This window comes from Methylophaga sp. UBA2513, from assembly GCF_002341285.1.
In the GTDB taxonomy this organism is placed as follows: Bacteria; Pseudomonadota; Gammaproteobacteria; order Nitrosococcales; family Methylophagaceae; genus Methylophaga; species Methylophaga marina.
This window is the reverse complement of record NZ_DDNT01000007.1, coordinates 172,293-214,578: the sequence shown is the minus strand read 5'-3', so window position 1 is coordinate 214,578 and position 42,286 is coordinate 172,293. Positions and strand designations below refer to the sequence as shown.

Below are 42,286 nucleotides of genomic sequence, written 5' to 3'. Positions count from 1 at the left end.
GCCTGTACCTTTTTGGTTGATGATGGTGTCTATAGCAATCGCTGTTTTACCCGTTTGACGGTCACCGATGATCAGCTCACGCTGGCCACGACCGACTGGGATCATAGAGTCAACTGATTTCAAACCAGTTTGGATAGGTTGATCAACCGATTGACGAGCGATAACACCAGGCGCTACTTTCTCAATTGGAGAAGAGCTTTCTGCGTTGATGTCGCCTTTACCATCAATTGGTTTACCGAGTGAATCAACAACACGTCCTAATAGGGCTTCGCCTGTTGGGACTTCAAGAATACGACCAGTACATTTAACTTTGTCGCCTTCTGAAATGTGTTGGTAAGCACCCAAAATAACGGCACCTACTGAGTCACGCTCAAGGTTAAGGGCCATACCAAACGTGTTTCCTGGGAATTCAAGCATTTCCCCTGACATCACATCTGCTAAGCCATGAATACGAACGATACCGTCGGTAACACCGACTACGGTACCTTCTGTACGCGCTTCAGTGGCCCCTTCAAAGCTTTCGATACGCTTTTTGATCAGGTCACTGATTTCTGCTGAATTCAGTTGCATCTCTGTTTCCTCTATAAACGGGCCGCTTATGTAATAGCGTTGGCCAGTCTGTTCAGTTTACCCACGGCAGAACCGTCAATTACCATATCGCCTGCTCGGATAATTGCACCGCCAAGTAAGCTCTCATCAATGGTCGTGTTTAATGTAATGTCACGGCCTAAACGGGCTTTCAGAGCAGCAGAAATTTTAGCTGATTGCTCTTCCGTTAGTGGACGTGCTGAGATTACATCAGCGGTCATTAATTTTTCAGCTTCTTCGCGTAATGCTTCAAAGAGAACGGTAATGTCTGTCAAAAGTAACAGACGGTTATTTTCTGCCAACAACAACAGAAAGTTGCGTGCATCGGCTGTCATTGCATCGCCAGCAATCTCTGCCAACAAATCAACAGCCTGCTCGTCACTTACTGCAGGGCTAGTGATAATGGATTGCATTTCTGGTTCTAAAACACACTGTGCTAAAACCGCAAGCAGGTCAGACCACGCCTTCAACTCGCCTTTTTCCTGCGCGATAGAAAATACCGCGTTGGCATAAGGACGAGCGATGGTTATTGCTTCTGCCATCCTAACATTCCTCTAGATTTGGCTAACCAATTCGTCAAGCAAATCGGTGTGTGCCTTTTCATCAATTTCACGGCCGACAATTTTACCGGCACCAGCCAGCGCAATACTGCCAACTTGTGACTTCAACTCGTCACGAGCACGGTTTGCTTCCTGCTCAATTTCTGCTTTCGCAGCTGACAGGATTCGCTCGCCTTCAACACGGGCATTGTCTTTTGATTCGTCCACAATTTGATTACCACGTTTTGTTGCTTGAGCAACGATTTCATTCGCTTGCTCTTTTGCTTCGTGGATCACTTGTTGTGCACGTTTCTCAGCCAATTCCTGCTCATTTCTACCACGCTCTGCAGCTGCCAGACCGTCAGCAATTTTCTTTTTACGCTCTTCAAGCGCTTGCATGATAGGTGGCCATACATACTTCATGCAGAAGGCGATGAAGATCGCAAAGGCGATCATCTGGCCTATGATGGTTGCATTGATATTCATGCCTGTACCTCTAATTAATCGCTAATGGGGATTTATAAATCTTAACCAGCCACTGCGAACAGAACGTACATAGCCAAACCAACTGCAATCATTGGTACCGCGTCAACCAGACCAGCAACCAAGAAGAATTGTGTACGTAACATAGGAACTAATTCAGGTTGACGAGCAGCAGCTTCTAAGAAACGACCACCTAATAAACCAACACCAATCGCCGCACCCAGTGCGCCCAAGCCGATCATCAAAGCACCAGCAATATAAACTAAACCCATATCCATTTTTTTCTCCTACAAAAAAGTAAAGACTAAAAACAAAAAGTTAAAAACCCAATAAACATCAATGATGTTCTTGATGTGCCATATCCAGATATACCGTTGTCAGCACCATAAAGATAAATGCCTGTAACGTGATAATCAGAATATGGAAAATCGCCCAGCCAATCTGTAACAGACCAGCAAAAGATCCCATCACAAGACCAGCGCTATACATAGTCGCGATCAGGATGAATACCATCTCACCGGCGTACATATTGCCGAAGAGTCGTAAGCCCAATGAGAATGGTTTCGACAGTAATGTGACAGTTTCCAGAATCAAGTTAATTGGCAATGCCCATTTACCGAAAGGTTGGAATGCTAATTCACCGAGGAAACCACCTGTACCCTTAATCTTAAAGCTATAGAAAAGCATTAAGGCAAAGACTAATAACGCCATACCAAGTGTGGCATTTGGATCAGTTGAAGGTACGATTTTGAAGAACACATGATGCGGATCTGCACCGAACATTGCTGCTGCGCTTTGCGCTACCGCCATTGGAATGATATCAACCGGTATCAAGTCCATTAAGTTCATCAGGAAAATCCAGACAAAGATGGTCAGAGCAAGAGGTGCAACAAGATTATTTTTACCACCGGAGAAAGAACCTCTCACAGTGTCATCGATGAAGTCGATGATCATTTCAGCAAAGTTTTGCATGCCGGTAGGGATACCAGCTGACGCTTTTTTAGCTGCGCTGCGGAAAAACCACATCATTAGAGCGCCAAGTAGGAGAGACATAAACATCGTATCGACGTTGATAGCCCAAAATCCCATTTTGGCGGCTTCTTCAGCTGAGGTTGCAAAGCCCCAGTCGCCGCTTGGAGCCCAAACCCCAGGCTCAGTTTGTATTTGTTTCTGACCAAAAGTCAGATTCTGAAGGTGATGCTTGATATATTCTGATGTAGTAATTGTTTCACTAGCCATGTCGGTTTCAAGCCCGGTTAGTCTGTCCCATAAACAACATCATCTGTGTGGCTGTAAAACCAAGCATCAACGCGACAATATTCATCTCCAGCAAAACGATGCCAGTGGCAAACATTACAATCGTATTCAGCCAGCGTTCAGCTACACATCTGTATGCTCTACTTAAATTTCTATTGGCATCTGCTCTTGCAGTCTCCACTGCTCGCAGAATATGCCATATCATCAAGAGAGTATTGATGATTGCAATGACGCTGCCAAAACCGGCCGCAATTGCGCTCTCAAAACCACTTGACCAAGAGGCGAAAATTACAATCAACCCCCACATTGCAACTTGCCACCACACAACGCGTTTGAGTGGCTGCAATCTAGTTAATTGCTCCATTTTTTCCACTTGGATTTGGTCTTTGCGTTAAGCAAATCAGGGCATTATATAGACGTATACTTAGTTGGGTCAACGACAAATATCCACTTAATCGTTCTCCTAGTATCACGCAAATAATCGACACAATCCCCTTTAACTTACTTGCTCATACTCTCACATCTGACTGTAAACGCGCTATAGCTAAGCTTATATTTGTTCTGGTGCTATCGCATCAGGCAACTTCTTGCCGCGTATTGGCCTGCAAGTTCAAACTTTTTGGGGTTAATTTAAATTTCTCACAATGTGCCATGTAGAGCTGTTTCAACTCAGGTTCCCCCATCAGCTCACCCGGTTCGTCACGATAACTGACTTTTCCCTGTACGGGCTCACCCTGCCACTTTTTTTCGATCGCCATACGTTCATTTTGTTGTTTGAACCAGTTAATGAACTCATTCGCTTTAGCAAGTAAACGATAACTTGATGCCCATGCATTCACTGCCATCGTGTAATAATAAGGTTGCTTCGCGATATTGCCAGGTAGAATCTCGATCTTGTTATACCATGGACTTGATGGGTTTTTGCTAGCCCAATGATAAATTGGCAAATCAACACCAAAAGCGTCTACCACACCATCAGCCAGACAGTGATGAATACGAGATTGATCTGAATAGGCAATCAAATTCTCAAGAACACAACTCCCTCCAGGCTTGTTTTCATTACTGCTCCATCGTACGCCGTTCTCTTCCAGTAACTCTACTGCTGCGGGGTCATTTATAATTCCCATGACCTTTCCATCAAGGTCACTAAGACTATTGATACGTTTATCGTCTTTACGTCTCGCTAACACCCAGTGTAGGTAGGTATAGGCTTCCGAATAAGCGACATTGTCATATTCTGCAGAGGGCGGCAACGCACTGATAACAATATCAGCAGGTGGTTCACCGAAGTTCCTGCCTGAGGTCAATAGCTCCGTACACATATCCCAAGGTGCTTCAATAAACTCACACTCCACTCCAAGAAACTGGGCGAATGCGTGTGCATAATCTACATCCAGACCTTTAAGTGGTTCACCTAACCTTTCACGGAAAGAAAGACCTACGAAATTTGGCTCAACGGCAACTCGTAACTTACCTCGACGCAATATATCATCTAACTGATCATGAGCTGGGTCAGGCACCATATATAGTTTTTTTAACGTGTTATCAAAAGCCGTCACCGCTTTATCAATCGTTGCATACTGAATATCTATATGATCCAGCCCTGTTGTCATTTCTTCGGCAACGTCATTGATAATACGATTTTTACTCTGGATTCGCTTCATTGAACCGGAGCTTAAGTCCAAGGTTTCGAATATCACTGCCGTGTTATTCATTACTAACGTCAGTTGTTCACTAATGGATTGAAATAGTTGAGTAAGCTGGCCTGTTGCCGCCTGGATAACATCCACAAAATTATCTAAACGTTGTTTATTCGTTTGATTGATGTTTTGAAGTTCATTATTGACCTGGCTGAAATCAAGTTGTTCAGCCGCCTGCTGGGCTTGCTCCATCGTCACAGTGGCTAGTCGCCTGACTTCATCAGCGACAACAGCAAATCCTCTTCCATGTTCACCAGCTCGTGCAGCTTCGATGGCTGCATTCAGAGCGAGTAAATTCACGCCCTTTCCTATTTCCAATATGCCATCCAATACTTCCGTCACGCTCATCGATTTTTCCGACAGCGTTTGAGTGATTTGCTCCATAGCTTCACTAACGGAAGTATTCACTTGATCAACTTCTATATTGATTTGAGATTGCAAGGCTCCGACTGTTGAGTTTGAACTGTTCAAATAGTCATTGGCCATATTCAACTCAGCATCCAGCTTAGTTGTGCGTTGGTTGATCTCAGAGAGAAAATTCTCCTGCACTTCAAGTGCACGGAAAATTTGGCGTGATAACTGAGAAGTTTGAGAGCTGACTAATTGAAGAGCACGATAAAAGCGTTTTTCTTCATCAGAAAAACTTGCTGCATCAATTTCTTCCTCTATCGCGTCAGTCTCGTCTGGCAACGGCTGCACTGGAGAAGAGCTTGCAAACATTTTCTTCAATATACGCATCGCATGGATTCCAAATTCTTATCAAGAATTGGATGATATGCAATAGGCAGTCCAACAAATAAGGCTGGATCAACAAGATACTATCGAGTCAAGTTTCATTAAGCCTGACAAAATTATAGTGAGTACATACTTACACTTATAATCAAACTAGGCAAAACCTATCAATTTACCGATGTGTCACTCTGATTGTATACGTGTTTTTCAGGCGATGGTTGGTGATGATCATTAACCAGGGATATTCAGAAATTTCGCACCATTTTGTCCGCATTTTCACTTTTTCTGTGCAACAAAAACATCTAAAGAAGGATTTAAGCACCCAGTTGTTCGATCAGGTTTTTAAGCTCATCAATATTGGCATAATCGTATACCAGTTTGCCCTTGCCATTGGCGCGATGCTTAATGCTGATACCTTTACCTAGTTTGCTGCTGATGCGTTGTTCTATTTCCTGAATATCTGCTGGGTTGACTGCCGGCTCAGCTTTCTTGTCGTTACTGGGTTTGAGTATCCGTCTTATGAGTTGCTCAGTTTCTCTGACAGAAAGTACTTTTTCTACAATTTGTCTGGCCGCATCAGATTGAACATCACCTTCTAACCCTAATAAGGCTCTTGCATGACCCATTTCAATGTCACCATTCTCGAGCATGCGTTTTACATCCTCATTAAGGTTTCGTAAACGTAATAAGTTCGTCACGGTTGCACGTGATTTACCGACAGCCTCTGCAGTTTGCTGATGCGTCATTTCAAATTCTTCACGTAGACGGAATAATGCATTTGCTTCTTCCATCGGATTAAGATTTTCACGCTGAATATTTTCTATCAATGCCATAGCAATGGCACTACGATCAGATACATCACGAACCAGTACAGGAACTTCTACCAGACCTGCCATTCTGGAAGCACGCCAACGGCGTTCACCTGCCACGATTTCATACTTACCTTCAGCTACAGGCCGAACAATAATAGGCTGAACCAAGCCTTGTGCCCGAATAGAATCAGCCAGCTCTTCCAGAGACTCTTGTGACATATCCACACGCGGTTGATATTTGCCAGGCTGAATCATATCAAGAGGAAAGTGCTGCAAACTGTCATCTAGATTTGTAGTGTCTTCCTGATGCACATCTGCAAGTAAGGCATCTAGTCCGCGGCCTAAACCTCTTTTTTTACTCATTATTGATTAACCTTTGTCATTTAGCACTTTGCTTCTGTCGTCGCATAAACTCACTTGCCAACGCCATATAAGCTATCGAACCTCTTGAAGCACGATCATAATTCAGTACGGGTAACCCGTGACTCGGAGCTTCAGCCAAACGTACATTTCTCGGAATAATTGAATGGAAAACCTTGCCTTCAAAATGGCTAATCAATTGTCGAGATACTTCGTTTGCCAGATTGTTTCGGGCGTCAAACATCGTTCTTAATAATCCCGTCACATCCAGAGTTGGGTTAGCCCTTTGCTTAACTCTCTCAATTGTTCGTAATAACGACGACAGACCTTCCAGTGCATAATATTCACACTGAATGGGGATCAACACCCCTTGCGATGCCACCAGTGCATTAACGGTTAGCATACTCAGCGAAGGTGGACAGTCAATGAGAATGTAATCGTACTTCTCGCGTGTCGACTCAAGAGCAATGCGTAAACGATGTTCACGTAACTTACTCTCAAGCAACTCTACTTCAGCAGCCGTCAAATCAGCATTGGTTGGCATGACATCAAAACCAATTTCTTCAGGGCGTATTATAGCGTCTGCTGCACGAGCTTCAGCCATGATGACTTCATAGCTGCTGTTTTCTATCTCATTTTTATCGAGCCCACAACCCGTGGTGGCATTACCTTGCGGATCGAGATCGATGAGTAGGACTTTTTTTCCATAATCTGCCAGTGACGCGGCCAGATTGACGGTGGTGGTCGTTTTTCCAACGCCACCTTTCTGATTGGTCACTGCAAAGATATCGCCCATACTCAGTCTTAATCCTTGATAAGTCTTACTAAATGTCTTTCACCATCACACTCTGGAACCGTCAACGAGAGCACATCGTGCAAATGAAAGTCTGTCGATTCAAATGCTAATTCATCTTCAGGATAAGTCCCTTTCATGAGCACCAAGTAGCCCTTGTCCTCACAATGTTGACCTGCTAACTGAATGATGTCATCAATACTGGCAAATGCCCGTGCCGTGATGATAGCAAATTTAGGTAAAGATACCTGTTCAACGCGTCCATGCACAACCGTCACATTATCTAACGCCAGTTCTGCTTTGACTTGCTGTAAGAAACGCGTTTTCTTTGAATTACTGTCGAGCAATGTCACTCGCGTTTGCGGCTGGCATATAGCAACAGGCACCCCAGGCAAGCCCCCACCGGTTCCGACATCAAGTAATGACGTTGATGCAATATAGGGTAAGACAGAAAGACTATCGATAATATGTCTCGCCATCATTTGTTCAGGGTCGCGCACAGAAGTGAGGTTGTAGACCTTATTCCACTTATGTAGCAGCATGACATATACCACTAGCCTGTCATATTGCTCATCTAACAAAGTCAGATTAAGTAATTTACAACCACGCTTTAATTGATGTAACAAGCTCGCTTCAAGCATTAACTGGCTTCACTCAAACCGCTTCGTTTTAAATGAACCAATAATAAAGAAACGGCTGCAGGTGTCACACCTGAGATTCGTGCAGCCTGACCCAAATTACCAGGTCTGGCGTGTTCTAACTTCTCTCTCACTTCATTAGATAGACCACGCACATTTTTATAGTCCATGTCTAAAGGTAATTCTGTATTCTCATGACGCTGTAATCGATCAATCTCATTTTGTTGACGATCAATATAACCCGAATATTTCGCCTGAATCACCACTTGCTCGGCGACATCATCAGCAATATCCATTGACTCTCCCATCAAATCTAAAAGGCCAGCATAATCCACTTTCGGGCGTCTAAGTAATTCTTTGGCCGACGCCACTTTATTGAGTTTTTCTCCCAACACCTGCTCAGCTTTTTCTTGATCCACTTTTTCCGGTACAAACTTATAGCTATCAAGACGAGCATTTTCCCTGGCCACAGCATCCTGTTTTTCGTTAAATACGGCCCAGCGTTCATCATCAACCAGACCTAATTGACGACCAATTGGTGTCAGGCGAATATCCGCATTATCCTCACGCAGCATCAAACGATATTCGGCACGGCTGGTAAACATTCTATAGGGCTCACGTGTACCTGATGTAATCAAGTCGTCAATCAATACGCCCATATAGGCTTCATCACGACGAGGATACCACTGCTCTTCACCTCGGGCCTGCAACCCAGCATTCAGACCAGCAATTAATCCTTGGGCACCCGCTTCTTCATAACCAGTAGTGCCATTAATCTGACCGGCAAAGAACAGACCTGCCATGTATTTTGTTTCCAACCAGGGGTGCAAATCACGTGGATCAAAGAAGTCATACTCAATCGCATAGCCCGGTCTTGTGATATGAGCATTCTCCAAACCTCCCATCGAGCGCACTATTTCATACTGCACATCAAATGGAAGACTTGTCGAGATGCCATTTGGATAAACTTCACCACACTCCAATCCCTCTGGCTCTAGGAAAATCTGGTGTGATTGACGATCGGCAAAACGAACCACTTTATCTTCGATAGAGGGACAGTAACGTGGACCAATACCTTCGATTTCACCGCTATACATCGGTGAACGATCCAGATTATTTCTAATGACATCATGTGTTCGTTCATTAGTGTGAGTGATGTAACACGAGATTTGACGAGGATGATGCTCAGCTTTACCCAAGAATGAAAATACGGGTGTAGGAGTATCACCAGGCTGCTCAGTCAGCTCTGAGAAATTAATACTATTGATATCTATGCGTGGTGGTGTGCCTGTTTTAAGGCGGTCAACTCTAAAAGGTAAAGCACGCAGACGTTGGGATAGAGCGATGGAAGCTGGGTCGCCAGCACGACCGCCCTGATGGTTTTGTAAACCAATATGTATTAACCCGCCAAGGAAAGTACCCACTGTTAACACAACCGCTTTAGCTGAGAAACGCAGTCCTGCCTGAGTCACAACACCCACAACGCGATCACTTTCTACCACCAGATCATCGACTGGTTGCTGGAATATATAGAGGTTGGGTTGATTTTCCAGATAAGCCCGGACTGCCGCTTTGTATCGAATACGATCTGCCTGAGCTCGTGTTGCTCTGACCGCAGGCCCTTTACTAGAGTTTAATGTGCGAAACTGAATACCCGCCCTATCAGCGGCTTTCGCCATAATGCCGCCTAGAGCATCAATTTCTTTTACCAGGTGCCCCTTACCAATGCCACCGATTGCTGGATTACAGCTCATCTGTCCTAGTGTCTCGATATTTTGCGTCAGTAATAGTGTTTTCACACCCTGACGAGCAGAGGCTAACGCCGCTTCGGTTCCGGCATGGCCACCACCGACAACGATGACCTCATAATGATCCTGGAAACTCATATCACACCAACAATCTAGAAATTAAAGGAGGTAATTTTAACATGCTGTTAATAATGTTTGCCTATAATTCAAACATTTATATTAATAACTGCTGAGAACTTTATGGAAAAAAATCGTGGCATTAAGCGTTTACTCTTCGCTCTGGTCTACTCATGGCAGGGTCTTCGATCAGCTTTAAAACATGAAGAAGCTTTCCGTCAGGAATTTTTTGCCTTTGTTTTATTAGCAGCGTTCAGTTTTTACCTGGATGTCACAGCGGTAGAACGACTTTTGATGATTTCCAGCATCGTGTTAGTCATGATAGTGGAAGTACTCAACTCAGCGATTGAAACCGTTGTTGACCGGGTAAGTACAGACAAACATAAGTTATCTGGGCGCGCTAAAGATTATGGTTCGTTTGCCGTGTTAATGACTATCCTCATCGCCACTGCAACTTGGCTTACGGTTTTACTCTAGCTTCAACCTTATAAGACACAATCATCAGGATGATGCCAAATACGATCATAGGTAAGCATAGAATTTGTCCCATGGTTAACCAATCAAAAGCTAAATATCCATATTGAGCATCAGGAATACGCACGAACTCTACCAAAAAGCGGAAAAAACCGTATCCCAATAAGAACAAGCCAGAAACTGCCGCTTTCGGTCTTGGTTTGGATGAGAACCACCATAAGATGATAAATAGCAAAACACCTTCTAAGGCAGCTTCATAAAGTTGCGATGGATGTCTTGGTAGTGGTCCTGCACCAGGAAACACCATGGCCCAAGGCACATCCGTGACTTTCCCCCATAGCTCACCATTAATAAAGTTACCGATACGACCAAACATCAAGCCGATAGGTACCATCGGGGCAATAAAGTCACTGATCTCAAAAAAGGATTTACCTGTTTTCTTACCAAACCACGCAAAGGCAGCTAGTACACCCAGCAAGCCACCGTGGAAAGACATCCCTCCTTGCCATATTTTGAATATGTTTAATGGGTTCTCCAGGTTTGCCTGAAAATCATAAAAAATGGCATACCCTACGCGCCCACCAATGATCACGCCTACCGCGCCGTAAAACAATAAATCTTCCAATTGTTGCCGAGTCCACTCCGTTTTATTGACGCGATAAAGCCCCAGTAACCAGACAAACAAAAAACCGAATAAATACATCAGCCCGTACCAATGTACGTGAAGGGGACCGATACTTAGGGCTATGGGATCTATTTGAGGATAAGTCATATGCGTCACTTTATATAAGGTATGGCAATCATACCAACTCAATGCCTCCATGGCGATGAATAAAACATAACTGCACCATTTTGGACAAAGCGTCAAATTTGTCGCACCAAATTGATCACATGTTAAGCCTAGACTGTGTCCACCACCTCCTTATCCATCTGTTTTTTATAGGATTTGTAAAGTTGGCACACATTCTGCTCTTGTTGTTGTAGTCTGAATACAAAGTGTTGCAAAAGACCAACGCAGGTATTCAAGAAAGACTAAAAACATTTTAAACCGAGGAGTAACACCATAATGAAATTACGTACAATTTCGGCTCTTACATTAGCAGCATCAACCATGTTTGCTGCTTCATCAGCAATGGCTTGGGAAAGTGAAGACGGTCAGCACTCAACAAGTGCATCTGTTGGCCTTTACAGTGATTATATCTTCCGTGGTATCTCATTCACTGATGAAGACCCAGCAATCCAAGGCAGCTTTGATTATGCACACGCATCTGGCCTGTATGCTGGAACATGGGCGTCAAACTTAAGTGATAGCTCTGACAGCAATATCGAGATTGACCTTTATGTTGGCTTTGCTAATGAGTTTGGTGATACAGGTATTGGCTATGACTTTACCGTTTTACGCTACATGTACCCAGGTCAAAACAGCAATGATGAATTAGATTACACCGAATACCTTGGTGCTCTGTCTTACAGCTATTTCACAGCAATGGTCGGTTACACAAGCGAACTGAGTGGCGACAGCGATATTGATGAAACATATTATAACCTGTCATTTGACTACGAACTACCATACGGTGTTGGTTTCAATGCGGCAATCGGTTACACAGACTCAGATCGTAACGATGGCACAAGCCTTTCAGACAGCTATGTAGATTACACACTTGGATTGTCTAAATCTTTCATCGGTCTTGATTGGTCAGTAGCTTACGTTGGTACTAACAGCGACGGTGAAGACTTTGAATTACAAAACGGCACATCTGATGACCGTTTCGTATTTGGTGTTAGCTCATCATTCTAAACTTCTCACAGCTACCCCCTCGATGTTGAGGGGGTAGATTTTCTACAGAAGGAAATACGCTTATGAAACAAGTTGTAGCAATTATTAAGCCCTTCAAGCTTGATGATGTCAGAGAATCTCTCTCAGAAATCGGCGTACAAGGATTGACCGTTTCAGAGGTAAAAGGTTTTGGACGTCAAAAAGGCCACACAGAGTTATATCGTGGTGCTGAATATGTCGTTGATTTCTTACCTAAATTGAAACTAGAAATCGCCGTTGATGACGATATCATCGAACAAGTGATTGAAGCAATCATCAAAGGTGCCAATACTGGCAAAATTGGTGACGGTAAAATCTTTGTTTACCCATTAGAGCAAGTGGTCCGCATTCGCACAGGCGAAACCGGCCCAGATGCATTATAAGCTTGAGGAGTAGAGAATATGGAAAATAATATCTTCGAACTCCAGTATGCCCTGGATACCTTTTACTTCCTAGTAAGTGGCGCCTTGGTAATGTGGATGGCGGCCGGCTTTGCCATGCTTGAATCAGGTTTGGTTCGGTCTAAAAACACCACTGAAATACTGACTAAAAATATTTTAACTTATGCTATCGCATGCACCATGTATCTGATTGTTGGTTATGATCTCATGTATGGCGGCGGTATTTTCTTGGATGGTCTTGCTGCTGACGGTGTTACTGGCGCAGAGGATCCAGCAACATACTCACCATCATCTGACTTCTTCTTCCAAGCAGTCTTCGTTGCAGCCACTATGTCAATCGTGTCTGGTGCAGTCGCTGAGCGTATGAAGTTATGGACTTTTGCTGCTTTTGCTGTAGTTATGACTGCTTTCATTTACCCAATGGAAGGTAGCTGGACTTGGGGTGGTAATGACGTATTCGGCATGTACAACCTTGGCGATCTTGGTTTCTTAGACTTCGCTGGTTCAGGTATCGTACACATGGCTGGTGCTGCCGCTGCTTTAGCAGGTGTTCTGTTACTTGGTGCTCGTAAAGGTAAATACGGTCCAAATGGTCAAATTAACCCAATTCCTGGTGCTAACTTACCATTAGCTACTCTGGGTACATTCATCCTGTGGATGGGTTGGTTTGGTTTCAATGGTGGTTCTGTTCTAGCAACTGCTTCAGTTGAAAGTGCAAACGCCGTTGCAAATGTTTACCTCAACACTAATGCTGCTGCTGCAGGCGGTGTTATAGCAGCACTTATTGTAGCTAAACTGATGTTTGGCAAAGCTGACCTGACAATGATTTTGAACGGTGCATTAGCAGGCTTGGTTGCTATTACAGCTGGCCCTGATACACCATCACCACTGATGGCTACTATCATCGGTGCAATCGGCGGTATCATCGTTGTCTTCTCAATCATCTTCTTAGATAAAGTGAAAATCGATGACCCAGTTGGTGCAATCTCTGTTCACGGTACAGCTGGTCTGTGGGGTCTGTTAGCAGTGCCATTAACTAACAGCGATGCTTCTTTCTCTGGTCAGTTAATCGGTGCAGCAACTATCTTTGTTTGGGTATTTGTTGTCAGCTTGATTGTCTGGGGTATTCTCAAAGCAGTCATGGGTATTCGTGTCTCTGAAGAAGAAGAGTACGAAGGTGTTGACTACGTTGAATGTGGTATGGAAGCATACCCAGAGTTTACTAACACTGGTAAATAAACCACTCGTTAGATAATCTCATTACAAAAAAGGGCAAGTATTGATTACTTGCCCTTTTTTTATATTTAACAATCATCAGCAAAGCTTACTGATGATATTTTTCGCTTAATCGGTGAACTGACTCAACAAGTCTTGCCATATTCTCTGGATCAACTGATGGATGAATACCATGGCCGAGGTTAAAAACATGGCCCGTCCCTTTCCCATAAGCATCAAGTATCGTACTAACTTCTTGTTCAACTCGGTCAGGTGATGCATATAACACGCATGGATCCATATTGCCTTGCAGTGTGACTTTCTCACCAACGCGTTGTCTTGCTGAACGAATATCTGTTGTCCAATCTAGACCAAGGCCATTGACACCAGTTTCAGCCATCCACTCGAGCCACTGTCCGCCACCTTTGGTAAATACTGTAACCGGCACTTCTCGGCCTTCAGACTCTTTAGTTAAACCATTCACAATTTTTTCCATATAGGCGAGAGAGAAGGTTTTATAATTTTCAGGACTGAGAGCCCCACCCCAGGTATCAAACAACATAATCGCCTGTGCACCGGCATTAATTTGGGCATTAAGATAGGCAATCACAGAATCAGCTAACACGTTTAACAGAGCATGCATTTGATTAGGTGCATCAAACATCATTCCCTTAATCTTGGCGAAATCTTTACTACTACCACCTTCTACCATATAACAAGCCAATGTCCACGGGCTGCCACTAAAACCGATGAGTGGTACTTTGCCATCGATTTCTTTTCTGGTGAGACGAATTGCATCCATCACATAACCCAGGGAATCTTCCATATCAGGAACTGAAAGATTAGCTATATCCTGAGCAGTCTGAATTGTTTTTGAAAACTTAGGCCCTTCACCTGTCACAAAATGTAGTCCGAGCCCCATTGCATCAGGAATTGTCAAAATATCAGAAAAGATGATCGCGGCATCAAGATCATAGCGTCTGAGCGGTTGCAGTGTCACTTCACAAGCCAGTTCAGGGGTCGAGCAAAGCGTCATAAAATTACCGGCTTTTTCTCTGACTTTACGATATTCAGGTAAATATCGACCCGCCTGTCGCATTACCCATACCGGCGTTTTATCGACGGGCTGTTTTAGTAATGCTCTGAGATAACGATCATTTTGTAGACTACTCACCATTGACTCCTGAATAACTGGACCTACTTTGAAAGTAATAGATATAAAAAAGGCTTCATCATACAGGATGCGATATCTCTGTATGAAAAAGCCTTATTGTTTAATGATGCAGATCAGTAATTAAACGTCTAAGAAATCCAGAATACCTTCTGCCGCCTGACGTCCTTCCCATACTGCAGTCACAACCAGGTCAGAGCCACGAACCATATCGCCACCGGCAAAAATCTTAGGGTTAGTTGTTTGGTACTTAATCGCTGCTTCTGAAGGAGCTAATACGCGACCACCATCATCGATTGAGATATTGAATTTCTCAAACCATGGCGCTGGACTTGGACGGAAACCAAACGCAATGACAACCGCATCAGCAGGAATGATTTCTTCACTTCCTGGCACCGGCTCTGGACGGCGACGGCCACGTTCATCCGCTTCACCTAAAGCGGTAGTCACCACTTTAACGCCTTCGACTTTACCATTACCCACAATTTCTACTGGCTGACGGTTCCATAAAAACTGAACACCCTCTTCACGCGCATTATTTACTTCGCGTCGTGAACCAGGCATGTTCTCTTCATCTCGACGATATGCACAAGTGACACTCTCTGCGTTTTGACGGATAGAAGTACGGTTACAATCCATTGCGGTATCACCACCACCCAAGACCACAACGCGTTTGCCTTCCATTGAGACATAGTCATCGGTAGGAATATCGAGTAAGTGTTTATTATTGGCTACTAAGAAAGGTAAGGCTTCATATACACCGGGTAAGTCTTCACCAGGGAAACCACCCTTCATATAGGTATATGTACCCATACCAAGGAATACGGCATCATAGTCATCAATTAATGTCTGGAAATCAACGTCTTTACCCACTTCGGTATTCAAGCGGAATTCAACACCCATGCCTTCAAGTACTTCACGACGACGCTTAACAACCTGTTTTTCCAGTTTAAATTCAGGTATGCCAAATGTCAGCAAACCACCTATTTCTGGATAACGGTCAAATACAACAGGCTTTACACCGTTACGCACAAGGACATCGGCAGCACCTAAACCTGCTGGACCCGCCCCAATGATAGCGACACGTTTGCCAGTCTCGACGACATTGGACAAATCTGGGCGCCAGCCTTGCTCAAGCGCTGTGTCTGTGATGTATTTCTCAACAGAACCGATAGTCACTGCACCAAAACCATCATTTAACGTACACGCACCTTCACATAACCGGTCTTGCGGACAAACCCTGCCACAAATTTCTGGCAGAGTATTAGTGGCATGGGATAGCTCGGCAGCTTCTTCTAAATTGCCCTCACTGACTAGTTTCAGCCAATTCGGAATATAGTTGTGAACGGGACATTTCCATTCACAGTATGGGTTACCACACTCTAAACAGCGGTCTGCTTGCTCTGCTGAAGAATCGGCATCAAAATCACCATAAATTTCACCAAACTGTTTGATCCGAACGTCAGCATCAAGCTTCTTTGGGTCGAAACGCCCCACATCTAAAAACTGAAATGTATTTTTTGCCATAATTATTATCTTAGTCTCTGGACTTATGCCGCTTTAGTAGCAAGTTTTAACAAGCCATCAATTGCTGCTGCTTTTGGTTTTACTAACCAGAACTCTTTAATGCGTTGTTCAAACGCATCGAGCAACTGATGTCCCCACACACTACCGGTTTCACGAACATGATCTTCAATCATACCTTTGAGATAGAGTGATAATTCTGACATTTCAGGGCTATCAATTCTGACGAGTTCGACGAGTTCTTTGTTATAACGCTCAGCAAACGTATTATCACTATCTAATACAAATGCCAGACCGCCAGTCATACCGGCACCGAAGTTCAACCCTGTTTCACCAAGTACAGCGACAACCCCGCCCGTCATATATTCACAACCATGGTCACCTACGCCTTCTACGATAGCTGTAGCTCCGGAGTTACGAACGGCAAAGCGTTCACCAGCACGACCTGATGCATAAAGCGATCCGCCTGTTGCACCATATAGGCACGTATTACCCATGATACTGGCTTCTTGCGTTTCAAACTCACTCTCAGGTGAAGGATAGATAACAAGCTTACCGTCAGCCATACCTTTACCAACGTAGTCGTTGGCATCACCTTCAAGGTACATTTCAAGGCCACCAGCATTGAACACGCCAAAGCTTTGACCAGCAGAACCTTTTAGTTTGAGACGAATCGGTTTATCAGCCATGCCATAGTTACCGTACAGCTTGGCAATTTCACCGGATAATCGTGCACCAATAGACCGGTTGATATTCCGTACTTCGTAGCTGAATTTACCGCCAGTTTTGTTAACAATGGTTTCTTTGATATCAACCACCATTTGCTCAGCCAATTCACCTTTATCATAAGGTTCATTTTTTGGCTCTAAACAGAATTGTGGTTTATCAGCAGCCACACCAGCGGAAGACAATAACGGCGCCAAATTCAAACTTTGTTGTTTTGTCGTTTCACCCGGTAATAACTCCAATAAGTCAGTGCGACCGATCAAATCCTGCAGACTGACCACACCTAACTTAGCTAACCACTCTTGTGTTTCACGAGCAACAAACTGGAAGTAGTTCATCACCATCTGTGGCAAACCAATGAAATGTTGCGTACGCAGCTTCTCATTTTGAGTTGCAACACCGGTTGCACAGTTATTGAGGTGACAAATACGTAAGTATTTACAACCCAGCGCGACCATTGGGCCAGTACCAAAGCCAAAACTTTCTGCACCAAGAATCGCTGCCTTGATAACATCCAGACCAGTTTTTAAGCCACCATCTGTTTGTAGGCGTACTTTATCGCGTAAGTCATTGGCACGAAGCGTTTGATGAGCCTCACTCAGACCTAGCTCCCATGGACCACCTGCGTATTTCACAGAGGTAAGCGGACTTGCACCGGTACCACCATCATAACCAGAAATGGTAATCAGATCGGCGTAAGCTTTCGCCACACCAGCAGCGACCGTACCCACGCCAGCTTGTGATACTAGCTTCACAGATACCAGCGCATCAGGATTCACCTGTTTCAAGTCAAAAATCAGCTGGGCAAGATCTTCGATTGAATAAATATCATGATGTGGCGGTGGTGAAATCAATGTCACACCTGGCACAGAGTGGCGCAAAGTTGCAATCATCTGATTGACTTTACCACCTGGCAACTGACCACCCTCACCAGGTTTCGCACCTTGAGCAACTTTGATCTGCAACACTTCTGCATTAACAAGATAATGTGGTGTGACACCAAAACGGCCAGAGGCGATCTGCTTGATTTTTGAAACACGTTCATTACCAAAGCGATCAGGATCTTCGCCACCTTCACCTGAGTTAGAACGGCCGCCTAATCTGTTCATAGCCACCGCGAGTGCTTCATGTGCCTCAGGCGATAAAGCGCCTAATGACATACCTGCACTGTCAAAGCGTTTAAGAATGTTGCTCACATCTTCAACTTGGTTCAGTTCAAGAGGTTGATCCGATAGTTTGACCTTCATCAGGTCACGTAACACCATAGGTGAACGTTCATTCACCAGCTCAGCATAGGCTTTGTAATCATCATAGCTGCCACCTTGAACTGCTTTTTGCAAGGTAGCGATAATGTCAGGGTTATAGGCGTGATACTCACCACCATGGATAAACTTCAACAAACCGCCTTGTGCACGTTTTTTACGTTGGTTCCAAGCTAGTTTTGCTAATGTCTCATCATCAGACTGAAGATCTTCAAATGTTGAACCACTGACACGGCTTGTGGTTGCCGTAAAGCATTTATCAACGATGCTGTCGTTTAGGCCGACAACTTCAAATAGCTGGGCACCGCGATAACTCGCAATCGTGGAAATACCCATTTTTGAAGTGATTTTGAACAACCCTTTGTTGATACCTTTACGATAGCGACGGCATAACTCTGCACGATCCAACCCTTTAATTTCATTGGTATGAATCATATCGTTCAAACAGGCATAAGCTAAGTATGGATAAATAGCTGTAGCGCCATAGCCTAGTAACGTGCCAAAGTGATGTGGATCACGCGCTGTGGCAGTTTCTACGATAACGTTCGCATCACAACGCAGGCCAGCCTGAATAAGACGTTGATGCACTGCACCTGTCGCCAATAAAGCATGAATAGGCAGTTTATCTTTAGCTATATCACGGTCACTCAACACAACCACAACGGTACCATCAGCGACTGCTTTGATAGCTTTATCGCAAAGCGCATCAATGGCAGCTTCAAGACCGACTGCTGGATCGTAGTTCAGTGATATAGTCACTGACTCATATTCAGCATTGTCTTTACCCATTGCCAATAATTGGCGGAACTGACTTTCTGACAGTACAGGCGAATCAACGACAACACGTTGAGCATGATCTTCGCCTTCTTCGAACATGTTTCGCTCTTCACCGAAACATGTTTCCAAAGACATCACTATATTTTCGCGAAGTGGGTCAATTGGCGGGTTGGTGACCTGGGCAAATTGTTGACGGAAATAATCGTAAACAGAACGGACATGTTTAGATAAAACAGGAAACGGCGTATCGTCACCCATTGAACCAATCGCTTCCTGTCCAGCCTCACCTAAAACACGGATGACCTGATCGCGCTCTTCAAAGGTGATGTTGAACAGTTTCTCATAAACCTGGTATTCCTCACCTTCAAGTGTAGGGCCAGTTTCATCATCAGCCGCATCAGACAATCTTTGCAGATTATTTTCTAACCATTGACGATAAGGTTGTGCTTTTTTCAGCATGTTATCGATGTCTTCCGGCATCAATAACTCACCAGTTTGTGTGTCAACGGCAAGCATTTGTCCTGGCTTCAAACGACCTTTCGCGATGACATCTTCCGGCTCGTATTTATACACACCCACTTCAGAGGCCAATGTGATATGGCGATCTTTGGTGATGATATAACGGGCAGGGCGCAGACCATTTCTATCTAATGTACATGCAGCATAACGACCATCGGTTGTCACTACGCCTGCAGGACCATCCCATGGCTCCATATGCATAGAGTTATAATCGTAAAATGCTTTTAAATCAGCATCCATGGTTGGATCATTCTGCCATGCAGGTGGAATAATCAAACGCATCGCACGGAAGAGACTGACGCCACCGGCTAATAAAGCTTCCAGCATATTATCCATGCTGGATGAGTCGGAACCAGAAGTGCCGACTAATGGGCGAATATCATCCATGTTCTCAATGAGAGATGTCGCAAACTTGGCACCACGCGCTAATGCCCAATTGCGGTTACCTTGAACAGTGTTAATTTCACCATTGTGCGCTAAATAACGGAATGGTTGAGCCAAACGCCATTGCGGCCAAGTGTTGGTTGAAAAGCGTTGATGGAAAACAGCAATCGATGTTTCCATGCGTTTGTCATTCAGGTCTTTATAGAATACCGGCAAGTAAGACGGCATAACCAAACCTTTATAAGACACCACGTGTGAAGACAAACTAGGAATGTAGAAATCCGCGTCATCAGTCACAGCTTTCTCAGCTTGACGGCGCGCGATATACAGCTGACGTTCAAAATCAGCTTCAGACATATCTTTCGCGGCGTTGACAAAGACTTGGCGCATCACAGGCAGTGATGTTAATGCTTGCTGACCGCAAGCCGAAGCTGGATCAACGGGCACATCACGCCAGCCTAAAACCTCTAAGCCTTGCTTGGTCAGACTCTGAGCAACCGCGTTTTGCGCAAAATCTGCTTTGGCATCGTCCTGCGATAAGAAAACCATCCCCACGGCATAGAGTGGAGATAAGCTATAACCATGCTCTTCCGCTATGGCTTTAAAAAAGCTATCTGGTTTCTTCAGCAATAAGCCGCAACCGTCCCCGGTCTTCCCATCAGCGCCAATAGCACCACGGTGGGTAAGATTACCCAAGGCTTCAATTGCAGTCTCGATTAACCAATGACTGGCTTTATCGTCCATCTGGGCGATTAGGCCAAAACCACAGTTATCACGTTCAAATTGCGGTCTGTAAAGACCTTGATTCATTTCTGTTGGCTGACTCACGTCACGTACCTTCATATTAGTTAGCGCCGTCACTGCTCACCCGTCGGATAGTCCGGCGGTATTCGGAATCGTCTTCGAGGAGCGTTGACCAAATACGGCAGAAAGGATCATCTATTATAACGATGGATACCTTGCCATTCAATTATTACGATACCTTCCTTGGCAAAATATGAGCGTTAAATTTTCCTATTTTCAATAAAATAGCTAAAATGCACTGTTTTTGACGAAAACTACGGAACGATCATGGACAAACCCTTAATCGGTGTCGTCATGGGCAGCAACAGTGACTGGCCCGTTATGCAAAAAGCCGTTGAGCAACTTGACGCATTTGGCATCAGCTATGAAGCCAAAGTGGTCTCAGCTCACCGTACCCCTGACCTTTTAACAGCGTATGCGGAATCAGCTCAACAGCGAGGACTGGCTTGTATTATAGCAGGCGCCGGCGGAGCAGCGCACTTACCAGGCATGTTAGCCGCCAGTACGATCGTCCCGGTTTTAGGTGTGCCAGTGCCATCCAAATACCTGAAAGGTCAAGACTCACTGCTATCTATCGTACAAATGCCAAAAGGCGTGCCGGTTGCAACCTTTGCCATCGGTGAAGCTGGCGCAGCCAATGCGGCTTTATTCGCTATAGCCCAGTTAGCCATCAACGACGAACAGCTCTCGGCAAAGCTCGACGCTTTCCGTAAAAAACAACATCAAACCGTTGTTGAGATGACTTTACCACCTCAATAGTACACAAACTGATGAAACATTGATTAAATTTTAATCAATGACACATTTATATTAAAGATAGCTTCACTTACTTTACGATTAGCATAAATTTAATGAGGTCCATGATGAATACACAGATATTACCCGGTTCAACTTTAGGTATGCTGGGTGGTGGACAACTCGGCCGCATGTTTACCTCAGCAGCACAAGTGATGGGCTATAAAGTAATTGTCCTCGATCCCGATCCTCAGAGCCCAGCTGGCATTATTGCAGATCAGCATATTTGCGCTGCTTATGATGATGAAGAGGCATTAGCAAATATGGCAAAACTCTGTGATGCCATCACAACAGAGTTTGAAAATATTCCTGCGCAAACATTAGCCTTTCTTGAACAAAGAACCACAGTCCACCCTTCTTCGAAGGCGCTTGCCTCAACACAAAACCGTAATGTTGAGAAAAATTTTATCGCCTCACTAGGTATACAAACGGCCCCTTTTTTCACAATTCGTAACAAACAAGATATTGCTGAAGCAGAGAAAGTCATTGGGTTTCCTGCGATTCTCAAAGTCGCGACCTTTGGTTATGACGGTAAAGGTCAAGTCCCATGTCAGACTATTGAAGATGTGTACGCAGGCTTTGAAACATTAGCAGAAAAAGAATGTGTTTTAGAGCAACGCATTGATTTAGACAAAGAAATTTCTGTTGTTTTAGCAAGAAGTCAGACAGGTACAATTATTAACTTTCCAGTCGCTGAAAATGCCCACGTGAATGGCATCTTACATACGACAACCGTTCCCACATCCGTTAGTGCCGAGCAGTCCCAAAAAGCGATTCAGATCGCTAATGATATCGCCAAAGGTCTAGGGTATGTTGGCACCATGGCAGTAGAGTTTTTTGTGAGTCAGGATGGTGAAATCATCGCGAATGAAATTGCGCCTCGTCCACATAACTCTGGTCATTACACACTTGATGCTTGCTCTTCGTCACAATTCGAACAGCAAGTTCGTATGTTGTGTGGCTTACCAGCTGGGGATTGTGACTTAATCAGCCCTGTTGTCATGGTGAACTTATTGGGTGATGTCTGGGGTCACAGCCAGCCTCACTGGGAAACATTGCTCTCAGAGACAAATATAAAACTCCATCTGTATGGGAAACAAGAAGCACGTCCTGGCCGTAAAATGGGTCACTTCAATGTGTTGGCTGAAACAGTTGAACAAGCGATGCAACAAGCTGAAACATGTTTTGAAAATTTAAAAGCAGATTAACTTGGCTACTCAGAATAATCATATTGCGATCAGCTACTGCACACAATGTCGCTGGTTATTAAGAGCCACCTGGATGGCTCAAGAGCTATTAACGACTTTTGATGATGAAATTACATCATTAAGCTTAATTCCTGCTTCCGGTGGTCTTTTTGAGGTACACGCAAATGAACAACTACTTTGGTCTCGAAAGCAAGAGGGACGGTTCCCTGACATTACTGAGTTGAAACAACTCGTGCGTGATGTGATTGCCCCTGACAAATCTCTGGGGCATAGTGAGAAGAAATCCGACAAAACTGCTCAATCTGAAAGGTAAGGTATTCATAATGCGTATTCATCTCACAAGCCCGCACCGTATCTTAAAAATCAGTTTATTGATGTTGTTTACACTGTTGCTGATGGGCTGTGATGACACTAATGCACCTTCACCTCAAACGCCAAAACAACACCAGCTGACGGAGTTAAGTCAAAAAAATATAAATGCCTATACCAATGAAATGGTCAGCAATTACATCAAGATTCAGGAGCAACTAATCCAGCATTATCAACAGGCGAAACAAAACAATAATATTTTTGAGTTTATTCAGTATCGCAACCACACATGGACACCTGAATATATTTCTCTAAAAAACAAATACAGCCGAGACTTTAAACATAATGAGCCATTTTTAAATGGTCAGCCAAGCGCCCCTTTATTCACCATTTATGAAAACTTGATATACATTGGTCTTGACTTGAAAAATGGGCTGCTTGAAGACGATGAGGCTCGCCAACAATCCGCCTTAGAAGCAGCAAAAAAAGATAGAGAGCTGGCGATAAGTATTCAACAACAACTTAAATAAAGCCTACCCTAAGTAAAACAGGCTCTAGCTTTCCACTTTCTCTGAGTAATCACAGTCTTTTTGTGGGCAGACTTTCTCTGTGCCGCGGCTTTTGGTTGTCTTGAGCGTTAAGATTGGCCAATTACACTTCGGACATGGTTCTTTTAATGGCTCATTCCACAAAGCATAATCGCAATCTGGGTACTCAGAACAGGAATAGAACACTTTGCCTCGACGTGACTTACGCGTCAGAATCTCGCCTTTGTGACATTGCGGACATTCAACACCGGTATTAACTGGGCGCTCTAATGACTCAATATGCTTGCATTTAGGATAACTGGAGCAACCGATGAATTTTCCATAACGACCAGTTCGTATCCATAAATCAGAGTCACACTTCGGACATTTTCTGCCTTCAACAACCTCAGGTTCATTATTGCTTGTCTCTTCACCATCGATATTTCGTGTGTAATCACACTCAGGATAGCCAGTACAACCAATAAAGCGGCCACTGCGACCAAGACGGCTGGATAATTTTTTACCGCATTTTGGACAGTCTTCATCCAGAAGCTCTTGTGTTACATCACTACGCTGAACTTCTTTATCTTTTGTTTCGACTTGTTCTTTGAATGGACCCCAGAACTTCCTCAGCAATGGTATCCACTCTTCCTCGCCTCTGGCTACCGCATCAAGCTCATCTTCCAATTCAGCGGTAAAATTGTAATCAACGTATTTCGTGAAATGATCAACAAGGAATTTCCCTACCACACGACCAACATCCGTGGGATGAAAACGTTTATTAATTATTTCCACATATTCACGCTGCACGAGGGTAGAAATAATACTGGCGTAAGTCGATGGTCGACCAATATCATGCTCTTCAAGACTTCTGACCAGGCTGGCTTCACTGTAGCGAGGTGGTGGTTCTGTAAAATGCTGCTCCGGTCTGATGGCTTTTAACTCAACCACCTGGCCCACTTCCATTGCCGGCAATAATTTTTCATCTTTATCACTACTGGCAGCGTCATCCTTATCTTCCAGATAGACACTCATAAAGCCGGGATTAACCACTGTCGAACCATTGGCTCGGAATGTATTACCTTTACCACAGGCAAGGTCAACGGCAACCGTATTCAAGGTAGCATGAATCATTTGACTTGCCATGGTGCGCTGCCAGATCAGTGTGTAGAGCTTTAACTGATCAGCTGAAAGATACGCTTTCATTTCTTCTGGTGTTCTTAGCACAGAAGTCGGACGTATCGCCTCATGGGCTTCTTGTGCATTTTTTGATTTGGTTTTGTATTCCTGTGGTTTTGCAGGCACCATTTTCTGGCCATATTTTTCTGCAATGAATCCACGTATTTCGTCTAAGGCTTCTTGAGCTAATGTGACGGAGTCAGTACGCATATAGGTGATTAAACCAACCGCGCCTTCACCCGTATCAACACCCTCATAAAGTTGCTGGGCAACGCTCATAGTGCGTTGGGCACCAAAGCCAATTTTTCGTGACGCTTCCTGCTGAAGAGTAGAGGTTGTAAACGGGGCTGCCGGATTACGTTTACGTTGTTTTTTCTCCACATTCGAAACCAGCAGTTTGCCTTCTGCCGCTTTCTCTAATTTTTTTACAACGCTCGATGATTGTTTTTCGTCAGTAACACTAAACTGACTGAGTTTCTCACCTTCAAAATAAGTTAGCTTGGCCTGGAAATCTTTCTTTTCAGCGACAGCATCCGCTTCGATACTCCAGTATTCCTTGGCAATGAATGCTTCAATCTCCAGCTCTCGCTCGACGATCATTCTCAGTGCTGGACTTTGCACGCGTCCAGCAGATAGACCACGTCGCACCTTTTTCCACAACAAGGGGGAGAGAGTAAAGCCGACAAGGTAGTCAAGTGCTCGTCTTGCTTGCTGGGCATTAACAAGTGACATGGATAACTCACGCGGATGAGCTACCGCATCATTAACAGCTTGTTTAGTAATTTCATGGAAAACAACGCGATGAGTATCTTTGTCTTTAAGCGCGCCACGCTTTTTCAGCAACTCGAACAAGTGCCAGGATATCGCTTCCCCTTCTCTATCAGGGTCAGTCGCGAGATAGAGGGCATCGGCTTTTTTCATCGCTTTTACAATCGCATCGACATGCTTACTGTTGCGATCAATGACTTGATATTTCATCGCAAAATCTTTAGCGGTGTCGACAGCCCCCTCTTTTGGCAATAAATCACGTACATGCCCATAAGATGCTAATACTTCTACATCCTTACCGAGGTATTTTTTGATTGTTTTCGCCTTGGCTGGCGATTCAACGATGACTAGTTTCTTTCCCATTTTCTCCGATACCAAAAACCTACGCACATACAAGCAAAGCCCTTTGTGACGGGCGATGTTGGAGTTTTTTATTCTAATATTTTTAGTCTAGTGAACGACGGCTTCCATGTCTTCAAAGACCAAGTCTTCCATCCAGGCAAACGCGACTTCTCTTCCTGGCTGATAAAATAACACCATCAGCACGACCCACTTAAGCTGATCAAGGTCAATTTCTTCAGCATCCAGTGCCATGACTCGTTCTAACACTATTTCACGGGTTTCGACGTCTAAAACACCGACTTGTTCCAGAAACAGTAAATAACCACGACAGTGCACATCCAAGCGCTCTAGTTCAACATCACAAAATACACGCATTGTGGCATGTCGTTTGAGCGGCTGATCCGATGCAACGGTCATGTTATCTAGCCATTCTAGCGCTTTGTGGATTTCTAATTCCTGAAAACCAACCTGCTCTAACTCAAGCTCTAATATCTCATTGTCAGGTTTGTTTCGCTCTTCCGTATCGATGTAGGTTTCAAACAGATATAACAACACATCAATGACATTTTCTTTCATTTGACTCTCTTTAATAAGCCTGGTTCAGGAACCCGTCCGAACATAACGGCCGCCGGGTAATGACTCGACCTCACCCTCTAGCTCTAGTAATAACAGCATGGATGAAACCGCATCAGCCGTCAATCCAGTATTTTCTATCAACCTGTCAATAGCGATGGGGTCATATCCAAGATGGTTAAGCAGAACTTGATAATCGCCATCCTTTTCATGTGTAGATTCTATTTCTTCTTCAGTTTGTATTGCTTGTGGCTTAAGACCGGCCAGCGCACCCAACTCTTCTAAAATATCCTGAGCTGTTTCCACTAGTTTGGCACCATCCCGAATTAACTGATGGCAGCCTCTCGATAAAGGATTATGAATCGAGCCGGGAATGGCAAAGACTTCACGTGATTGCTCCATCGCCATTCTGGCAGTGATTAGAGAACCACTCTTTAAGGCAGCTTCCACAACTAAGGTACCCAGCGATAAGCCACTTATAATTCGATTTCGTCTGGGAAATAATTCTGGTTTGGGTGATGTACCCAAGGGAAACTCTGAAACGATAACCCCATTTTTAACAATATCATGAGCTAACTGTCTGTGTTTCGCTGGATAAACACGATCAAGCCCTGTAGCAACAACGGCAATGGTTTTCCCACAACTCAACGCACCTTTATGTGCAGCGGCATCAATGCCCATCGCAAGTCCACTGGTGACGACTAAGCCACCATCAGCAAGATAATGAGCAAAGTCATAGGCGGTATTTCTGCCTGAAGCAGAAGGGTTACGGCTACCGACGATAGCCAACTGCCAATCGTTTAATAATGAAACCTCCCCCTGTACGTAGAGTAATGGCGGCGGGTCTGAAATTTCTTTAAGCAAAACGGGATAACGTTCATCGTCGATGGTGAGGATATAGCGATCGTCTTGCTCCAACCAGAGTAAGTCTTGCTCAACCTGTTGCCAGTCGGGATGACGGAGGTTCTCTACCAGTTTTTCATTGAAACCGCTTAACTGATTAGGGTTGTTTAATATGTATTGTGGACTGCCATACTGCTGCAATAGCTTGTGGTATGTTACTGGGCCAATCCCTGGCACTCGTTGTAAAGCAATCCAACAAGCCAATTCACTTTGCTTGTTAGCTGTCATTCCGCTGAATAAGTCCTTTTAAGGCGCGCTTTTCACTCGATCGTATAAATGAATGGCCGTTGTGGCTTTCATAATGATGGCATAACTGACTTTGTCATATAGTTTGAATACCATCGCTTCACCAGCATGCTCATCAGGTAACGTCACGGTATCTTTGTTGTCTGCAGAAACGGAGTCTTTGATCGTTTCTCCTGCTTGATAAACGGATAACACATGCCCCGTTTCCAGACCATCTCGTTTACCTAACGTCAAAACCACTATCTGGTACTGCCCTATCTGAGAAACACCATCAAACACAGAAATAATACGACCATTGAGAGGCTTTTCAGGTGAACGTGGGATAAAATTCAGATCAAAATCCTGATCTTCAATTTCTAGCAAACGATCGCCTACCTGAATTTCTCTATTAGTGTAGGTGAGTCGTACTTTTGCAGGATCTTCCTTGGTTAAGCGCTCAGCATCACCTGAGTAAATCGCTTCATAGCCCAACACTTCTCCATTATCAGGATCCTTGTAGGCTTTACCACCACGGAAAAGACTGTATGTATCACTTTCTCTATCAGCGATGCCTTTTACATAAACATAGTCACCGGCCCCTGAAATCAGACGTTCATCAGCACTTGCCACGACATAAGGGGCGTTATCTAAGGCCTCTTCCCCAACCACTCTTGGCTTAGATAAAAAAGGACCAATCGCTGACAACGGTATTGTCATAATCGGTTTATCCAGAATCGTTTCACGCACTTCAGGCGATAACTTGACACTGCGTTTGCCACGATTGACTTCAATAACAGGTTTGCCATTACGATAACTGAGAGACAATTCATCCCCGGGGTAAATCAGGTGTGGATTTTCGATTTGCGGGTTTACATACCAAATATCAGGCCAATGCCAGGGGTACTTGAGAAACATCCCTGAGATATCCCATAAGGTATCGCCTTTCTTAACTGTGTATTGCTGGGGATGATCTGGATTAAGCTCCACTTCCTTAGCCAGCAAAGGCGTGCTCAGCAGAAGAAAAATCAAACTCATCGCAATGTGCTTTATCATCGAACCATCCTCATGGACTTAATCTCGCCACAATCCTGTTATGGGCAATTTGAGTAGTGTGTTATAAGCCTTATAACTAATCAAGTATCGCTACCAGCGTCAAACTTAATCATTTTTATGCGACAAGTAAACTCTGACCATCAATTCTCAGGCTTGCTCGAGAAACTAGTCTTCCACTTTATCTGTCGCATCAGGCACACAATACAGAAAAAAGTATTGAAAAAACGTTAATCAATGCCGCTTATGACTTTACCTGTATTCGGGTGTAGACGAATGCTGAACAATCAGAGCCATAAGTTATGTGCATTGTAATCGCGTCATATTTTCAATACGTCGCTGGCAGACTACAATATAAGGTTTGTATATGCAGCAACTCATCCTGATAGGTATTACTCATGGCCATTTTAAATATTCTTCATTTCCCTGATCCAAGGTTGCGCAAAAAAGCCGAGCCCATCCAGAAAGTGACTGACGACATTCGCCAACTTGCCGACGATATGCTCGAAACGATGTATGATGCGCCAGGAATCGGACTCGCAGCGAATCAAGTGGATGTGCAAAAGCGCCTGATTGTGATCGATATTTCAGAAGATAAATCCGACCCTCTGATTCTAATAAACCCGGAAATCCTTGATAAAGAAGGCGAGCGGGAGTACGAGGAAGGTTGCTTATCAGTCCCTGAAGCTTATGAAACTGTTGTTCGTGCTGACACAATAAAAGTCAGGGCATTAAATCGACATGGTGAGGAATTTGAGCTTGCCGCAGAGGGATTGCTGGCAACCTGTGTTCAGCATGAAATCGATCATTTAGATGGAAAATTATTTGTTGACTACCTGAGCAATCTAAAGCGTCAACGTATAAAAAAACGCCTAGAAAAACATCAAAAACAAAAACTATAAGGATTCTGAATGCGCATTATTTTTGCCGGTACTCCGGCTTTCGCCGCAGAAACACTGAAAGCACTGATTCATACCGAGCATGAAATATGCGCTGTTTACACTCAGCCCGATCGTCCTGCGGGCCGGGGTCGTAAACTGACGGCCAGTCCAGTAAAACAAGTTGCACAGGAACACGATATTCCTGTTGAACAGCCTCTTAACTTTAAAACTGATGATGCCGTAAACATATTGGCTGCTTATCAAGCTGATTTAATGGTTGTTGTCGCTTATGGACTTTTATTGCCACAAATCGTGTTGGACACCCCAAGACTGGGTTGTATTAATGTTCATGCTTCACTCTTACCCCGCTGGCGAGGTGCTGCACCTATTCAAAGAGCCATATTAGCTGGTGATAAAGAATCAGGAGTATGCATTATGCAAATGGAAGCCGGTCTTGATACCGGCCCTGTGCTTGCTGAAACACGTTGCCCGATTACTGAACAAGACACAGCGCAAATCCTACATGATCGCCTCGCTGTCTTGGGAGCAAAAACCTTGGTTGAGTCTCTCAACAATATCGAAGTTCAACAAAAACATGCGCAACCACAAGATGATACTTTAAGCACCTATGCCGCTAAACTGGATAAAAAAGAAGCGGATATAGATTGGCACACCACCGCTCAAGATATTCTTCACAAAATTAACGCTTTTAATCCTTGGCCCGTGGCTCAAACACTCTGGCATGATGCTGTTTTTCGTATATGGCGAGCAGAATGGATAAAAGAGCACTCGGCACAAGCAGCGGGTCAAATCATCCATGTCTCAAAAGCCGGTATTGATGTTGCCACCAGCGATGGAACACTACGCATCACTGAGCTACAACTGCCCGGGAAACGCGCCATGTCTGTTCAAGACTTTCTCAATGCACATTCAATCGAAGTAGGCGATCATTTTGGCTAAGCCCTACCACTTAAAAGGTGCACGAACGAATGCTGCACTTATACTGAATGAAGTGGTTGTGCAGCAGCGCTCACTCAATACAGCTTTAGCTCACTACCTGCCTCATGTCGATGAAAAAGATCGTAGCTTCTGCCAGCAACTCTGTTATAGCAGTTTACGGCATTACCCCACTCTGCAATTTATCGCCCATCAACTCATAAAAAAACCGTTCAAAGCGAAAGATAAGGATATTGAGCAGCTTTTAATACTCGGAATTTTGCAGTTACGGTTTTTAAATACACCGGACCATGCCGCTATTTCAGAGACTGTGGATGCCAGTAAAAAACTCAAAAAAGTCTGGGCGGGTGGTTTATTAAACGCTTGCCTGAGAAACTACTTAAGGCAACAAGAACATATAGATCAAAAATTGTTGGCAAACGAAGCCGCAAGTCAGGCTCACCCAAACTGGCTACTCCATTTATATCAAAGTGACTGGCCAGAAAACTGGCAAAACATTATTGAGGCTAACAATAAACAGCCGCCGATGATGCTTCGTGTTAACCAGCAGAAGGTTTCACGTGAAGCATATTTAAAACAGTTAACGTCCCAGCAAATTACAGCCTCAATCATAGAGGCCACTGATAATGGGATATTACTAGACCAACCTTGTGATGTTTATAAGCTCCCAGGCTTTGAGGAAGGTTGGGTTTCGGTACAAGATGGTTCTGCTCAACTAGCCACAATGATATTGGATATCAAGCCAGGACAACGTGCGCTAGACGCTTGCGCTGCACCTGGTGGTAAAACATGCCATATTCTCGAATCCTCTCCTAACAATGACATCACAGCCATTGATATCTCAGCTGATCGCTTACTTCAGATCCAACAAAATACAGATAGACTTGGATTACATGCCACCCTAATCGCAGCTGATGCAGCCGACACATCAGCGTGGTGGGACGGACAGGCTTTTGATCGTATTCTTATTGATGCGCCATGTACCGGTAGCGGTGTGATTCGTCGACATCCAGACATTAAGCTGCTGCGCCACCCCAAAGATATCGATAGCTTAGCCAGTCAACAGCAAATTTTGCTAGATAATTTATGGCCATTACTAAAACCTGATGGCTTAATGGTTTACACTACCTGCTCTGCCTTTAAAAAAGAAAATGAGCAGCAAATTGAAGCGTTTCTACAACGACATCCGGAAGCTGAAGAGCTTAGACTCTCACCAACACCAGCCACACCGAGACCCTTTGGCTACCAAAGACTCCCTGGTGACGATGTTATGGACGGTTTTTATTATGCCTGCCTACGTCGTAAGTAAACGCCTTTTCCTATCACTCTTCTTATGGTTGTTTATTCAAACATCCGCCACAGCCTCTGTTTTTAGCGTTAATAACCCTGTAGTTCATCCCATTGGTAATGCCTATGTACTCACCGCTCAAATCAGTTACCCACTGACACCACGAGTGATTGAAGCACTGCAAAACGGTGTACCCATTACTTTCTTACAGGAATTCCGGCTAATAGATGCGTTCCCTTTGCTAGGGAGTTTCTGGCAGTGGGAAACCACTCTGTGGGAGAGTACGATGACTTATGAGCTGCGCTATCATGCCCTGTCTGAACAATATATTGTGGAGTCACTCGACACCCATGAGCAGCAAAACTTCCCTAGCTTGAGTGGTGCCTTAAAAGCGCTAGGTGATATTAATGCCTTATCGCTACCACCAGAATTTACACAAGAGCCAGATAATCTTGTGCTCGAAATACGTAGCGGTTTAGATCTCAATGCCTTACCCACCCCCATGCGTCCAGGCGCATTGATCTCAGACAAATGGCAATTAACTAGTCCATGGGTTCAAGCAGTATGGCTATAAGCCTCATTAAGCGATTAAGCTCAGGTACGGCTCCCTATTTTTCACTCGCTTTTTTATTGCTTGTTCTTGCCTATCTGCTAAGTGCAGCCACTCAGGACAGCTCACGGCTAAATGAGCTATTTCTCGTTATCTTTGGTATTGGTGTCGCTTGCTTATTATTGCTTGTGGGCATTTTGGCACGTAGCCTCTATCGTTTATATCGTGACTTTAAAAAGCATGAAGCAGGCTCACGCCTGACAGTGAGGCTGGTCAGCTTATTTGTTCTGCTAATTTTAGTCGCGACATCGATTGTTTATAGCTTCTCGATTCACTTCCTGCATCGCGGCATTAACAGCTGGTTTGATGTCAAGGTAGAGCAAGCGCTCAATGACTCGCTTGAATTAAGTCGAACGGCTTTTGGTATAAGGATGCGCACCCTGTTACGCCAAACTCGGATGATGGCCGGGGTATTAAGCGAACTGCCCGATAATGAGCTATCACATAGCCTACGAGATTTAACGCAGTTAAGTGGCGCACTGGAGCTCAGCATCTGGGCCAGAGATGGTCAACCGATTGCCTCCAGTATTGAAAGCCCAACCATTATGGTGCCAAACAGACCAAACGATACCATCATGCATCAGCTGCTTCAGGGTGAAGACTATATTGGCATGGACCCATCCGAGAACGATAAACTTCAATTACGCGCTGCTGTTAGGATTCCACAAAAATCGGTCTTGGCTGAAGAGCGGATTCTCAATGTGCTGTTTCCCATCAATGATCATCTCAGTGATTTGGGAAAAACCGTGCAAGATGCTTATGCGGATTACAAAGAATTGAGCTACCTGAGAAAGCCATTAATCAGTGTCTTCACCCTCACGTTAAGCTTAATCGTATTTTTAACCATTCTGGTATCAATCTGGTTTGCTATCTGGATATCCCGCCGTATTGTCGAGCCTTTGCAAGAATTGGCTGAAGGCACGCAAGCAGTCGCCTCTGGTAACTATAATATGCAACTGACCGCTTCCGGTCATGACGAAATAGGATTTCTGGTGCGCTCATTTAACCAGATGACTCAACGTCTGACCCATGCCCGTAACGCCTCACAACGAAGTCACCGATTACTCGAACAACAAACCAGTTATCTCACCACCGTTCTAGGTAGCTTATCCAGCGGTGTGGTGACTGTGGATAAACGCCTCTACCTGCACACCGCCAATAACGCCAGTAGTAAAATTCTAGGGGTGAAGTTACAGCAACGTCTGGAAAGCCCGTTATCCAAGCTCGCAGAAATTAATAAAAACATGAAAACCTTCTGTGAAATGATTGAACGTTGTGCTGTCAAAGGCATCGCCTGGGAGCAACAAGTAGAACTGCAAAAACAAAACGGTAACCAAACATTGATTTGTCATGGTACCGAGTTACCCAATAACAGTGGCTGGGTGATTGTCTTTGAAGACATCACTACTCTGCTACAAGCCCAGCGTAATGCGGCTTGGGGCGAAGTCGCACGCCGGCTGGCTCATGAAATCAAGAATCCATTAACACCGATTCAGCTCTCTGCAGAACGCCTACAACGTAAATACAATGCCATTGTGCCGGAAAATCAGCTCGAAACTGTAGATAAACTGACCAACACCATTATTCAGCAAGTCGAAGCAATGAAAGAGATGGTGAATGAATTTTCAGAGTATGCCCGAACACCTGCGCTTCAACTCCAGTCATATGACATTGGTCAGCTGATTCGGGAAGTGCTGACCATGTATCAGAGCAATCCAAATCACCAATTTACCCTCTTGAACAGCCCTGAAAATGTCGCTGTTGAAATTGATGTCAACCGTTTCCGACAGGTCATGCATAATCTACTGAAGAATGCGATTGAGGCTTGTGAAGATGCTCAACTTCCCGTTGATATCGTTATCAGTTACCATCCACTTACTCACCAACAACGCCGTTGGCTTGAAATTTCTGTTCGGGATTACGGTCCAGGCATTCCTGTTTCTATCATTGATAAATTATTTGAACCTTACGCCACAACCAAACATAAAGGCACGGGCCTGGGTTTAGCCATCGTTAAAAAATTGATTGAAGAACATGGTGGTGATGTCTGGGCAGAAAATCTGGACCCAGAGGGAACGAGTATAATTATAAGATTGCCATTGGAGGAGTCACCGTCGTGAGTAACGATAAACCACTGATTCTTGTTGTAGATGATGAACCGGATATCCGCGAACTCATCAAAGACATTCTGGAAGACGAAAACTATCACGTCAGAATAGCCGCTGATGGGCAAGAAGCACAGCAAGTCTTTAGTGAAGAACAACCAGACCTAATCCTGCTGGATATCTGGATGCCAGATATCGATGGCATCAGTTTGCTGAAAGAATTCAAACAACAAAATAAGAGTGTCACGATTGTGATGATGTCAGGTCATGGCACCATCGAAACAGCCGTGGAGGCAACCCGTTTAGGCGCAAGTGATTTTATCGAGAAACCCCTATCTACCGCTAAGTTACTCCGCGGTGTCGAACAGGCACTGGAAAATCGAGAAAAACAAGCGATTATTCAACGAGAATTAGCACAAGCACCGGTTGGCAAAAGCCATCAAATCAAACTATTACGTGAACAGGTTGAACGGGTTGCTAAACATGAAATGCCTATTCTTCTGGTGGGCGAACCAGGCACAGGTAAACATTGCTTCTCTCATTACCTACACAGCCTGGGACAATACGCAGGGGGTAAGTTTATTGAAGTCAGCCCTGAAAGTTTTCCTTTAGATAGTCTCAAGGCTGTCACGCTGGCCAAAAACAACTGTCTGTTTATCAATGATTTAGCGTTACTGAGTGATGAAGCACAGGCACTGCTATTACACCTTCTTGAAAGTAATAAACTTGAACACTGTCAACTCATCTGTGCAACACAATATTCCTTGCAGAAAGCGGTTGATAATGGTGATTTTCTGGAAAGTCTCTTGTATCAGCTCAACAGCATCACATTGGTAGTTCCACCTTTACGTGATCATATTGAAGATATCCCTGAGTTGGTACACCATTTTGTGGATACACAGACAACACGATCTGGTCTGCCATATCGACGTTTTACCGTGGCAGCGCAAAACCGCCTCAGAAATCACGACTGGTCAGGCAACGTTCTTGAACTCAAAAATGTGATTCAACGCTTACTCGTTCTCGGCAATGGTGAAGATATTGATGTCGCCGATGTCGACACGGCACTTGCCTCGGAAGCAGAAGCCATTGAGAACGGCGATGAAACTATCAATTTTGACTTACCACTTCGCGAGGCCAGAGAACAGTTTGAACGTATTTATCTGCTGCAAAAATTACAGGAAACCGATGGTAATGTCGGTAAAGCGGCCAAATTGGCGGGTATGGAAAGAACCCATCTTTATCGAAAGCTTCGCTCTCTCGGTATTGATACCAAACAGATTTAGGAACCGACCATGAAGATTCTGATCCTCGGAGCCGGACAAGTCGGCGCCTCTGTTGCGGCAACGCTAGCGCGAGAAGATGATGATGTGACGCTTGTCGACACAGACAGCACCAACTTGCTCAAGCTGCAGGACCATTACGATATCCGTACCATACAAGGGCAAGCCTCACACCCCGATGTTCTGGCTCGTGCTGGCGCTGAAGATGCAGACTTGATTCTGGCGGTGACTAATAGTGATGAGACCAATATGGTGGCCTGTCAGATTTGTCACACGCTATACAATACGCCAACAAAGATTGCTAGGATTCGCTCCACCGGTTACCTCTCCACGCCGCAGTTATTTGATAAAGAAAACCCACAAGCCATTGCCATAGACATGCTGATCAGCCCGGAACAAATTGTGACGGAATATATTCAGCGGCTTATCAGCCACCCGAATGCGTTGCAGGTCTTGGATTTTGCTGAAGGCAAAGTACAGCTTGTGGCCGTAAAAGCATTTCACGGTGGCCTTTTAGTTGGACACCCTCTACGAGACTTACGCAAACATATTCCCAAAACTGAAACCCGGGTTGCTGCTATCTTCCGTGATGGTCACCCCATCACACCGACAGGCGATACAACGATTCAGGCAGACGATGAAGTCTTTTTTATTGCTGCAACTAAAGATATTCGTGCAGTCATGGGTGAATTGCGTCGTCTGGAAAAACCTTACAAACGTATTATGCTGGCAGGTGGAGGAAACATCGGTGCCCGCCTGGCTAAGGCCTTAGAAAATGATTATCAAATCAAATTGATCGAGGCCAACCCGGAGCGTGCAGAGTTTCTCTCTGAAGAGCTGAGTAATAGTATTGTGCTGTTAGGTGATGTTGCTAACGAAGAACTATTGCTGGAAGAAGAGATCGATAAAGTCGACCTATTCTGTGCGTTAACCAATGACGATGAGGCAAATATTCTTTCCGCTATGCTGGCAAAACGACTCGGCGCCAGTAAGGTTTTATCGCTGATTAATCGCGCGGCTTATGTTGATTTGGTGGAAAGCGGCAGCATAGACATTGCTTTATCGCCACAGCAGGCCACCATCGGCAGTCTTTTGGCCCACATTCGGCGTGGTGATATTGTCGCTGTTCACTCTTTGCGTCGTGGTGCTGCCGAAGCACTGGAAGCCATTGCGCATGGTGATAGCAGTTCTTCTGTTGTGGTTGGTCGACGCATTGATGAAATCGACTTACCACCGGGTACCACCATCGGAGCGATTGTTCGGGGTGAAGAAGTGATTATTGCTAAAGACGACACCCTGATTGAATCCGAAGACCACGTTATTTTATTTTTAGTGAATAAACGCTACATAAAAGAGGTCGAACGTTTATTCCAGGTTGGCTTTACCTTCTTTTAGGAGTGCTATGGAGTCTTCATTACAAAATCATTTTCTGATCGCCATGCCTAACTTGGCCGACTCATTTTTTTACCGTTCGGTCATTTACATTTGCGAACATGATAAAAATGGCGCGATGGGTCTGATTATCAACCGACCTACTCGTGTCATGTTAGAAGAACTCCTCTCTCATCTGCATATTGAAAATCCTTCTGAAAGCATTAAAAATACGCCCGTGTTATTTGGTGGGCCTGTACAAAAAGGTCAAGGCATGGTCATTCATGATCAAGCCCAATCTCCCTGGAAATCAAGTTTGCAGCTGACTGACGATATTATCTTAACGACCTCTACTGATATTCTTGAAGCCCTTGGCACCGATGAGGGACCTAGCAATGCATTGGTGACATTGGGCTATTCGGGCTGGTCAGAGGGTCAGTTAGAAGAAGAAATTATGGAAAACAGCTGGCTCACCGTCCCTGCCAGTCATACATTATTATTTGATACGCCTGCAGATCAACGCTGGCACGCGGCAGCCAAATCGATTGGTGTTGATATGAATCTGATGTCTAACATCGCGGGTCACTCATGAGTGCGGCCAGAACCCTGCTGGGCTTTGATTTCGGCATGAAGAACATCGGCATTGCTGTGGGACAGGAATTAACTGCCACCGCGAATCCATTGACTGCGATTAAAGCTCGTGACGGTATTCCAGACTGGTCACAAATTGAAAAACTGCTAAAAGAATGGCAACCCGATTTGCTTATCGTCGGCCTTCCACTGAATATGGACGGCTCTGAACAGGAAATGACTGCAGCAGCGAAACGGTTTGGAAATCGTCTCAATGGTCGCTTTAATATCCCTGTGGAATGGCAAGATGAACGACTGACAACATACGAAGCACTAGACCAAATGGGAATCCACAGTAAAATGGACTCTCGTCAACGCAGTGACGTCGATCAGTTATCTGCACAACTCATACTTCAATCATGGCTGAACCAACAATGACCATCGCACTGACTCAAACTCAAGTTCAGAATCTGCTCAATGATATGGCTGCAGATATTCGCGAGAAACTCGCTGATAAGCAACCCTTACTCGTCGGTATCCATACTGGAGGGGTTTGGGTAGCCAAAGCCTTACAGGATATTTTGGGTGATGATTTTTTTGATGCCCCACTAGGCACACTTAATATTGCTTATTACCGGGATGATTTCACCCGCATAGGTATGCATCCTCAAGTGACCCCGTCTGATTTACCTTTCAGTGTCGATGGGCGTCATCTGATTTTGGTGGATGATGTACTGCACAGTGGACGAACAACTCGTGCAGCGCTGAATGAAATTTTTGACTATGGGCGTCCAGCCAGTGTCACGCTGGTGGTATTAGTTGATCGAAATGGACGTGAACTCCCCATACAAGCCGATATCATTGGCAAAATGGTAGAAGTCGCCAAAGGACAACATATTAAGCTGACCAACAATGCAGGATTACAGTTAGAGTATCGAAATAAAGGCAAGGCCGAATGAATAACAACCAATTGACGGAAAGCGGTCAACTTCGCCATTTTCTCACGATTGAAGGGCTGAAAAAGCCATTACTGACGGAAATTATGGACCGTGCAGAGCAGTTTTCAGGCATTACCAATCGTCAGGTAAAGAAAGTCCCTATTCTGCGTGGTAAAACCATCGTTAACCTGTTCTTTGAAAACAGTACTCGTACTCGCTCAACCTTTGAGCTCGCGGCCAAACGCCTGTCAGCGGATGTCATGAACTTCAATATCAGCACCTCTGCAACGTCGAAAGGTGAGAGTTTGCTGGATACGCTGCATAACCTTGAGTCGATGCACACTGATATGTTTGTGGTCAGACACAACCAAAGTGGCGCGGCTGAATTTATTGCACAGCATGTGTCACCTCATGTCAGCGTCATCAATGCCGGTGATGGTTGTCATGCCCATCCCACACAGGCCATGCTTGATATGTTTACCATTCGTCGCCACAAAAAAAGCTTCCCAGATCTGCGGGTAGCTATCGTTGGGGACATATTGCATTCAAGGGTGGCTCGCTCACAAATTCAAGCGTTAGCGACATTAGGTGTTGGCGAGATTCGGGTAATTGGACCCAAAACCTTACTGCCTGCTGATTGCCAGACCTTGGGTGTCCATGTCTATCATGACATGGAGGCCGGTTTAGAAGGCGTTGATGTCATTATCATGTTGCGTCTACAGCTTGAGCGCATGCAAGGTGCACTCATTCCCAGTGCCAGAGAGTATTTCCACTGTTTTGGGCTGACTGACGATAAGCTCAAACTCGCTAAACCTGATGCCATTGTGATGCACCCTGGGCCTATCAATCGCGGAGTTGAAATTGCTTCCTCCGTAGCTGATGGGCCGCAATCGGTCATACTAGAACAAGTGACTCACGGTATTGCCGTCAGGATGGCCGTTATGTCTATGGCGATGGGTGCACAATCAGAACAAAATGAGCTGCCAGCATGAAAATTCGTATAAAAAATGGGCGTGTCATTGATCCAGCCAGTCAGTTTGATGCGCGACAAGATCTCTACATAAGTCACGGAAAGATTGTTGCTATTGGTGAACAACCAGAAGGTTTTGAAGCTGATAAAACAATTGATGCAACAGGTTTAATCGTTAGCCCCGGCTTGGTTGATCTGAGTGTCCGAGTACGTGAGCCAGGTCAGGAACATACAGCGACAATCCTGACAGAGACCAAGGCCGCCGCCGCTGGTGGCGTGACGACTATCTGTGTACCACCTGATACCGCACCTGTTATTGATAACCCGACCGTAGTCGAACTCATTGAGGATCGGGCGAAAAAGTCTGGCCGCAGCATGGTTCTGACAATGGGTGCAATGACGCAAAACCTGGGGAATGAATTACTTGCCGAAATGGCCAGACTAAAAGCGGCTGGCTGTGTTGGCATCAGTAATGGCCTCTCACCGATAAAAAATAGCGTCATCTTACAAAGAGCCATGGCTTATGCTGCCACCTTAGATATGACCGTCTTTATTACGGCCTCTGATCCTTGGCTGCAAAGTCAGGGATGTGTACATGAAGGCGCAGTCAGTTCCAGGCTTGGATTAGGCGGCATTGCCGAAAGTGCTGAAACGGTTGCCCTAAGTCGTGATCTCATCCTGATTGAACAAACCGGAGTACGCGCTCACTTCCATAATTTATCAACGGATAAAGCGGTCAAATTGATTCGGGAAGCACAAAATCGTGGCTTACCGGTGACCGCGGATGTCAGTGCCCATCACCTACATTTATCTGAGCATGATTTAGGTAACTATGATGCGTTAAGCCATGTCTTACCGCCTTTTCGTAGTATCCGTGATCGCGAGCAGTTACAACAAGGTGTTCGCGATGGCGTTATTTCAGCAATCTCATCACATCATCAGCCACTTGATATCGACGATAAACTCGGTCCTTTTGCTGAAACCAAACCAGGTATTTCTGGTCTTGAAACCTTATTACCATTAACAATGAAACTGGTAGAAGATGACGAGGTCAGTTTGCACACCGCGCTGGCCGCTTTAACCTGTAACCCGGCAGATATTCTGGGCATCGACTCAGGCCAGATCAAAGTGGGTGCAGTGGCTGATATTTGTCTGATAGATCCTGATTCGGAATATGAGTGCCGACCACTGAACTTCGTCAGTGCTGGCAAAAACAGTCCCTTTGAAGGCTGGTTGTTTAACCATCAGGTCAGCCATACATTATTCCATGGCCGCTTAGTTCATGAACGAGATTAAGTTTTAAGGAAACGACATGCAATTGATAAAAACCCTATTATGTTCTGCAGCGCTGCTGAGTTCATTTTTACTCATCACGGCTTGTAGCCCTGAAGTGGGTAGTGAAGACTGGTGCCAAATGATGAAAGACAAAGCTAAAGGCGACTGGACTGCGAATGAAGCAGCCGATTTTACTCGTTTCTGCATATTCCCAAGCAATGACAAATAAACTCTACGCACTCGATTTTGATGGGGTCATCTGCGACAGCGCGATTGAAACAGGTATGGCTGGCTGGAAAGTCGCCTTAAAGCTGTGGACAGATATGCCCAAGGCTATACCTGAGGATTTGATAGAAAAATTTCGTCAGGTTCGCCCAGTGATGGAAACAGGGTATGAGGCTGTGCTTATCATGCGGTTACTGTACGAAGGCATGTCTCCTGACACGCTCATGTCAGCCTTTCATCATCAAATGGAAGCCTTGATGATTCGTGATGATATGTTCGTCGATGAACTAAAAGACACTTTTGGTTCTACTCGAGATGAGTGGATTCGAGATGACTTTGATAGCTGGATTGCCATGAATCCATTATTTGATGGCATTGCAGAAAAGCTTCGCCGCATCCCAACAGATAGTTTGGTGATTATCACCACCAAACAAGAACGTTTTGTTGATCATATACTCAAAGCTAATCAGATTGCTCTGCCCATTGAACAGGTTTATGGTCTGGATAGAAATATGAGCAAACAACAGATTCTAAATGATCTTCATGGGGAAAACCCCAGCCTGAAGATCCTGTTTATTGAAGATAGGTTACCTACGCTGATTAATGTGATTACCGATGATCGTCTTGACGATATTCAGCTTTATCTGGCCGGCTGGGGTTACAACACCACAACAGACAAAGACAGCGCCAGCAATATAGACAGAATCTCTGTTATTCAGCTCTCAGACATGACAAATTTATAGCAGGCTCAGCGGGTGAACTAACTACTCAGAAATGCCTCGTGAGCTCGTTTGCTCATTTAGAAACGAGATTTTTGAAATGAGGTGCAGGGATTTAGATAAGGAATAATGGCGGAGCGGACGGGACTCGAACCCGCGACCCCCGGCGTGACAGGCCGGTATTCTAACCAACTGAACTACCGCTCCACTATCCTTCTTGGCAGACTTAAAAAATCGTCTGTTGGCCGAAGAAGCGAGAGAATATACAGCAATTTTTACAAAGGTGTTAGTGTTTCATGTAAAAATTTTTTCTCTCGCCTCTAAACTGACATTAATCCCTTTTATCCCAGTAGGCTTTTTTGGCTTGTTGCAGTT

At 44.7% G+C, this 42,286-nt stretch carries 41 protein-coding genes, 1 tRNA gene and 1 pseudogene (1 of these 43 running past the window's edge); 22 read left to right on the top strand and 21 right to left on the bottom strand.

The window, feature by feature from the left end; all coding sequences use genetic code 11:
* From B3V56_RS04035 to mnmG, 11 genes and pseudogenes are all read right to left on the bottom strand, one after another.
* Positions 1-570: pseudogene (locus tag B3V56_RS04035) on the bottom strand (F0F1 ATP synthase subunit alpha); the annotation flags it as partial.
* 26 nt (positions 571-596) lie between these two features.
* Positions 597-1,130, bottom strand: coding sequence for a F0F1 ATP synthase subunit delta (locus B3V56_RS04030; protein ID WP_289243540.1), 534 nt, complete (start codon positions 1,128-1,130; stop codon positions 597-599).
* A gap of 12 nt (positions 1,131-1,142) precedes the next feature.
* On the bottom strand, positions 1,143-1,613 hold the full coding sequence (locus tag B3V56_RS04025) for a F0F1 ATP synthase subunit B (RefSeq protein ID WP_289282861.1): 471 nt from the start codon (positions 1,611-1,613) through the stop codon (positions 1,143-1,145).
* A gap of 41 nt (positions 1,614-1,654) precedes the next feature.
* The gene (atpE, locus tag B3V56_RS04020) at positions 1,655-1,888 is read right to left on the bottom strand and encodes a F0F1 ATP synthase subunit C (protein ID WP_007144166.1); all 234 of its coding nucleotides are present in this window, start codon (positions 1,886-1,888) and stop codon (positions 1,655-1,657) included.
* Between the two features lie 58 nt (positions 1,889-1,946).
* On the bottom strand, positions 1,947-2,849 hold the full coding sequence (gene atpB, locus B3V56_RS04015) for a F0F1 ATP synthase subunit A (RefSeq protein ID WP_286306025.1): 903 nt from the start codon (positions 2,847-2,849) through the stop codon (positions 1,947-1,949).
* 7 nt (positions 2,850-2,856) lie between these two features.
* Complete coding sequence (locus B3V56_RS04010; RefSeq protein ID WP_289282862.1) at positions 2,857-3,231, bottom strand: ATP synthase subunit I; 375 nt, start codon at positions 3,229-3,231, stop codon at positions 2,857-2,859.
* A 211-nt stretch (positions 3,232-3,442) separates the two neighbouring features.
* A complete protein-coding gene (locus B3V56_RS04005; protein ID WP_289282863.1) occupies positions 3,443-5,305 on the bottom strand; it encodes a methyl-accepting chemotaxis protein in 1,863 nt (620 codons plus the stop codon).
* Positions 5,306-5,613: 308 nt separating this feature from the next.
* The gene (locus tag B3V56_RS04000; protein ID WP_286306022.1) at positions 5,614-6,474 is read right to left on the bottom strand and encodes a ParB/RepB/Spo0J family partition protein; all 861 of its coding nucleotides are present in this window, start codon (positions 6,472-6,474) and stop codon (positions 5,614-5,616) included.
* A gap of 16 nt (positions 6,475-6,490) precedes the next feature.
* Positions 6,491-7,267: a ParA family protein gene (locus tag B3V56_RS03995; protein ID WP_289243543.1), complete on the bottom strand. Its 777-nt coding sequence runs from the start codon at positions 7,265-7,267 to the stop codon at positions 6,491-6,493.
* Between the two features lie 8 nt (positions 7,268-7,275).
* Positions 7,276-7,905 carry a 16S rRNA (guanine(527)-N(7))-methyltransferase RsmG gene (rsmG, locus tag B3V56_RS03990; protein ID WP_289282864.1) on the bottom strand — a complete coding sequence of 210 codons (630 nt, stop codon included), beginning with the start codon at positions 7,903-7,905 and terminating at the stop codon, positions 7,276-7,278.
* Positions 7,905-9,788 carry a tRNA uridine-5-carboxymethylaminomethyl(34) synthesis enzyme MnmG gene (gene mnmG / locus B3V56_RS03985; protein ID WP_289282865.1) on the bottom strand — a complete coding sequence of 628 codons (1,884 nt, stop codon included), beginning with the start codon at positions 9,786-9,788 and terminating at the stop codon, positions 7,905-7,907. Before mnmG ends, rsmG begins: the two co-directional genes overlap by 1 nt.
* Positions 9,789-9,890: 102 nt before the next feature.
* On the opposite strand from mnmG, the gene B3V56_RS03980 reads away from it, so the two are divergent.
* Complete coding sequence (locus B3V56_RS03980; protein WP_286306019.1) at positions 9,891-10,244, top strand: diacylglycerol kinase; 354 nt, start codon at positions 9,891-9,893, stop codon at positions 10,242-10,244.
* Here B3V56_RS03980 and lgt read toward each other — a convergent pair.
* Positions 10,228-11,013 carry a prolipoprotein diacylglyceryl transferase gene (gene lgt, locus B3V56_RS03975; RefSeq protein WP_289282866.1) on the bottom strand — a complete coding sequence of 262 codons (786 nt, stop codon included), beginning with the start codon at positions 11,011-11,013 and terminating at the stop codon, positions 10,228-10,230. The two genes, B3V56_RS03980 and lgt, sit on opposite strands and share 17 nt — an antisense overlap.
* A 294-nt stretch (positions 11,014-11,307) precedes the next feature.
* Between lgt and B3V56_RS03970 the strand changes: the two genes are divergently transcribed.
* The 3 genes from B3V56_RS03970 to B3V56_RS03960 all read left to right on the top strand — a co-directional run bounded on the left by B3V56_RS03970 (position 11,308) and on the right by B3V56_RS03960 (position 13,697).
* On the top strand, positions 11,308-12,039 hold the full coding sequence (locus tag B3V56_RS03970) for a TorF family putative porin (protein ID WP_289283986.1): 732 nt from the start codon (positions 11,308-11,310) through the stop codon (positions 12,037-12,039).
* A gap of 62 nt (positions 12,040-12,101) precedes the next feature.
* Positions 12,102-12,440: a P-II family nitrogen regulator gene (locus B3V56_RS03965; protein WP_289282870.1), complete on the top strand. Its 339-nt coding sequence runs from the start codon at positions 12,102-12,104 to the stop codon at positions 12,438-12,440.
* An 18-nt stretch (positions 12,441-12,458) separates the two neighbouring features.
* Positions 12,459-13,697 carry an ammonium transporter gene (locus B3V56_RS03960; protein WP_289282871.1) on the top strand — a complete coding sequence of 413 codons (1,239 nt, stop codon included), beginning with the start codon at positions 12,459-12,461 and terminating at the stop codon, positions 13,695-13,697.
* A gap of 85 nt (positions 13,698-13,782) precedes the next feature.
* Here B3V56_RS03960 and hemE read toward each other — a convergent pair whose 3' ends face one another.
* From hemE to gltB, 3 genes are all read right to left on the bottom strand, one after another.
* Positions 13,783-14,847, bottom strand: coding sequence for a uroporphyrinogen decarboxylase (gene hemE, locus B3V56_RS03955; protein WP_289282872.1), 1,065 nt, complete (start codon positions 14,845-14,847; stop codon positions 13,783-13,785).
* Positions 14,848-14,967: 120 nt separating this feature from the next.
* Positions 14,968-16,371, bottom strand: coding sequence for an FAD-dependent oxidoreductase (locus B3V56_RS03950; RefSeq protein ID WP_286306015.1), 1,404 nt, complete (start codon positions 16,369-16,371; stop codon positions 14,968-14,970).
* A gap of 23 nt (positions 16,372-16,394) precedes the next feature.
* Positions 16,395-20,879, bottom strand: coding sequence for a glutamate synthase large subunit (gene gltB / locus B3V56_RS03945; RefSeq protein WP_289282888.1), 4,485 nt, complete (start codon positions 20,877-20,879; stop codon positions 16,395-16,397).
* A gap of 228 nt (positions 20,880-21,107) precedes the next feature.
* Here gltB and purE point away from each other — a divergent pair, with 228 nt between their 5' ends.
* The 4 genes from purE to B3V56_RS03925 all read left to right on the top strand — a co-directional run bounded on the left by purE (position 21,108) and on the right by B3V56_RS03925 (position 23,682).
* Positions 21,108-21,599: a 5-(carboxyamino)imidazole ribonucleotide mutase gene (purE, locus tag B3V56_RS03940; RefSeq protein ID WP_286306013.1), complete on the top strand. Its 492-nt coding sequence runs from the start codon at positions 21,108-21,110 to the stop codon at positions 21,597-21,599.
* Positions 21,600-21,703: 104 nt separating this feature from the next.
* Complete coding sequence (locus B3V56_RS03935) at positions 21,704-22,843, top strand: 5-(carboxyamino)imidazole ribonucleotide synthase (protein WP_289282874.1); 1,140 nt, start codon at positions 21,704-21,706, stop codon at positions 22,841-22,843.
* Between the two features lies 1 nt (position 22,844).
* Positions 22,845-23,156, top strand: coding sequence for a SelT/SelW/SelH family protein (locus tag B3V56_RS03930; RefSeq protein ID WP_286306012.1), 312 nt, complete (start codon positions 22,845-22,847; stop codon positions 23,154-23,156).
* A 10-nt stretch (positions 23,157-23,166) separates the two neighbouring features.
* Positions 23,167-23,682: a hypothetical protein gene (locus B3V56_RS03925; protein ID WP_289282875.1), complete on the top strand. Its 516-nt coding sequence runs from the start codon at positions 23,167-23,169 to the stop codon at positions 23,680-23,682.
* A 24-nt stretch (positions 23,683-23,706) separates the two neighbouring features.
* Here B3V56_RS03925 and topA read toward each other — a convergent pair whose 3' ends face one another.
* From topA to B3V56_RS03905, 4 genes are all read right to left on the bottom strand, one after another.
* Positions 23,707-25,989 carry a type I DNA topoisomerase gene (gene topA / locus B3V56_RS03920; RefSeq protein WP_286306010.1) on the bottom strand — a complete coding sequence of 761 codons (2,283 nt, stop codon included), beginning with the start codon at positions 25,987-25,989 and terminating at the stop codon, positions 23,707-23,709.
* An 87-nt stretch (positions 25,990-26,076) separates the two neighbouring features.
* Positions 26,077-26,544, bottom strand: a complete 468-nt coding sequence (locus B3V56_RS03915) for a DUF494 family protein (RefSeq protein ID WP_289282876.1) — start codon at positions 26,542-26,544, stop codon at positions 26,077-26,079.
* A 24-nt stretch (positions 26,545-26,568) separates the two neighbouring features.
* Positions 26,569-27,672: a DNA-processing protein DprA gene (gene dprA / locus B3V56_RS03910; RefSeq protein WP_289282877.1), complete on the bottom strand. Its 1,104-nt coding sequence runs from the start codon at positions 27,670-27,672 to the stop codon at positions 26,569-26,571.
* Positions 27,673-27,690: 18 nt separating this feature from the next.
* Positions 27,691-28,722, bottom strand: coding sequence for a LysM peptidoglycan-binding domain-containing protein (locus tag B3V56_RS03905; RefSeq protein ID WP_289282878.1), 1,032 nt, complete (start codon positions 28,720-28,722; stop codon positions 27,691-27,693).
* A gap of 395 nt (positions 28,723-29,117) precedes the next feature.
* Between B3V56_RS03905 and def the strand changes: the two genes are divergently transcribed.
* Genes def through B3V56_RS03835 form a run of 14 tightly spaced genes read left to right on the top strand, consistent with a single transcriptional unit; the run spans position 29,118 to position 41,935 of the window.
* Positions 29,118-29,621: a peptide deformylase gene (def, locus tag B3V56_RS03900; RefSeq protein WP_286306006.1), complete on the top strand. Its 504-nt coding sequence runs from the start codon at positions 29,118-29,120 to the stop codon at positions 29,619-29,621.
* Between the two features lie 9 nt (positions 29,622-29,630).
* Entirely contained in the window at positions 29,631-30,560 is a 930-nt protein-coding gene (gene fmt, locus B3V56_RS03895; RefSeq protein ID WP_289243555.1) for a methionyl-tRNA formyltransferase, read from the top strand.
* Complete coding sequence (rsmB, locus tag B3V56_RS03890) at positions 30,553-31,866, top strand: 16S rRNA (cytosine(967)-C(5))-methyltransferase RsmB (RefSeq protein ID WP_289282879.1); 1,314 nt, start codon at positions 30,553-30,555, stop codon at positions 31,864-31,866. Before fmt ends, rsmB begins: the two co-directional genes overlap by 8 nt.
* Entirely contained in the window at positions 31,844-32,419 is a 576-nt protein-coding gene (locus tag B3V56_RS03885; RefSeq protein ID WP_286306003.1) for a DUF4390 domain-containing protein, read from the top strand. Before rsmB ends, B3V56_RS03885 begins: the two co-directional genes overlap by 23 nt.
* Positions 32,410-34,575 carry a sensor histidine kinase gene (locus tag B3V56_RS03880; protein WP_289282880.1) on the top strand — a complete coding sequence of 722 codons (2,166 nt, stop codon included), beginning with the start codon at positions 32,410-32,412 and terminating at the stop codon, positions 34,573-34,575. The genes B3V56_RS03885 and B3V56_RS03880 overlap by 10 nt, the downstream gene beginning before the upstream one ends.
* Positions 34,572-35,846, top strand: a complete 1,275-nt coding sequence (locus B3V56_RS03875) for a sigma-54-dependent transcriptional regulator (protein ID WP_289243557.1) — start codon at positions 34,572-34,574, stop codon at positions 35,844-35,846. The genes B3V56_RS03880 and B3V56_RS03875 overlap by 4 nt, the downstream gene beginning before the upstream one ends.
* Before the next feature lie 9 nt (positions 35,847-35,855).
* Positions 35,856-37,238 carry a Trk system potassium transporter TrkA gene (gene trkA / locus B3V56_RS03870; protein WP_289283985.1) on the top strand — a complete coding sequence of 461 codons (1,383 nt, stop codon included), beginning with the start codon at positions 35,856-35,858 and terminating at the stop codon, positions 37,236-37,238.
* A 7-nt stretch (positions 37,239-37,245) separates the two neighbouring features.
* Complete coding sequence (locus B3V56_RS03865; protein ID WP_286305999.1) at positions 37,246-37,806, top strand: YqgE/AlgH family protein; 561 nt, start codon at positions 37,246-37,248, stop codon at positions 37,804-37,806.
* Positions 37,803-38,222, top strand: a complete 420-nt coding sequence (gene ruvX, locus B3V56_RS03860; protein ID WP_289282883.1) for a Holliday junction resolvase RuvX — start codon at positions 37,803-37,805, stop codon at positions 38,220-38,222. Before B3V56_RS03865 ends, ruvX begins: the two co-directional genes overlap by 4 nt.
* Positions 38,219-38,743, top strand: a complete 525-nt coding sequence (gene pyrR / locus B3V56_RS03855; RefSeq protein ID WP_286306084.1) for a bifunctional pyr operon transcriptional regulator/uracil phosphoribosyltransferase PyrR — start codon at positions 38,219-38,221, stop codon at positions 38,741-38,743. Before ruvX ends, pyrR begins: the two co-directional genes overlap by 4 nt.
* Positions 38,740-39,714, top strand: a complete 975-nt coding sequence (locus tag B3V56_RS03850; RefSeq protein WP_289243559.1) for an aspartate carbamoyltransferase catalytic subunit — start codon at positions 38,740-38,742, stop codon at positions 39,712-39,714. Before pyrR ends, B3V56_RS03850 begins: the two co-directional genes overlap by 4 nt.
* The gene (locus tag B3V56_RS03845; protein WP_289282884.1) at positions 39,711-40,988 is read left to right on the top strand and encodes a dihydroorotase; all 1,278 of its coding nucleotides are present in this window, start codon (positions 39,711-39,713) and stop codon (positions 40,986-40,988) included. Before B3V56_RS03850 ends, B3V56_RS03845 begins: the two co-directional genes overlap by 4 nt.
* A gap of 16 nt (positions 40,989-41,004) precedes the next feature.
* Complete coding sequence (locus B3V56_RS03840) at positions 41,005-41,196, top strand: DUF3012 domain-containing protein (protein ID WP_289282885.1); 192 nt, start codon at positions 41,005-41,007, stop codon at positions 41,194-41,196.
* Positions 41,144-41,935, top strand: a complete 792-nt coding sequence (locus B3V56_RS03835; RefSeq protein ID WP_289283984.1) for an HAD family hydrolase — start codon at positions 41,144-41,146, stop codon at positions 41,933-41,935. The genes B3V56_RS03840 and B3V56_RS03835 overlap by 53 nt, the downstream gene beginning before the upstream one ends.
* A 106-nt stretch (positions 41,936-42,041) precedes the next feature.
* Here B3V56_RS03835 and B3V56_RS03830 read toward each other — a convergent pair.
* Both B3V56_RS03830 and ycaO read right to left on the bottom strand, forming a co-directional pair.
* Positions 42,042-42,118 (bottom strand) — tRNA-Asp (locus B3V56_RS03830).
* Positions 42,119-42,242: 124 nt separating this feature from the next.
* On the bottom strand, positions 42,243-42,286 hold the final stretch of the coding sequence (gene ycaO, locus B3V56_RS03825; RefSeq protein ID WP_289283983.1) for a 30S ribosomal protein S12 methylthiotransferase accessory factor YcaO. 1,708 nt of this gene lie beyond the right edge of the window; only the last 44 of its 1,752 coding nucleotides appear in the window; its start codon lies off the right edge, out of view; it ends in the stop codon at positions 42,243-42,245.

Bases quoted from the DNA above. Each gene is read 5' to 3' on its own strand.
- B3V56_RS04030 (WP_289243540.1), bottom strand. From the start codon at position 1,130: ATGGCAGAAGCAATAACCATCGCTCGTCCTTATGCCAACGCGGTATTT.
- B3V56_RS04025 (WP_289282861.1), bottom strand. From the start codon at position 1,613: ATGAATATCAATGCAACCATCATAGGCCAGATGATCGCCTTTGCGATC.
- atpE (WP_007144166.1), bottom strand. From the start codon at position 1,888: ATGGATATGGGTTTAGTTTATATTGCTGGTGCTTTGATGATCGGCTTG.
- atpB (WP_286306025.1), bottom strand. From the start codon at position 2,849: ATGGCTAGTGAAACAATTACTACATCAGAATATATCAAGCATCACCTT.
- B3V56_RS04010 (WP_289282862.1), bottom strand. From the start codon at position 3,231: ATGGAGCAATTAACTAGATTGCAGCCACTCAAACGCGTTGTGTGGTGG.
- B3V56_RS04005 (WP_289282863.1), bottom strand. From the start codon at position 5,305: ATGCGTATATTGAAGAAAATGTTTGCAAGCTCTTCTCCAGTGCAGCCG.
- B3V56_RS04000 (WP_286306022.1), bottom strand. From the start codon at position 6,474: ATGAGTAAAAAAAGAGGTTTAGGCCGCGGACTAGATGCCTTACTTGCA.
- B3V56_RS03995 (WP_289243543.1), bottom strand. From the start codon at position 7,267: ATGGGCGATATCTTTGCAGTGACCAATCAGAAAGGTGGCGTTGGAAAA.
- rsmG (WP_289282864.1), bottom strand. From the start codon at position 7,905: ATGCTTGAAGCGAGCTTGTTACATCAATTAAAGCGTGGTTGTAAATTA.
- mnmG (WP_289282865.1), bottom strand. From the start codon at position 9,788: ATGAGTTTCCAGGATCATTATGAGGTCATCGTTGTCGGTGGTGGCCAT.
- B3V56_RS03980 (WP_286306019.1), top strand. From the start codon at position 9,891: ATGGAAAAAAATCGTGGCATTAAGCGTTTACTCTTCGCTCTGGTCTAC.
- lgt (WP_289282866.1), bottom strand. From the start codon at position 11,013: ATGACTTATCCTCAAATAGATCCCATAGCCCTAAGTATCGGTCCCCTT.
- B3V56_RS03970 (WP_289283986.1), top strand. From the start codon at position 11,308: ATGAAATTACGTACAATTTCGGCTCTTACATTAGCAGCATCAACCATG.
- B3V56_RS03965 (WP_289282870.1), top strand. From the start codon at position 12,102: ATGAAACAAGTTGTAGCAATTATTAAGCCCTTCAAGCTTGATGATGTC.
- B3V56_RS03960 (WP_289282871.1), top strand. From the start codon at position 12,459: ATGGAAAATAATATCTTCGAACTCCAGTATGCCCTGGATACCTTTTAC.
- B3V56_RS03950 (WP_286306015.1), bottom strand. From the start codon at position 16,371: ATGGCAAAAAATACATTTCAGTTTTTAGATGTGGGGCGTTTCGACCCA.
- gltB (WP_289282888.1), bottom strand. From the start codon at position 20,879: ATGAAGGTACGTGACGTGAGTCAGCCAACAGAAATGAATCAAGGTCTT.
- purE (WP_286306013.1), top strand. From the start codon at position 21,108: ATGGACAAACCCTTAATCGGTGTCGTCATGGGCAGCAACAGTGACTGG.
- B3V56_RS03935 (WP_289282874.1), top strand. From the start codon at position 21,704: ATGAATACACAGATATTACCCGGTTCAACTTTAGGTATGCTGGGTGGT.
- B3V56_RS03925 (WP_289282875.1), top strand. From the start codon at position 23,167: ATGCGTATTCATCTCACAAGCCCGCACCGTATCTTAAAAATCAGTTTA.
- topA (WP_286306010.1), bottom strand. From the start codon at position 25,989: ATGGGAAAGAAACTAGTCATCGTTGAATCGCCAGCCAAGGCGAAAACA.
- B3V56_RS03915 (WP_289282876.1), bottom strand. From the start codon at position 26,544: ATGAAAGAAAATGTCATTGATGTGTTGTTATATCTGTTTGAAACCTAC.
- dprA (WP_289282877.1), bottom strand. From the start codon at position 27,672: ATGACAGCTAACAAGCAAAGTGAATTGGCTTGTTGGATTGCTTTACAA.
- B3V56_RS03905 (WP_289282878.1), bottom strand. From the start codon at position 28,722: ATGATAAAGCACATTGCGATGAGTTTGATTTTTCTTCTGCTGAGCACG.
- def (WP_286306006.1), top strand. From the start codon at position 29,118: ATGGCCATTTTAAATATTCTTCATTTCCCTGATCCAAGGTTGCGCAAA.
- fmt (WP_289243555.1), top strand. From the start codon at position 29,631: ATGCGCATTATTTTTGCCGGTACTCCGGCTTTCGCCGCAGAAACACTG.
- B3V56_RS03885 (WP_286306003.1), top strand. From the start codon at position 31,844: ATGCCTGCCTACGTCGTAAGTAAACGCCTTTTCCTATCACTCTTCTTA.
- B3V56_RS03880 (WP_289282880.1), top strand. From the start codon at position 32,410: ATGGCTATAAGCCTCATTAAGCGATTAAGCTCAGGTACGGCTCCCTAT.
- trkA (WP_289283985.1), top strand. From the start codon at position 35,856: ATGAAGATTCTGATCCTCGGAGCCGGACAAGTCGGCGCCTCTGTTGCG.
- B3V56_RS03865 (WP_286305999.1), top strand. From the start codon at position 37,246: ATGGAGTCTTCATTACAAAATCATTTTCTGATCGCCATGCCTAACTTG.
- ruvX (WP_289282883.1), top strand. From the start codon at position 37,803: ATGAGTGCGGCCAGAACCCTGCTGGGCTTTGATTTCGGCATGAAGAAC.
- pyrR (WP_286306084.1), top strand. From the start codon at position 38,219: ATGACCATCGCACTGACTCAAACTCAAGTTCAGAATCTGCTCAATGAT.
- B3V56_RS03850 (WP_289243559.1), top strand. From the start codon at position 38,740: ATGAATAACAACCAATTGACGGAAAGCGGTCAACTTCGCCATTTTCTC.
- B3V56_RS03845 (WP_289282884.1), top strand. From the start codon at position 39,711: ATGAAAATTCGTATAAAAAATGGGCGTGTCATTGATCCAGCCAGTCAG.
- B3V56_RS03840 (WP_289282885.1), top strand. From the start codon at position 41,005: ATGCAATTGATAAAAACCCTATTATGTTCTGCAGCGCTGCTGAGTTCA.
- B3V56_RS03835 (WP_289283984.1), top strand. From the start codon at position 41,144: ATGAAGCAGCCGATTTTACTCGTTTCTGCATATTCCCAAGCAATGACA.